A 57671-nucleotide genomic window follows, 5' to 3' on the forward strand; every position below is an offset into this window, starting at 1 on the left:
GTGGTGGTGGCCACGGCGGTGGAAACGGTGGCGGCAACGGCGCAGGTAATGGTGGCGGTCACGGAGGTGGCGTCGGTGGTGGCCGCAATGGTTCCGATCACGCTGGCAACACTGACAGCAGTGGCCACGGCAAGGGATTGGCCAGCGATCATGCCGGCAAGGCTACGCGCAACCACGGCACTAGTGGCAACCACTATGGCAGTGAGCGTAATGACGATAACGGGCATGGCACCACGACTTCCGGCATCGCTCACTCCAAAGACACCCGCGGCCTGACCAAAGCCACCGCCATTTCGGCTTCGACGCCCGGCGACCACAACGCCAAGGGGCTGAGCAAGGCCGGCACATCGACATCGAAAAAAATGCATTGAGTGAACGCGTGTCGGTCCGCATCGACACGACAGGTATGAAAACCACAGGGATGTGGTGTTTTATAACCAGCACCATGGCCTTCGATGGCAGCAGCACACCAATGAATTTCAAGGAATGAAGATGGCATTGACTCCCGATCAGTTGCTCAGCATCGCAATGACCAATCCAGTTAACGCGCAAGTGACCTCACGCCTGCCATCACTCGGCCTTGACCAATGCATGCTCACCGCAGGCTGTTTATTCCAGGCGGTATGGAATCAACATTCACATCGACCCGCGGATTGGGGGATCAAGGACTACGACGTTTTCTATTTCGATACGGACCTGTCATGGGAGGCTGAGGATCAGGTTATCCGCTCAGCTCAGGCTCTGTTCCAGGACCTTGGCGTCAATGTCGAAATCAGGAATCAGGCCCGCGTTCACCTTTGGTACGGCCAGCGCTTTGGCAAACCTTACCCAGCGCTTCAGTCATCGAAAGAAGGCGTTGATCGCTACCTGGTTGCGGGGACTTGTCTGGGGCTGGATATTGAAACGGGCGAAGTCTATGCGCCAAACGGACTGGGTGATACGGAGCAGGGGATTCTTCGCATCAACCCGAAAAACCCCCAGCCGGATTTGTTCGAGCAGAAAGCTAAAAGCTATCAGGCTCGCTGGCCTTGGCTGAAAATCCTGCCGATGTGAATGAGGTATTCACGGCGCACCAACCCCACTGGTCGCTGGGTTCATACTCAGTTTCGCCCTTTGCTAAAAAACGCATTTATCAGACTACGTTTTCACACAGTCTGACACCTACGGGTTCTCGTAGCTAACGTGTGGTCACTTGGGCGCCTCAAATCCACGTTGTTCTATCACCGCAAACACATCCCGCACATCCTGCAGCAGGATTCGCGAAATGTTGGTCACCGTGTTGATGTCGTTTTCGGCGTAGTCGGGGAGGCTGGTGCAGGCCATGAGGTTGAGGTATTGCAGGACGGCGTTCAGGCGTTCGGCGACGCAGTTGTGGAGTTCGCGGAGGGGGGCCTGGTTGTCGATCAGGAGGACGGGGTAGTCGGTGGCGATTTGGGACATGGGGATGAAGCGGCGTGGCGGGAGTGCATCGATCATATGAAATCCTTAGCTCGAATAATTGAGTTCGCACCCTTTGCTGCGAAACAAATTGGGTGGCAGCTATGCGCGGGTTCGCAGACCGAGGAGCTAAGACTCGGCAGACCCGAAGGTCTCCCACGCACAGCTGCCATAAAAAAGACGCTGGCGAAAAAGCCGCGTCGTATTCTGACAACTGTGTACTTAGCACGCTAGGGCTGCGAAACCCCCAGTCGCCAACCAAGTCAGCGACGGCCCAACATTAGGCATCGATTCCGCCCCTCGCAACCGCCCTGTAGGACGCCCAATACCCGTGTGGTGAGGGGATTCATCCCCGATCGGCGGCGCAGCCGTCGTAAAACCGGGCACTCGGAATCGTCCTAGGAAATGGGCTAGCCGGCCTCAGGACCGCTTCGCAGCCCAACAGGGATAAATCCCCTCACCACAGTCGGACGTTTCCTACGCATTTTGCTGACACCCAAATAGACAAATAACGCACCCCACGGACACATCGCGCACCCATTCCCGTGCATGCGCAATTTGTCATATTCAGTAGCATTTCCATGCAGATAGTAGGCAGCCCAACGCTTTATCAATGAGGCTGCACCGTGTTCCAACGTCTTCTGTGTTCGCTGTCCGTTCTGAGCCTGTCCATCGCCGCCGCCCAGGCTGCCGACACCGTGGTGCTCGATACTCCACGGCTCAAGAGCATCGACAACTTCCGCGACATCGCCGGTATCACCACGGCCTACTCGACAAGCCACGACGGCACCCTGCGGGCCGGGGTGTTCTACCGCTCCAACGCGCTGACTCCATCAACGGCAGACCTGGCCACCTTGAACGGCCTGGGCATCAAGGCCATCTACGACTTGCGCACCCCCAGCGAAATCGCCGCCACCCCCGACACGCTGCTCACCGGCGCGACCTACCGCAACATCGACATCATCGGCAGTACCACGTCGGGTTCGAACATCACCACGATTTCGATCACCAGCGCCGCCAACGCGATTGCAATGATGCAGGAAACCAACCGCGCCTTTGTCAGTGACGCAGGGATGCGCGGCCAATTGAGCACGTTGTTCAACGAACTGGCCGCGGTCGACGGTGCCGCGCTGTTTCACTGCACCGCCGGCAAGGACCGCACCGGCTGGACCGCGGCCGTGCTGCAGAGCATCGCCGGGGTCGATAACGCCACCATCTTGAGCAACTACCTGGCCACCAACGACTACACCGCCGCCCGGATGCAGGCGACGCTGGCGGCGATGCCACCGGCCATGGCCGCCATTTATGCGCCGCTGCTGGGGGTGGATGCCAGTTACCTGCAAGCGGGCCTGGACCAGATCACGGCGCAGTACGGCACCATGGATAACTACCTCAAGCAAGGCCTGGGGCTGTCCCAGGAAACCCTCTACGTGCTGCGCGGCAAGATGGTGGAGTACAACAGCCTGCCGGGTCAGGCGGGCCTGTTGGGTAACGCGGCGGCCGGTGCGCAGCTGTTGCAACAGTTGCAGAGCAGCAGCCTGTCGGGCACCTACAGCGACTACAACTATTACCTGCAATCGGCGATCGATGCCGGCAGCCTCGGCGGGGTCGAGTCCACCGTCGGCGGCCAGGTGCACGCCGACGCCGCCAGTTACCTGCTGCGTCAGAATGCGCTGATCGAACAAGCCGCCGCGCCTTTCACCAGCGGCACCGACCTCAAGGCCGGCCAATATCGCCTATGGAGCACCGCGCTGGCCGGCTATCTCGGCACCGACGGTTCGTCCCACGCCGACAGCAGCAATGAGCACAGCCAAGGGATGATGGTCGGCGTCACCCAGCGCTTCTCCGAACAACTCAGTACCCATGGCGGCTTTGGCTACAGCCGCGGCAACGTCGGCGGGGCGGGTGGCGAGGCGGATACCGACTTGACCTTCTTCAGCGTCGGTGCGCGTTTCGCACCCAATGGCCTGGAACGCGGCCTGTTCGTCGACGCCGACGCCAGCGCCGGTTACCTGGACTACGACAGCAAGCGCGACCTCGGCGGTGGCCTGGGCACGGCCAAGGGCGACAGCCATGGCACGCTCACCGGCATGACGTTGGCATTGGGCTACCGCGTGCCGCTCAGCGCTGTGACCCTGGAGCCAAGCCTCGGCGTACGGGTCAGTCACCTTGATTTGTCCGGTTTCCAGGAGAAGGGCAGCGAACTGGCCCTCGACGTCGACGGCATCCACGAAACCCGCCGCAGTGCCGTGGCCAATCTCAATGCCTCGTTCACGGCCATCGCCTTGGGCGCCTGGCAACTGGTGCCGGGCGTGCAGGTGGGGTACGAGCATGTGCTGGGCGATCACCAGGTCGACAGCGAAGGCCATCTGCTGGGGCTGGATATCGAACAGCGTGCTGCCTTCGACAATCGGGACCAGTTCACCGGTGGCGTCAACGTCATGGCCAACCTGGGGCCGTTGAGCCTGGGTGCTGAGGTCGGTGCCAGCGGTGGCGGCGACAGCCATGGCAGTTATGGCAGCCTCAAAGCCAGTTACCTGTTCTGACCCAGGGCCCAGGCCACCTTCGCGGCGGCCTGGGCCATATACGTTCAAGCCGAGCGGCGCGTTCGCGAGCCGCTCCGCACCTCGGCCGGGCTGACGCCATAGGCGTGCTGGAAGTACTGGCAAAACCGCCCGACATTGCTGAAACCCAACCCTACGGCGACCTCTGTGACCGATGGCGGGGGATTGCCGGCCAGTGCCGCGTAGGCACGTTCCAGGCGTACCTGGCGTTGATAGGCGACGATCGAAGTCCCCACGAACCGCTGAAAACCTTCCTGCAAGGCGCGCAGGCTGACGTTGCTCAATCGGGCCAGGTCGGTACCGCTGACCAAAATCTCGGGATGTTCCTGAATGTATTCCACGGCCAGTTTCACATGCCGGGGCGCGATCAGTGGAGCGGGGCGGCGCAAGGCTTCCGTGTAGTTGTGCGGCCAACTGTCCAACACCGCATCGATCAGCATTTCCTGAAGCCGCGATGGCATCAGCGAGCCGGCATTGAGCAGCAAATCGAACTCGCTGCCGGTGGCCAGATCCACCAGCGCCCTGATGCCCTGGAATGCCGAAGCGTGCAAATCCACCACCGTTTCGAAGTGCAGCTTTTGCAGGATCGGCTTGCCCAGTAGGGTCGACAGACGTTCGGTGAGCAGCCTGCGTTTGATCGAGAGACCGTGCTGGGCATGATCGTCGAGGAAACGCACCGAGCGCACATCGGCTTTATCGATGGCCAGGCCGACCTGGGTCAGGCCGACCGATTCGGTGGCATGGTTGAAGATGATCTTGCCGGCGGTGGGAATGACAAAGGTGATTTCGTCGAAGGGGTCGGGAAACGCCACGGTGAAATCGCCCCGGTAATGCATGCGGCGGAAACTGACCCCGTCGTGCCTGCCATAGACACCGCCAATGATGATGTTGCCGGGCGGCGGCAGGGCGTCGGCATAACGGTTGCCGAACATCTGCGAGAACAGCGCGCCGAAGTCGTCGCTGCTCATGTCGTGGGACCTGAGGATGAAGGGCTTGCGGGTCGGGCTTATGTACACCTGAAGTGTCGCCTTGAGCAGTTGAACGAAAAGAGGTCGGGGCAAACCCTTGAACGCTAGCAGGCTGTCATGACCGGAATGTGACGTCTTGTAACGAGCAAACGCTCATTTCAACGTTCGTCGGATGTCAGGTTGCTATCATCGTATTTGCCTGCCCGTTTCCTCATGACTGCTACGCTTGGACGTTGCGGTGCGCGGGCCCTCCTGGCTCTTTCACCGGTGTACCCACGGAGTACGACATCTATTCCTGTCGGCAACCTGCACGGAGGCAGGCGATGGTGATCAAAAGCATGGTCCAAGCGAGTGCGTCCGCTGCTGCCGAACCACTCGACCCACAAGAGATGGAAAGGGTGCTGGCGTCCTTGCTGGCCAGCCCTCTGTTTGCCAAGTCCCGGCGCATGGGCAGTCTGTTGCGCTTTCTGGTCGAGCACGACCTGCAATCTTCCAATGTCCCCCTGACCGAGCACGCCATCGGCATTGCGGTGTTTCGCCGTGACCCGGCGGTGTATTGCACCGGCGACGATCCGGTGGTGCGGGTGCAGGTAGGCCGCTTGCGACGCAAACTCGCGGCGCATTACGCCAGCAATGGTCAGCATGATCCGGTGCGGCTGAGCATTCCGCCGGGCTGCTATCGCCTGGCCTATCAGAGACTGCGACCCCAGGGCGCTGGCACCTGGCACCCGGTGCTGCAGATCCAGCCATTCACCTGCCTGACCCGCGATGGCGATGACTTTGCCAAGGGGTTGAGCGAGGAGTTGAGTTGCCGTTTGTTCGAGTCGTTCGAGCAGGCACAAACCGGCGCCAGCCATGTGCTGATGCGGGTCCCGCGCAGCAGCCTCAAGGCGCCTGACATTGGTCGCGGCGGGCGCTATAGCTATTGCCTGGAGGGCAGCGTGCGGGTCGAGCCAGCGCGGGTGCGTGCATCGTTGCGCCTGGTGGATGTGGCGCAGGGGCGGATACGCTGGTCGGCGCAGTTCGATCGCACTCAGCCCTATGGCATCGCCACCCAGGAGGACCTGGCGGCGTCGATCTGCGTGTCGCTGGCGGGTTACTTTTCTGCAGGCGCGTTCGAGGAATAGAAGGGGCAACCGCGAGGTTGCCCCGGTGCATCGGTTACACGGTTTTCCAAGTACCGCCTTCATACAGGCGACCTGCGGTGTTATCGAACGTCAGGTCGATTTCGATCGCCTTGGAGCGTGAGGTACTGAACATGGTGCTGGTCTGCACATTCTGTTCGAACCATACGAGGATGGTTTCCACAGGCGTCAACACGGTATTGCCAGTGACCACCTGATTCACCGCCACGTAAATCGGGGTGCTGACCTGGTTACCATCGATGCCGGTGGACAGCTGGTTAACCCCGGGATGGATCGGCGCGTAGTTGTTGACGAGTGTCAGGGAAACATCCGGACCGCCCGTTACCGCTGGGCTCAGCAGGCCGTTTTCATCGAGAGTCGAGGTTTGCCCCAGGCCGATATTGACGATGTTGGTCGAGACCTTGACCTGCACGTTTTCCTTGAACACGTTGGAGGCGAAGAGCTGATATTGCGGGGTCCAGCTGAATTCATTGTTGCTGAGGTAGGCGTCATACGACTGCCACACCACGTTGTAATCCGCATCGCCCACTTTCTTGGCAAAGCACAGTTTGTAACCCGACTTTTTCAGCAGGGTCAGGTCGCCCGGTGCGATTTCGATGGTGACGGTTTTCTGCGAAGCCGCCAGCGCGGACCGCAATACCTTGTTGTAGTCCGACGCCTTGAGTTGCGTTGCGCCCATGATCGATTTGACGGCTTCTTGCACATCATTGTGAAGCTGCTGGCTGTGTTGGCTGACAGCGATTGATTTGCTCATGGTTTGCTTCTTCCTTGGTGGTGTGTTGGGTCATCAACGGGCCGCGGGCAACCCCGGTCGATCCATTGACGGCTTCACACTAGGCGGGTAGGGCAGGGTAGCTAAGTGTCTTGGTGTTACACACGGGTAACGGCGCGGTATCAAGCGGGGCGGCCCTCGGACCGCCCCCTTGCTACTCAGGCCGCCTGCGCGTCGGCCCAGACGAAGTTCCAGCTATTGCGTTTGCCTTTGGCCACCTCGATCAGCTTGTTCTCGTACACCGTGTGATTGACCACGCCGGTGTAGGTCAGGGTCCGGGCGGCGTTGGTGCCAGTCACTTCACCGGGTACGCCGCCGGACTCGATCATGGCCTTTTTCATCTCGGCTTCCGACGGGGCGCTGCTCTGGTTCTTTTCCACTTTGACGAAACTCATGATTTCACCTCTTCCGTGATTGAGAATCGGCGCGGGGCAGGGCCGACAACCGGTGCCCCTGTCTTCGCACCGAAGGCCATACTCTAGGGGCCGGCCTGGTCGCGCAGAAGTGACAAGCGCAGCGTTGAGGTAACACGCGGGAAACAACGCAATGCGGTGATGTATCCACAACGTATCAATAAGGCGGTTTATCAAGGAGAGAGCCAATGACACAGACACTGGAACATGCCATCGCCATCGCAGCCGGCGCCCACGCAGGGCAGGTGGACAAGGGTGGCTCGCCGTACATCCTGCATGCGCTGCGGGTGATGCTCAAAGTCACCACGCTGGAGGAACGCATCGTTGCGGTCCTGCACGACGTGGTCGAGGACTGTGACATCAGCCTTGAGGAACTGCGCCAGGAAGGCTTCAGCGAAACGGTGCTGACAGCCATCGCATCGGTCACCAGGGTTGACGGGGAGACCTACGAGGACTTCATTGCCCGCGCCGCGCAGAACCCGATTGGTCGCGTAGTGAAACGGGCGGATCTGGAGGAAAACAGTGATATCTCGCGCATCGCGCAGCCGAGTTGGGATGATCTGGAACGCGTCGAAAAGTATCGTCGGGCGATAGGAATGTTGCGCTGAATGGCGGGTTGCCTAGATAAGAAAAATGTAGTGGAAATCTGCTTTTTTGTAGCGAGAAAACGGGTCACAAAGACTACTCCCATTCAGCTTTATGGCGACTTGGCTGTAGGCACTGTCTGACACTCTGCAGGAAATTTCTGTTTTGCATGTAGGCCCTGGCTATGTAGTGCGTAGGACGCGTCCCGACTTGCTTTTGGGGGTGGCACGGCACCATGGGATGGTGCATCGTTGGCCTCCCGAAAACAGGCGGCATGCCAGTTCATGAAGATCGTTCTCTGAAGGTTTTGGCCCTTTTGTTTTTCGGAATAGTTCCATATCGCGGTCAGCCGCCAGTGTGTATCGTTTTCGGCGAGCGCCGCGAGTTTCAATGTCGCTGAAAGATGGAATAGCAACCGCTATTGCGGATTTACATGGAGGAATTATGGCTTCTAACAGTTTCCAAAATGAAGTGCCCAAGGCTCGGGTCAATATCAAGCTCGATTTGCACACAGGTGGTGCGCAAAAGAAAGTTGAACTGCCCCTGAAGTTGATGGTGATGGGCGATTACAGTAACGGTAAAGAACAACGCTCGTTATCGGAAAGAAGCAAAGTCAGCATCAACAAAAACAACTTCGATAGCGTGCTGGCCGAATACTCCCCCGGGTTGAAGCTGGCGGTCGAAAACACCTTGGCCGACGACGCCGGCGATACCTCGATCGAGCTCAAATTCCAGAGCATGAAAGACTTCGAACCGGAGCAAGTGGCCCGGCAGATCCCACAGCTGCGGGCGCTGCTGGCCATGCGTAACCTGTTGCGCGACCTCAAATCCAACCTGCTCGATAACGCCACCTTCCGCCAGGAACTGGAGCGGATCCTCAAGGACGATGCCCTGAGTGACGAGCTGCGAAACGAACTGGCAGCGCTGGCTCCGCAAGACGTTCGTTAATTAAACAGGTTCTATTAAAAGGAAGTTCCCGAAATGTCCGTAGAAAGTTCTAACGTGCAATCGCGCGGCGCTACAGTGTTGTCTGAAGAAAGTCAGGGTGTGTATAGCGTGCTGTTTGGAAAGATCAATCTGAGCCCGGTCGTAAGTTTGGGTGGCATTGAAGTTTTCCAGAATGCCGAGGCCCTGTCGGAAGCCACTGCCGATGAACGGGTTACCGCGGCTGTCAGTGTATTCCTCAAGTTGCTTAAACAATCTTCACAGAAAGTGGAGCGCCTGGATAAAGCCTTGCTGGATGAGCATATTGCGTCACTGGATATGCAGATCAGCCGTCAACTTGATGCGGTCATGCATCACGCAGATTTCCAGCGCGTCGAGTCCACCTGGCGCGGCGTCAAGTCGTTGATCGATCAAACGGATTTCCGCAAGAACGTGCGCATCGAACTGCTGGATATCAGCAAGGATCACCTCGTTCAGGACTTCGAAGACGCGCCGGAAATCGCCCAGAGTGGCCTGTACGTGCACACCTACACCCAGGAGTACGACACGCCGGGCGGCGAGCCGATTGCCGCGGCCATTTCCAACTTCGAGTTCGATCGCAGCCCGCAGGACATTGCCTTGCTGCGCAACATCTCCAAAGTCTCGGCGGCGGCGCACATGCCGTTCATTGGCTCTGTTGGGCCGGCCTTCTTTGGCAAACAGTCGATGGAAGAAGTGGCGGCGATCAAGGACATCGGCAACTACTTCGACCGCGCCGAATACATCAAGTGGAAGTCGTTCCGCGACAGCGACGATGCCCGCTACATCGGCCTGCTCTTGCCACGGGTGCTGGGACGTCTGCCCTATGGTCCGGACACCATTCCGGTGCGCAGCTTCAACTACATCGAAAACGTCAAGGGGCCGGATCACGACAAATACCTGTGGACCAACGCCTCGTTCGCCTTTGCCGCCAACATGGTCAAGAGCTTCATCGCCAACGGCTGGTGCGTGCAGATTCGCGGGCCGCAGTCGGGTGGTGCGGTGACCGATCTGCCGATCCATCTGTACGACTTGGGCACCGGTAATCAGGTGAAAATTCCTTCGGAAGTGATGATCCCGGAGACCCGCGAATTCGAATTCGCCAACCTCGGTTTCATCCCGCTTTCGTACTACAAGAACCGCGACTACGCCTGCTTCTTCTCCGCCAACTCAGCGCAGAAACCGGCGCTGTACGACACCGCCGATGCGACCGCCAACAGCCGCATCAACTCGCGCCTGCCGTACATCTTCCTGCTGTCGCGCATCGCCCATTACCTGAAGCTGATCCAGCGCGAAAACATCGGTACTACCAAGGACCGACGTTTGCTCGAGCTTGAGCTGAACAAGTGGGTCGGTGGGCTGGTGACCGAGATGACCGACCCGGGCGACGACCTGCAGGCTTCGCACCCGCTGCGAGAGGCCAAGGTCATCGTGGAAGACATTGACGACAACCCTGGCTTCTTCCGCGTCAAGTTGTACGCCGTGCCGCATTTCCAGGTGGAAGGCATGGACGTCAATTTGTCCCTGGTTTCGCAGATGCCCAAGGCCAAGGCCTGAGTCTCTTTCAACGAAGTCAATTCGTAGGGAAACGATGTCATGAAAATCGACCGCCCCTTGTGGGCCGCGGGGGCACTGTTGTCTCCGCAGCAATTTCAGCAGCAGGCCCGCTGGGAAGCCTGGACCAACCAGGGGCTGGCTCAGCTGTCGCTGGTGCATCCTTGGGGAATCCAGGCTGTGGCGTTTGATCAGCAGGCGCTGCAACTGGGCAAGCTCAAAGCCTCCCGATTGCGCCTGCGCATGCCCGACGGCACCTTGATCGACAGCGACCATGTGGATCGTCTGCCGCCGGGGCTGAAACTGGATCGTCTGTTGCCCGAGGACATTCAGAACGCGACCCTGCTCCTGGCCTTGCCGCTGGAGCAGGCCAATGGCAACAACTGCCTGTTCGAAGCGAACAAGGCCGATCGCCCGACGCGTTATCGACAGGATTGGCGCCAGGTACAGGATCTCTACGGTGACGACACGCAATCGATCGGCGTGCTGGAACATGTGCTGAGCCTGCGCTTTGCCCATGACGACAATGGCGACTACCTGACCTGCCCGATCGCCCGGCTGGTGCGAGACGGGCAGGGCGCCTGGAATCTTGATTCGCACTACATCCCGCCGCTGCTCAGTTTCGCCGCGCACCCGGGGTTGCTGATGCAGCTGGACAATCTGTTGACCCAGTTGTCCGCCAAGCGCCAGCGCCTGATGGGCATGCGGCGCGAGAGCAACCAGCGCATGGCCGATTTCGCCGTGGCGGACGTGTCGTTGTTCTGGCTGCTCAATGCCTTGAACACCTACCAGCCGATCCTGGCCGATCTCAAGGCGCAGCCTGAGCGGCATCCCGAACAGGTCTATCCGCAACTGGCCAAACTGGCCGGCAGCCTGCTGACCTTCTCGCTGGAGCACGATATCGAGCAGATTCCGGCCTACAGCCACGAGCACCTTGAACAGGTGTTCCCGCCACTGCTGGGCCTGATCTCCACCTTGCTCGAGGCCAGCCTGCCTTCGCGGGTCATTGCCCTTGAGCTCAAGGAAAACGGTGCCAACCGCTGGCAGGTCACCCTCAACGACGCGCGCCTTAAAGAGCCTGACGGCGCGGATTTTTACCTGTCGGTGCGTTGCCGCTTGCCGGCCGCGCAGTTGCAGGACCAGTTCCCGCGCCTGTGCAAGATCGGCGCGCCGGACGACGTCGATCAACTGGTCAACGCCGCGCTCGACGGGGTGCCCCTGAAGTCCCTCAGCCATGTACCGGCGGCCATTCCGCTGCGCCTGGAAAACCAGTACTTCGCCCTTGATCTGAGCCATGAGAAGGGCAAGGCGATGCTGGCCGCGGGTACCTGCGCCTTCTACGTTCCCGGCACTTTGGCCGAGGTCAAACTCGAACTGTTCGCGGTACTACGCACATGAAACTGATCGCTTCGAAAAAACCAACGTCAGCGGCGGTCGATGTCGACGCGCTCCTGCAGGACAGCTACCTGCTGGTGGTCGAACTGCTGCATGGCACGCCGGTGCACAGCAGTGAGCAACTGATGGACCTTTGCATCAGCCAGGTCGAGTACGTGCGTCAGCAACTTGAGCAGGCAGGCTTGAGCCAGCGCAGCGTTGAGCATATCAGCCACGCCCAGTGCGCATTGCTGGACGAGACCGTACTCGGTCGTGCCGAGGATAAGCAACACACCAAGTGGGCCGGTGAGCCACTGCAAGCCAGGTTCTTCAATCGGCATCAGGCCGGTGAGTTTCTGTACGAGGACATGCGCGAAGTGCTGCGCGAACCGGCGCCGGACCCGCACGTACTGACGGTTTTCCACCGGGTGCTGATGCTCGGCTTCAAGGGCCGCTATCGCGATGACAAAGCCCCGGAGCGTGAGCAGTGGGTGACTGCCCTGGGCACGCAGGTCGCGCCCCTGCCTATCGATCAGCCGATTGCGACGCAAGTCGGCTTGCGTCGCAGGGTCACGCCAGGCTGGTTGCATACGCCGTTGGGCAGTGCGATTGCCGCCGGGCTGTTACTGGCAGCCACTTGGTGGGCGCTCGATCACCTGCTTGCAGGTCTGATCGCTACGCTCGTGCCGGATCAGGTGTGAGGGGCCGATGACCTTCAAACTCAAACGCTACCTCTGGCTCTGGGCTGCGGCGCTCGTCGTGGCGCTGCTGGTGATCGTGCCGCTGACGATGTGGGTGCGCGTAACGGCGATTCTTGCCGTGGGTGTCTGCGTGGTGGTGGTCTGGAGACGCATCGGGCGGCAGGCGGCACGCCAGCATGAATCGCTGGCCGATCATCCGTCCTTGCCCCAGGCGTCCTATCGGCAGCCGGTGATACTGGTGTGTGGTGATGGCCTGGTCGGTTTGTTCGGTGCGGTTCCCACCGAGCAACTGGCCCTGCGCCATACCCGGCAGGGTTGTTACGTCCGCGTGCCCAGTCTGGAGCAATTGCCGGACATCACCGCCAGCCTGATCGACCTGCGCCCAGACTGGGGACGGCAACTGAGCGTAATGTTCATCGTCAATCCGCAGGAGCATGCCGACAGCGAAGTGCTGGCGGGTCGGGTGCGGAGCCTGCGTCATCAACTCATGAGCGCGCGCAAACGCGGACCTGCCTTGCCGCTGCTGCTGGTGAGCTACCTGCATGCGCCACGAGGCGAGGGGCCGTGGTTCAGTTGGGAATCCGGACAAAGCAGCCCCAATGTGCGCGAAGCCAGCATGTGCGCCAGCCTGGAGGATTGGCAGGTACAGGCCAGCGACAGCGCCATCCGTGCATCGCGATTGCAGGCCAGCCTCAAGCTCAACGGCGCGGCGGCGTGGCTGGCCGAGGCGGTGTTGCCCCATCTCGCCGCCCGTCAGATCCACGCGTCCAGCGTCCCGGCGGTGGCCTGCGCCATCACGCTGGTTGCGTCCATGCCGCAATGTGTGGACGGCAACCTGTGGCAACAATGGTTGCGCAACAGGATCGCACTGGTGGACACGCGGCCCATTGAGGAGGACGTATCTCATGTCTTGCCGTTCCCCGATCCCTTGCTGACGCTGCTGCCCAGTGACACCCGCTACTCACCCAACCGTCGCGCGGCCGTGATTGCCCTGTGGCTGTTCACGGCGGCCTGTCTGGTGGCGCTGGTGAGCTCCGCCTGGCAGAACACCTTGCTGGCACGTCAAGTCAGCGATGACCTGCGTCGATATGCCTCCATCACCCCGGTATTACAGCGCTCCCATCCGGACTTCGTTCGGCGCGAAGACGCCATCGGTGTACTGCGCCAGGACGCCGAGCGCCTGGACCACCACTACCGACAGGGCGCGCCACTGTCCCTGGGGTTTGGTCTGTATCACGGCGAACCCCTGCGTATCCATCTGCTGGCGGTGATCGCCGGTCACCGCCTGCCATCGACGGCCGCAGCCACTGCCACCACGGTCCGCCTGGATAGCCTCTCTTTGTTCAGCAGCGGTAGCGCGCAGCTCAAGCCTGACTCGGCCAAGGTCCTGATCAATGCGTTGGTGGGTATCAAGGCGCAACCGGGCTGGCTGATCGTCATTGCTGGGCATACCGATGCCACCGGCAGTGCCGAGCACAACCTTCGACTGTCCCGGGACCGCGCTGCAGCGGTACATCAATGGATGCGGCGGATGGGCGACATCCCCGACAGCTGCTTCGCCGTGCAGGGCTTCGGCGCCAGCCAACCCATCGCCAGCAATGACACCGAGGCGGGGCGTCAGGCCAACCGTCGTGTCGATATTCGCCTGATTCCCGAAGCGGGGGCCTGTGCGCCTGCCACTGCGGGGGCAGGCAATTACCTGTCGCATAACGCGGCATTCACGTTCCAAAAAGGAGTTTCACATGGCAATTCCCGTTTACCTGTGGCTGCAAGATGACGGCGGCGCTCAGATCAAAGGATCGGTCGACGTGCAAGATCGCGAAGGCACCATTGAGGTGGTCGCTCAAGACCACAGCGTCTACATCTCCAGCGATAACAACAACGGCAAGTTGACCGGCACACGGGTGCATAAGCCGTTCGTGCTCACCAAGGAAATCGATTCCTCCAGTCCCTATCTCTATAAAGCAGTGACCACCGGCCAGACCCTCAAAAGCGCCGAATTCAAGTGGTATCGAATCGACGATGCGGGTGATGAAGCCCTGTACTTCACCACCAAGCTGGAGAAGGTAAAAGTGGTGAGCGTCTCGCCGAAAATGCACGACATCAAAGACGCTTCCAAGGAGAGGTACGGCCACCTGGAGCAGGTCGAGTTGCGTTACGAGAAGATCACCTGGATCTACGAGGACGGCAACATCATCCATTCCGATGCCTGGGCCGAGCGAAAGACCGCCTGATGCGGTGTAACCAGCAGGCAGGCTTCTGCCTGCTGGTTCCGGTGTATCGGGTTGAGCGTCCGTTCGCGGGCGCTCACCCCGGCACATCCCCACGCTTTCCAATCGCACAACCGATCACACGCTGACTGTTCAGCACAAGGACGTAACTCATGGCACACAGCTCCACACGTTTGCTTCGCCGTCTCAATCCTTATTGCGCCCAGGCCCTGAGTGCGGCGGCTTCGCTGTGCCAGAGCCGCGCCCATGCGCAGATCAGCATCGAGCACTGGCTGCTCAAATTGCTTGAGCAGGGCGAGGGTGACCTGACTCTGATCGCCCGCCGCTATGAGTGGGACATGGATGCGCTGTGGCGTGGTCTGCTCGATCACCTCGACACGCTGCCACGCACCGTGCAGATCAAGCCGCAGCTGTGTGGCAAGTTGCAGACGCTGATCAAGAATGCCTGGCTGCGTGCATCCCTGGATGGCGATGAAAACCTGCGTTCGGCGCACGTGCTCGGCGCGTTGCTGGAGGATCCCGATCTGCTGGCGTGCGATGCAGTCTGGCCGCTGCTCAGTCTCAGTCAGGCTCAGTTGCAGCAGTTGTTTGCATTGCTCGATCAACACTCTGAAGAGCGACCGCAGGTGCAGCAACAAGCCGATTCGTCACTGGCTGCCGAGCCACTGTCAGCTCCGGCATCCGGCGATACCGTGCTGGACAGGTTCACCCAGGACATCACCGCCAAGGCGAGGGCAGGGGGGATCGATCCCGTGTTCGGCCGCGACGATGAGATTCGTCAGGTCATCGACATCCTCAGTCGCCGGCGCAAGAACAACCCGATCCTGGTGGGCGAGCCCGGGGTGGGCAAGACAGCACTGGTCGAAGGCCTGGCCCTGCGCATTGCCGAAGGCAACGTACCGGACAGTCTCAAACCGGTCAGCCTGCGCACCCTCGACCTGGGGCTGTTGCAGGCGGGAGCCGGGGTCAAGGGTGAGTTCGAGCAGCGCCTGAAGAACGTCATCGATGCCGTGCAGCAATCGGCGAGCCCTGTGCTGCTGTTCATCGACGAAGCCCACACCCTGATCGGCGCCGGCAACCAGGCGGGCGGGGCGGACGCGGCGAACCTGCTCAAACCGGCGCTGGCCCGCGGCGAATTGCGCACCATCGCCGCCACTACCTGGAGCGAATACAAGCAGTACTTCGAGCGCGATGCGGCACTGGAGCGGCGTTTCCAGATGGTCAAGGTCGACGAGCCAGACGACCTGCATGCCTGCCTCATGCTGCGCGGGCTCAAGGCCCGCTACGCCAGCCATCATGGCGTGCATATCCAGGATGCGGCGGTGAAGGCGGCGGTCTACCTGTCGCGACGTTACCTGACCGGTCGCCAACTGCCGGACAAAGCCGTCGACCTGCTCGACACCGCCAGCGCCCGGGTGCGCATGAGTCTGGACTGTGAGCCTCAGGTACTGGTTCGACTCAAGGCTCGGCAAGCGGCCGTGGAACTGGAGCGCCAGGCGCTGGAGCAGGATGCGCAGATCTGCGCCAATGATGTCGATGAACCGCTACGGATGCTCGCCGAGCAACACAACGCACTGCATCAGCCGCACATGACGCTGGAGCAGCAATATCGCCAGGAACTCGACCTGACCCGGCAACTGCTGGCCGCGCGGCAGGCTGAACCCCTGTCAGTGCAGGACTGCGCGAAGCTGCAACAACGCCTGACTCAAGTCCAGGGCAACCAACCGCTGCTGTCCCTCGACGTCGACGCCCGCAGCGTCGCCGAAGTGATCGCCGACTGGACCGGCGTACCACTGGGCAGTCTGCTCAAGGATGAACAAGCCGGTTTACTCGCGCTGGAGCAGCAATTGGCGGAGCGCGTCATCGGCCAGGATCATGCTCTGGGCGCAATGGCCCAGCGCCTGCGCGCCGCCAAAACCGGGCTCGCCGATGACCAGGCACCCCTGGGCGTATTCCTGCTGGTGGGCACCAGTGGCGTCGGCAAGACCGAAACCGCCATGGCCCTGGCCGACTGCCTGTTCGGCGGGGAAAAGTCATTGATTACCCTCAACCTGTCGGAGTACCAGGAAGCCCACACCGTCAGCCAACTCAAGGGTTCGCCACCGGGTTACGTCGGTTACGGCCAGGGCGGCGTGCTCACCGAAGCGGTGCGCCAACGCCCCTACAGCGTGGTACTGCTCGACGAAGTGGAAAAAGCCCACCGCGACGTGCTCAACCTGTTCTACCAAGTGTTCGACCGCGGCTTCATGCGCGATGGCGAGGGTTGCGAAATCGACTTTCGCAACACCGTCATCCTCATGACCTCGAACCTGGGCAGCGAAGAACTCCAGGCCGGCCTGCAAGAACTGCCTGAAGCAACCGATCACACCCTCCACGAGTGGCTGCGCCCGATCCTGCGCGAGCACTTTCAACCCGCGTTGCTGGCACGTTTCCAGACCCTGATCTACCGCCCGCTGGACGCCTGCGCACTCAAGCACATCGTCGCGCAAAAACTCGCCAAGGTCGCCCAGCGCCTGCAACGTCATTACAACCTGACCTGCCAGATCGAAGACTCACTCAACGACGCCCTGGTCGCCGCCTGCCTGCTCCCGGACACCGGCGCCCGCAACATCGACAGCCTGCTCAACCAGCAAATATTGCCGGTGCTCAGCCAGCAGCTGCTGCAACGTCAGGCCGCTGCCAGGAAAACCCTCGGCGTGACGTTGGGGTACAGCGATGAACACGGTGTTTGCCTGTCATTCACTGACGCTGGGCAGGCGGCGTCGGCCATGGTCGGGGAGGTTTGAACATGATCAATTCAATGCCAGTTTTTTTCGATCATAGCCACCACAAATTGTGGGTCCGCAATCTTGAGGCCCACCTCGACGTCCTCGCTTTCAAAGGTGAGGAACACCTGAGTCAGCCCTTCACCTACACCGTGGAGTTCACCAGCACCGAACAGGACATCACCGCCGAACAACTGCTGTGCAAGGACGCCAGTTTCAGCCTGTACTCCGCCAAACAACCACCGATTTTCAAGGGGCTGCCCCTTCCGGAGATCACACCGCTGCGCACCCTGCACGGCGTGATCACGGCGTTCAAACGCCTGTCCGCCTCGGTCGACGAAGCGCGTTACGAACTGACCCTGCAACCGCGCCTGGCCTTGCTCGACAAGGGCCGGCAATACCGCATTTTCCAACATCAATCCGTACCGGAAATTGTCGAAAGCATCCTGCGCAGCCGTCACGACTTCGAGTACTGCGACTTCCTGTTCCGCCTGGTACGTGAATACCCCCGTCGCGAACAGGTCATGCAGTACGGCGAAAGCGACTTCGCCTTCATCAACCGCCTGCTGGCCGAAGTGGGTATCTGGTACCGCTTCACCAGCCACGAACGCCTGAACATCGACGTGGTGGAGTTCTGCGACGACCAACGCGGCTACCAGTTCAACGTTGAACTGCCCCACCATTCTCCCGCCGGTCTCAGCAGCAGCGATCAGGACGGCGTGTGGGGCCTGCAATCGAGCCACGCCGTGGTGGAAAAGAACGTCCATTTCCGTGCCTACCACCACCGCGACGCCAAGGCCCACCTCGACAGCAGCGTCGACCAGACCCGCGGTGCCAAAACCACCTACGGCGAGGCCTACCACTACGCCGAACCCTACCGCGAGCTCGGCGACGCCTACGACCAGGACGAAGACCTGAAAAGCGAAAGCGGCTACTTCTACGCCCGCCTGCGCCACGAACGCTACCTCAACGAGCAGACCTACCTGAGCGGCATCAGCAGCAGCGCCAGCCTCGCACCGGGCCAGGTCCTGACCATCACCGGCGGCGCCCCGCAAGCGTTCGCCCCCCGCGCGGTCATCACCCACCTGACCACCCGCGCCGCCCGCGATGCCAGCTTCGAATGCACCTTCGAAGCCATCCCCTACGCCGAGACCGTGTGTTTCCGGCCGCCATTGCTGCCCAAACCGCAAATCGCCGGCACCGTCCCGGCCCGCGTCAGCAGCAACAAGGCCAATGACCCCTACAGCCACATCGACATGGAAGGCCGCTACAAGGTCAACTTCCTGTTCGACCGCGACAACTGGCAACAAGGCCGCGAAAGCATGTGGCTACGCCTGGCCCGACCCTACGCCGGCGACACCCACGGCCAGCATTTTCCACTGATTGCCGGCACCGAAGTGGCCATCGCCTTCGAACAAGGCGATCCCGATCGCCCCTACATCGCCCACGCCCTGCACGACAGCAAACACCCCGACCACGTGACCCTGGCCAGGCGTGACTACAAGCGCAATGTGTTGAGGACGCCGGCGAACAACAAGCTGCGGATGGAAGACACGCGGGGGCAGGAGCACGTCAAGCTCAGTACCGAGTACGGGGGCAAGAGTCAGTTGAATTTGGGGCATCTGGTGGATGCCGAGAAGAAGAAACGCGGGGAAGGGTTTGAACTGCGCACCGATGATTGGGGTTCGATCCGTGGTGGGAAAGGCGTGTTTATCAGCGCCGACAAACAGATCAAAGCTCAGAGCCAGCAACTCGACATGAACGACGCCATCGTTCAGTTGGAAGGTGCACTGTCGTTGGCTCGTTCTCTGGCGCAGGCCGCCCGCAACGGGCTAGTGACACCTGGCGACACCGAGAGCCAAAAACGTCTGAACGATGCCCTCAAGGGTTTGGCAGAGCCCGGCGTCCTGTTGCATGCCCCGGCCGGTGTCGGCGTGCTCAGTCCCAAAGCGGTCTGCGTGGCTTCCGGCACTGAAAGCGTGGGCATCATGGCCGCGCACAACGCCGACATCAGTGCCGGGCGCGACATTACCGGCACCGCCGAGGGCGGCGTCAGCCTGTTTGCGCAAAGCAAAGACCTGCAACTCAAAGCCGCCCACGGCAAGGTCGAACTGCACGCCCAGGACAACCTTTTGCATGCCCTGGGCCAGGCTGGCGTCAAGATCGAAAGTGTCGACGGTCGCGTGGAAATCACCGCCCCGATAGAGGTGTTGCTCAAATGCGGCTCGACCTATCTGTCCCTCAAGGACGGCGTGGCCGAGCTGGCCGCTCCTCCCGGCAATATTTTTCTCAGGGCGATCCACGTGGTGAAGAAGGGCGGGGCGGACGCGAGCACTCCGGCCAGGGCGTTACCGTCGGGCTATTCCGCCGGCTACACCCTGCAAGATGAAGCGGGCGCGCCGATGCCGTTTACCCGTTACCGAATCACCACGCGGCAAGGGGAAGAGTTCAACGGTGTGACGGACAAGGATGGCCACACCATGAGTGTGCATACCTTGTTGCCGGATGGTTTGAAGATCGAGCTCCCCGACAACGCAATCTATGACGAACAGCTTCGCGTCGTTGGCCCGAACGGTGAGGTGGGCAGCGACTTGAAGTATTCGGCCACGCTGGAAGACGGCAGCACGCTCGAGGGCGTGACGGATGCGCAGGGTTACACGCAGCGCATCGTCACTAAAAAGCCCACGCGAATCACCCGGTTGTCACTACTCCCGCCAGAGAACGCAGCGCCCTTTTGCTGCGCAGCCCAAAACGCCCAAGCGCCGTTGGATATTGATCTGACATCCGAAAACATCACCACCCATGACACGGGTGTGGGAAGTTCCGCGCAGAACGTTCCGCTGCCCAAAGGCAAGAAACGTTCACTGACGCCCGGAGAAATCGCCATGGCCAAAACGGTATTTAAAGATGCTGTGGATTACCGAAAGGTCAAAGTACATCACGGCGGATGGTGGTTGTTTTTTGGTTTTCAGAATACGGCTGTAACGCCTAATGGAGAGATGTATTTTCCGGAAAGCACTGAGTACTACAGAGATGATTTTTCAAAGACCGAAAGTGGGCGATATAGGGCTTTGTTCATGCATGAAATGACCCATGTATGGCAATACCAACTAGGTTATCCAGTTAAAAGAGCTGGTATGACGGTTACCAGTCGCGGAGCGGAAGCCTATGAATATGTTTTGACAGAGAGTCGAGTGCTGGCGGATTACAATATGGAGCAGCAAGGTGAGATAATATCTGATTATTATATCATTTGCGTGGAGGAGGAGCCGATGTGGGTCTGGAATGAGAATAATATAAATAATCGTCCTAGTTTGTTTAAATCTGTTTTGAGAAAATTCATAGAAAATCCGGCTGATAAAGACAGTCTTCCGGTATGGAGGTAAAAATGAAGATTTCATTGTATGTGCTCGTCGTTTTGCTTAGCAGTTTTGCCCGTTCCTCAATAGCAACTCCATGGGGTATGGCAGCCAGCGCGACTACTAAAGCTAGTGATGGGCAGTTGTCTATTTGTCTGCCGGACAAGAAGTTGCGTGGTGTAACCCTTCATTCTGTGATTGTAATTGAAAATCAGCGTGGCAAAGGTCATGGTTTGAATATGTGGAAGATTGAGCTTCAAAAAGATGCAGCGCCAATCACGCTGAATCAACGGGATTGTATTCTTTATGGGGCTCAAGTGCCCGGGTATCTAGAATCGGAAACTGCTAAGCCTTTGGAGGTTGGGAGTGTTTATTATGCGCGGGTGAATGTTGATGTTGCTAATGCTACTCGGGTAAGTATTTTGTTTTATGATGTTGTATTTTGTGTCGCACCGCAGAGAGATGGGGGCGTTATCTATCCACAATACAAAATAGATCGGAATGGACGAGAGTTAGATTCACCGTGCTAGATGTCTCTTGTTTTTCAATGTGTTGGCACTATTGGTGGGGCGAAATTGTGGGGTCGTTGAGGTGCGAGGCTCAATGAGGAACGCAAATTAACTTTCTATGCGAAGCAATTGAAGGTCGCTATAGATAGTTGTGACTATCGCTTAACTGAAATTAAGGGATTAAAATGAACGACACTCTTCATCGTACGGATACACTTAACCCATTCAAGGTTGTGACCGGAAGTAAACAGCTCCGGCACTGGATTGAATTCCAACTAGTGGACGAGCAGGGCGAGCCCGTACCCAACATGCCTTATCGGGCGAACAGTGATGCCACCCGTGCTGGCCTTGTTGCCGAATATGTTGGCCAGAGTGATGACCAAGGCGTCATTCGCCTTGAAGGTTTGCACCCGCTCGCCATCGATCTGAAAATCGAGTCCGGTCCGTTGATCGAGCAGATGCAGACTCGTCGCTTACGTGCCGAACGGCCCGAACCACCGCGCCCCGGTGTGGGTGATCGAACACCTTTATATGGTCCTCAGCGCTCAGGGTTTTCGCACATTGAGGAGCAGGCTATTACGGCGGGTCACGGCTACCACTACCTGCGTATTGGCCAGTTGTGCGATCGAAAACCGACGTTCGATCCGCCCTTGGCTGATCCGGATCATCTACCGGAATTCCATTTCCCAGACAGCACCTTCAGCGGATTTACCATATGTGACGATCAACTGGGTCGCCGTCATGTATTGGAGATCTGTCCGTTCCGTGCCTGGTCATTGACATTGCACCACCAGTCAGACTACAGCCTGGTCAATGCCTACAACCTCGGGTTGATGAGCATTTTGGTTTATAGCAAGCATTCAGAGAAACAACTTGGCTCTGTTAAACAACTTTTTGAGCAGCAGTTTCTTGATCTGTCCCGTTCACCACAGGTAGTGGACAACGGCCGAATGATGCCTTGCGTAGTCACTGATGTCCCCTTCAGCGACCGTTACACCGTTGTCAAAGCGCTGGACACAAGGCAGGCAAAGCCTCCCGAAGGAGATACCCAATTTTTTTATGCCATCAATGCAACTCAGGTATTGGTTGCTTGGCGTGGCACGGAGTTGGATGGGATAGCCGATATAGGTACGGATGCTACTTTCCGCCCGGTAAAGCCTGAGGTGCAGGATCTTTGTGAGCCTAAGGCGCCTTGTTCCGACCTTACGCCCGAGGGCAGTGTGCATCTTGGATTTCGCGAGTCGTTTGAACTGGCGATAAGAATTTTTGGCAGGGATCTGGGCGGGACTATTCCTGACGCCGTTGAAGGTAAGGGATTGTTTATCTGTGGCCATAGTCTTGGTGGGGCCCTCAGCCTGGTTCATGCAGCCTCCTTAAAGGAGCAAAACCCACTGCTCTACACATACGGCATGCCGCGGACATTCACTTTGAAAGCCATACAGTGCCTAGGTGATGTACGGCATTTTCGTCATGTCAATGACATTGACCCCGTACCGACTGTTCCACCTGAAGCGGCATTGGACAATTACCTGTATGACGTCTATGGCCCACTCGGCACCACACTGGGGTTTACCTGGTCTTTGCTGCAATTGACTGCCAGCCAACTGTTTCGCCATGGCGACCCTTTCTGTCACCACGGTGAAGTCGCGATGTTCTTCAAGGTAGAACAACATATCCGCCAGCAAGGTTCACAGTACCCAGCCTACCGAAACAAGGATGGGCTTGGAGCGCCGTACTACAACACCATCGCGTATCGCCTTCCCGAAAAAGCCAAACTTTACCTGGTCCCAAGCCTGAGCCCGGAAGACGACCAGCAGTGCAAGGAAGTACAACAACGTCTTACCACTTCGCTGACCGCTGAGAGTCGTGACAAGTTTTTTCCGCGCTTCAGCAATCCCAAGGAAGGTCGGTTCGTGGGCCTCCTCAACCATCTCATGGGGGATTACCAGCCTTACATCTACGGCCAGTTGCTGGAATCAATAAACTCTGAACGCTCGCCGTTGTTAAAACGCCAACTCGAGAGACATAAATTCCAGCAACAAACCAAGGACAACTACACAAACCTTGTCGAGGACGAACTCGAGCGTAATCGGTTGTTTCTCGACTTGCACAGTTTGTTAGATCAGGCCTTGCAGATGACGCATCTGGCCGATGGGGGAACCGAAGCGTTGCAGCGGTTTGACGCTGTAGCCGATCCCTTGGCCTGTTACGAACGAACCTACTGTTAAGCCCGCCAGTGCAGTCCAGGAGCCGACCATGATGAAAAATATATCGGTCTTGTTATCAACGCTTTTTGTCAGTCTTACCGGTTGTGCCAAGGACTACAATCTGGCACCACCGCCAAATAGCGAGTTGGTAACGGTGACAATGAAAGTGCCAAAGGGCTTGGTGGCGGAAAACTTGCAAGTGATCTACCGATCCACCCTTTGCACCTTTAATGATCGTTCCGCATTTGGTGAAGTTTATCGGCGCGATGAGTATCAACGAACTGACATAGAGCCTGTGCGCCAAGGAGAGACTGACCTTTATGTGGCCAAATTGCCGATCAACGGTGGTGGCGCCTGCCAATGGCGATTGAGCAACGTGACCTTCGGCGTGACCTATGACAATCCGGCCCGTTTTGGCGAGAGCGTAACTTATGGCGCAGGCGGCGGAGTCGTGGTGATCTTCGATCACAACAATTCGCCGCGTGGAGGAGCGGATGTCATTGTTGAAGCGGATTTGGCAATTAAGAAGGATTATTACCCGTGGGTAAAAGAAAGCTTTTTAGGAGGATACAAAAAGCAGATCAATCTGGCAGGAGAGGGTGATATTTATTTGATGTATCAAGCCCTGCAAGCCCGGGAGGTGTATTTCGAACCCGTCCTGCACTCTGATTTTTTGGTTAAGTCTGAGGGTACCAAGGTTCATAAAGTAGGCAGTTTCATAAAGTTTACTTATCCGGATGGCACGACCGCGGCAGACGGTCGCTCAAAACCCGACTTTCAAAGGCTCCAAATTATTCGTCAAAACACGGAGAGCAAACTCGAGCGCAATCGGTTGTTTCTCGATTTGCACAGTTTACCAGGTCAGGCCTTACAGAAGACGCTTCGGGCCGATGGGGCAAGCGAAGCGTTGCAATGTTTTAACGCAACAGCCGATTTCCAAGCCTGTTACGAACGAACCTATGGTTAAGCCCGCCAGTGCAGTCAAGGAACCGACCATGATCAAAAGTATATCGATCTTGTTATTAACGCTTTTCATCAGTCTCACCGGTTGTGCCAAGGACTACAGTTTGTCCCCGCCACCAAATAGCAAGTTGATAACGGTGACAATAAAAGTGCCCAAGGGCTTAGTGGCGGAAAACTTGCAAGTGATCTACCGATCCACCCTTTGCACCTTTAGTGATCGTTCCGCATTTGGCGAAGTTTATCAGCGCGATGAGTATCAACGGACTGACATAGAGCCTGTGCGGCAAGGAGAGACAGACCTCTATGTTGCAAAATTGCCGATTGAGGGTGGTGGTGCCTGCCAATGGCGATTGAGCAACGTGACTTTTGGTGTGATCTATGACGATCCGGCTCGTTTTGGCGAGAACGTAACTTATGGTGCAGGCGGCGGAGTCGTGGTGATCTTCGATCACAACAATTCGCCGCGTGGAGGAGCGGATGTCATTGTTGAAGGGGACGTGAAAGTAAAAAAAGATTATTACCCTTGGGTAAGCGAGTCGTTTATCGGAGGCTATAGAAAGAGGGTTAGTTTATTGAGTGAGGGTCATTACTACTTGAGCTATCAAGCAATTCAAGCGCGGGAAGTGTATTTCGAGCCAGTTTTCCACGATGGCTTTCTGGTTAGCTCGGTTGGGCCGAAAGAAAAGAAAAAAGGTAACTACGCAGTTTTTACCTATTCCGACGGAAGTGTCGAATCTGTGCCACGTGCCAAACCAAGCATTCAAAAAATTCAGGCTATTCGCCTATCCTTGGAAAGTGAGAAATAGTGCTTTTCGACTGTTATTGCTGATTGAGGTATTCGGCTTCAATTTGTCGTGTTTGTGAAGTTTATGTGTATTGCTTTTTATGGGGCGACTAATGGTCGCTGTTTTTTTCGTATATCGATTTGTCTTCGATACACAAAGTTGGAGTTTATTAGTATGTCTCAAGGATTTGTATTGTTAGGTGACAACACCTCCCACGGCGGAATAGTCATTTGCGCCTCATCAACAACTATCGTACGGGGTAAACCGGTGGCACTGGTGGGCGATGAGGTCAATTGCCCGATACCCGGCCACGGGATTAATCCGATTGTCGAAGGTTGCGAAGACTGGTCGGAAGATGACCGTGCAATGGTGGTCAATGGCTGTCGCAGTGCGTGCGGTTGCCAACTGATCTCCAGCGCTCCCGATTGCGCGGTGGGTTGAACCATGGGCTGGGTTCGTCAGACACCCGAAGCGGTGAAAGCTCCCGCACCCATTGCGTTGAGTCGATGGGTATTGGCGGCAGGTGTGGCCTTGCTGGTCGGTGTGCTGTTGTTCTTGATGCATGCCGCCGAGCGACTGCCTCCATTGCAGGCGCTGAACATCTGGGTGTTGGCGGGCCTGCCGTTGCTCATTTGGTTACTGATGTTCAGTGGTCGTGCCTACGTCTATGGCTCGGCTCTGAGTCATCACCAGTTTCTGGAGGAGGAGGCGCTCAATGCGCAGCACTCCTGGCAAGACTGGGCGCAGCGTTCTCTGGCGGTACACGGCAATTGTGTATTGCTGCCGGATCAAGTGTCCGCCCCCGTTCTTTTTCAGTCTAGCGCTGACGTGCCCCCTCGTACCGGACAGGCCCGACGTATTTCTGCGCTGCCTGCGGATGGCGATCGGGCGCAAGCAGGACTGCGCTTGCTGGTCCCGCCGCTGTCGACAGCTCTTCAGGCATTGCCGTCAAAGCAGGAACTGCGGGTCACTTTGTTAAGTGATATCGAACCCGGCCAGTACGACGCATTGCGCAATGCCTGGCAGCAGATCTGGGCGAGCGAAACAAATATGCCGCAGCCGACGGCGGTCACTCTGATTGATGAGTTGTCCTTCCAGTGGATCGAAGAGTTGCTCAAGAGCGGTAGCGCTGCTGTTGAGTTGATCCTGGTGTTGCAGGTTAACGGCCAAGGGGCTTACTCGGACGGGTTGGCAGCGCTGTTGCTGTGTCCAGACAAGCTCGCTTGCGCTTGGGATCTACCGGTGATGGCGCGGCTATTGCGCCCGATGCCGTTGGACGTCGCCACGTTGCAGAGCGAATTTGCGCTGTTCCTGCAAACACAGACCACCGCCCGCGATGCCTCAGGAGTGTTGGCAGACGGTGCTGATTGGCAACCTGCGATCAACCAGATCCTTGCCATCGGCGCCCATAGTGTTTCGTTGAAGGTAGAGCAGCAGTGGGTACAGGAACACCTGTGCGGCATTGCGGGGCCATTCAGCCACTGGCTGGTGGCTGCACTTGGAGTGGAAATGGCTCGGCTTGAACGGCGGCCTCTGGTGTTGTTGGCCAAAGAGAAATCACAGCGTTGGATCAGCACCGTGAGCAAAAGGGAGGTGGCATGAAGAATTTAAGCAACAGGTGGCGACGCGGTGGCGCGGCGGTTTGGATTATTGCGCTTTTGGCGTTACTGGCATGGGCGATTTGGGGGTATGGCGACCAGATAGGGTTGGTGGAAAAACATCGCAAGGTGTTGGCTTTTTTACTGATCGTCGCCATCGCCATGGTGGGACATCTGAACCCCCGCCTGTTGATGTATCTCAAACGGCAAAGTCACCGTGAACAGGGCGCGGCCAACAACGTCTATCCCCGTGCAGATGCGAATCCCGTGCTGCCGAAAAAGCCCGCCTTCTCGCTATCTGAATTGCAGGATTATCTACGCGAAAATCACGGCCTCTTCTGGCGGTTCAAAGTCCGCCTGCTGCTGGTGGTCGGTGAAGAACCACAGATCGACGCCATCGCCCCCAGCCTGAAAGACAAATACTGGCTGGCCGGGCACGACACCATTCTGCTGTGGGGCGGCAGCACCCAAAGCAAGTTTCATGAAGGCCGCGTCGCCCCATGGCAAGGCCTGAGCCGCTGGCGTGCGCTCGACGGCGTGGTCTGGGCGCTGACCTCAGAACAAAGCGCCGATACCCGGGCCATGGACGAAGGCGTCCGTCACTTGAAAGACCTCGCCCGCCAGTTGCACTGGCAGTTGCCGCTGCACCTGTGGCAGGTGTGCGACAGCCCATGGGAACAGGATAAGCGGCAAACCCAGTCAGTCGGTTGTCTGTTGCCGTCCGCCGTCACGCCGCTGGAGGTGGAGAACGGTCTGGAAAGTCTGGTGCAGCCGCTGCGTAGCGGCGGCTGGGCGCAGATAGGCAAGGTCAAGGGGCATGACTTTCTGCTGCGTCTGTCCCGGGATTTACAGAGCGAAGGCATTGCCCGTTGGCGGCAGGCGCTTGCGCCGTTGTTCCGGGTATTTGCCCGAGGCGTTCCATTGCGCGGGTTGTGGTTCAGCCTGCCGTTGCAAGCCGCCCCGGACAATAAATTCAACCTCTGGCACGCCACGCCACCCTGGGAAGGCGTGCTCGGTGACAAGAAAATCCGCCATCGCCGCCTGGGCTGGGGCATGCCGAGTATCGTCTATGCGTGCACCCTGGGCCTGATGCTGCTGTGGGGCGCCGGGCTGTTGCTGTCGTACGCCACCAACCGCGTACACATCGCCGAGGTTCAAACCGCGCTGGCGGCCCTCGATCAGGCACAAAGCCCTGACGAGCAGTTCCTCGCACTCAACGAGCTGACCCGTGAACTCGGGCGCCTCGACTACCGCGCCAAGCACGGCGCGCCCTGGTACCAGAGCTTCGGCCTGAACCGCAACGAGCAGTTGCTGGCAACCCTCTGGCCGCGCTATGTCGAAGCCAACACCCGCCTGATGCGCGACCCGGCGGTGGCCAATCTGGAACGCCAATTCACCGCCCTGATCAACCTGCCTCCCGCCAGCCCGCTACGCGCCGAACGTGCCCCGGCAGCCCATGCGCAACTCAAGGCGTACCTGATGCTGGCCCGCCCGGAAAAGGCCGATCCGGTATTCCTGGGTAAAGCCTTGACCGACGCCGAACCCCTGCGCGACGGCATTTCCCCGGGCCTCTGGCAAACCCTGTCGCCCAGCCTCTGGCAGTTCTACGCCGAGCAGTTGGTTGAGCATCCCGAGTGGTGGATCCAGTCCGACCCTCGGCTGATCACCCAAACCCGGCAGGTGCTGCTCGGCCAACTGGGCCAGCGCAACGCCGAAACCAGCCTGTATCAAAAGGTCCTCGACGACACTGCCAACCACTACCCGGCGTTGGGCCTGCAACAATTGGTCGGCGACACCGATGCCCGGGCGCTGTTTTCCACTGATGCCAGCATCCCCGGCGTGTTCACCCGTCAAGCCTGGGAAGGGCAGGTGCGCCAGGCCATCGACGCCATCGCCGAGGCGCGTCGCGAAGAGATCGACTGGGTGCTCAGCGACCAGCAGCACGAGATCGCCGCCGAGCTGACCCCGGATGAACTCAAGGCGCACCTCACCGAACGCTACTTCCAGGACTATGCCAACGCCTGGCTGGGTTTCCTCAACGGCCTGCGCTGGCAACCGGTGAACAGCCTCGGCGAGGTGATCGATCAACTGACGCTGATGAGCGATGTACGCCAGTCGCCACTGATCGCGCTGATGAACACCCTGAGCTATCAAGGCCAGGCCGGCACACGGGGGCAGGGCTTGACCGATTCGCTGGTCAAGTCGGCGCAAAAGCTGATCGCTCAGGACCAAGTGAAGCTGATCGAGCAGATGACAACCTCAAGCAGCCCGCTGGACGCCACTTTTGGTCCGTTGCTAAGCCTGCTAGGCAAGGACCCCGAAGGCCAGAACGACACCGACCGCCTGACCCTGCAAGCCTTCCTCAACCGCGTCACCCGCGTGCGCCTGAAACTGCAACAAGTCAGCAACGCGACCAACCCCCAAGCCATGACCCAGGCCCTGGCGCAAAGCGTATTTCAGGGCCAAAACGTCGACCTCACCGACACCCAGTCCTACGGCAGTCTGGTCGCCGCCAGCCTCGGCGCCGAGTGGGACGGCATCGGCCACACCCTGTTCGTGCAGCCACTTGAACAAGCCTGGCAACGGGTGCTGCAACCCTCGACGGCCGGCCTCAACAGCCAGTGGCAACGCTCGATCGTCAACGATTGGCACGGCGCTTTCGCCGGTCGCTATCCGTTCGCCGCCACTGCCAGCGGTGCATCCTTGCCCATGCTGGGGCAGATGATCCGCGCCGACTCCGGGCGCATCGAACAGTTCTTGCAACAGCAGCTGGGCGGTGTATTACGTAAGGAAGGCAGCCGCTGGGTCGCCGACTCGCGGCACAGCCAGGGCCTGCGTTTCAATCCGCAGTTCCTCACCGCGATCAATCAGCTCAGCCATCTGGCCGACGTGCTCTACACCGACGGCGGCATGGGCATCAGCTTCGAATTGCGCGGCAAACCGGTGCGCGACGTGGTGCAGACCACCTTCATCCTCAACGGCGAAAAGCACGAATACTTCAACCAGAAGGAACGCTGGCAGCGCTTCAAATGGCCCGGTTTCACTAGCCATCCAGGCACGCGCCTGAGCTGGACCAGCGTGCGCGCCAACGAACGGCTGTACGGCGATTTCGAGGGCACTTGGGGCCTGATCCGTCTGTTGGAACAAGCCCAGGTCACGCCACTCAACGACAGCCACAGCCAATATCGCCTGCAACTGAAGGCACCAGATGGCATCGACCTGACCTGGAACCTGCGCACGGAACTGGGGGCAGGGCCGTTGGCGCTGCTCAAGTTGCGCGACTTCAAGTTGCCCAAGCAGATCTTCCTCGGTGAAAACGAAGCAGCCGTGGCGAAAAACCGGAGTTTCCAATGAACCTGCGCGCCCTGATCGCCCGCTGCCTCGGCGAGCGCGATGCCGTCACCCTGGCTCACTCACAGTTGGAGCAATGGCAACCCTGGCTACTGCCGATCAGCGAGGCGTCGCCCGTGGGTGAAGACCCAGGCTACGACGATGACTTCCAGCACATGCGAGAGGAGGTCAACAAGCTGTCCGGGGCGGATGTCGACCTGGTGATTCAACTGGCGGAAAAGTTGCTCACCCAGCGCTGCAAGGATCTGCGTGTTGCCACCTATTACTTGTGGGCGCGCTTGCAAAAGGACGGGGAGGCGGGGCTGGCCGATGGCTTGAGTCTGCTCGCGGCCCTGATGGAGCGCTATGCCGGTGGAGTTCTGCCGGTGCGGCCCAATAGCCGCAAGTTGGCGCTGGAATGGCTCACCAGCGGCAAGGTGCTGGACTGCCTGTCGCTGTATCCGGAAGTGGTCAAGGACGAGGCGGAGCGCACGGTGGCTGCATTGGCCTGGCTGGAGCGTGGGCTGGACGCTTGGCCGCAGGATCAGCGCCCGGAGCTGGGCGCGTTGTATGGCGCCTTGTCCGCCCGTCTGGCGCAGTCCGGCGGAGTGGATGCGCTGGTGCCGCAGAACAGCGCCAGTCATGACAGCAATGCGCAATCGACCGCACCCGGTTCAACGGCAATCAAGTCCGGGCGTGATTTGCTGGACACCGGCCGTGCACTCGCCGGGTACTTGCGCGAGAAACCCCAAGGCTTGCTGGCGGCGCATCGACTGATGAAAAGCCTGCGTTGGGACACCGTGCATCAGGCACCACCCCACGACGCAAACGGAATCACCCGCCTGGCACCGCCCCGTGGCGAATACCGGGCGCAGCTCAAGCGGCTGCATCTGCAACAGAGCTGGAGCGAGCTGCTCGACCAGGTCGAGCGGGTGTTCGCGGAGGGTGTGAATCATTTCTGGCTGGATCTGCAGTGGTACGCCTGTCAGGCGCTGAGCAAGCAACCGGCGCCCCAGGATGGCTGGGCCGATATCGTCAAGCGTGATCTGGGCATGTTCATTGAACGGCTGCCGGGCCTGGAGCACTTGCGCTGGAGCGACGGCACACCGATGGCCGATGAGGCCACCCTTGAATGGATCGCCCGCCAGGTCAGTGGCAATCACCCGCAGCAGTGGCTGCCTGCGCCGTCCGCCGCGCCGGCAGGTACGAATACCGACATCCTGTCGCTGCAGAGCGAAGCCCTGGCGCAGGCCGACTGCAAGGGCGTCGAGTCAGCACTGGCCTGGCTGGCGGAACGCCCCGGCATCCACACCGGCCGCGAGCGCTGGCTGCTGCAGTTGCTGATGGCACGGGTGGCCGAGCAATACGGCAAGAACGACTTGGCCCTGCATCTGTTGGGTGAGCTGGACGCCAAGGCTCAGCACCACGGGCTGGCGGCGTGGGAGCCGCAACTCGGGTTCGAGGTCAAGGCTCGCCTGCTCAAGCTCTTGCGTCTCAAAGCGCAACGCAACGACGCCGACAAAACCACCCTGAACCGGCGCATGGAGGCGCTGTTGGCTGCACTGGTGGCCATCGATCCAATACGCGCCGCAGTGCTTTGCGGCTGAACATCATTTCAAAAGGATTTCAACCATGAGCAAGGACAATCCGACGCTGCATTACTTCGACGCCGAGATGCGCTACCTGCGTGAGGCCGGCCGGGAGTTCGCCGAGGCCTTTCCCGATCGTGCGGCGTACCTGAACCTGGACAAGCCGGGTGCGACCGATCCCTATGTGGAACGTCTTTTCGAGGGCTTTGCCTTCCTGATGGGACGCTTGCGCGAAAAGCTCGACGATGACCTGCCGGAGTTGACCGAGGGGTTGGTCAGTCTGTTGTGGCCGCATTATCTGCGTACCATCCCGTCACTCTCCATTGTCGAGCTGGCGCCGGCGATCGATGAGATGAAACAGAGCGAAACAATCCCGACCGGCTTCGAAGTGCTGTCGCAGCCCATCGGCCCGCAGCAGACTCGTTGCCAATACACCACGACCCAAGACCTGACACTGCGGCCATTGGCCCTGGAAACTGTGCGCCTGGATCACGAGCCGGACGGGCGTTCATTGCTGCGACTGCGCTTCGCCCGTGGGGCCATGGCCACCTGGAGCGAGATCGACCTCAGCCGTTTGCCGCTGTACCTGAGTGCCGACGCGCCGCTGGCCAGTGCACTGCATCAGGCACTGACCCTCAATGCGCAAGCCATGTATGTGCGAGTGCCCGGCCAGTTGGATCGGTATCCGTTAGATGGACGTTTCAAAGCCAAGGGCTTCGCCGATGAGGACCGCTTGTGGCCCAAGGGTGACAGCGCCTTCAGTGGCTACCAGCTGCTGCTGGAGTATTTCACCTTCCGCGAGAAGTTCATGTTCGTGACCCTGTGTGGGCTGGAACATCTGAACCTGGCGCCGGGCACAGACTGGTTCGAACTGGAAGTGGTGCTGCGCGAGCCGTGGCCCCAAGCGTTCAACCTGAGTGCCGAGCACATCCGCCTGCATTCGGTACCGGTGATCAATCTGTTTACGCTCGATTCCGACCCGCTGCTCCTGACACCTTTGCAGACCGATTACCTGCTACGACCCATGCGCTTGCAGGACGGGCACACCGAGATCTACTCGGTGGACCGTGTCACCGCATCGAAAAACGCAGAGCGCCACGACTATGTGCCCTTCAGCAGTTTCCGCCACAAGGGTGGCATGTTGCGCGACGAGGCGCCGGAACGTTACTTCCATACGCGGTTGAAGCAAGGTGCCAATGGCCTGCATGACACCTGGCTGATCCTCGGCGGCGAAGGCTTCGACAAGGACCTGCTGGAGCACAGTCAAAACCTGTCCCTGCGCTTGACCGGCACCAACGGCCAGCTGCCGCGTAAAGCATTGCAAAGCACTTTGCTCGACGCGCAGGTGAATGCGTCCGATACCAGCGTGCGCGTACGCAATCTCTGCGCCCCCACCTTGCCTTGCTACCCCCCCAACCGCGACCGCTTCCACTGGCGCGTCCTCAGCCACCTGGGCTCCAACTTTCTGCCCATGCTCGACAACGCCGAGGTCCTGCGCGGCACCCTGGCGCTCTACGACTGGACCGGCAGCGAACTCAACCGGCGTCGACTGGCGGCAATCATCGAGGTCAAGCACCACCTTATTCAGCGCTTTGAAAAGGGTTTTCTGCTACGCGGCGTGGACATCGAAGTCACCCTGGACAGCAACGGCTTTTGCGGCGAGGGCGATATCAGCCTGTTCGGCGAAATGCTCAATCGCTTTTTCGAGTTGTACGCCGACATTCATCTGTTCAACCAGCTCACGCTGGTCCTTCAACCTACTGGAAAGTGCCTGCGATGGAACGAGAACCACAGTCAGCGTATTCCCGGCTGACCGCCAGCGGAGTGCTCCAGGCGCTGGAAGGGCGAGTGGCCGAGGCCAATCTGTACCGCTTCTGCCAATTGCTGGAGCAGGCAACGCCGGATCACCCGCCACTGGGCAGCACTACGCACCCGGCGGACGACCCGGTACGTTTTCGGCCCGACCCGGGGATGGGCTTTCCCGTGAGCGAACTCAAGGCCATCGAATTTGACGAACGTCAGCCGCAGCGACCGGCCACGGTACGCACGCGTCTGCTGGGTTTGTATGGCGTGGATTCGCCGTTGCCGACGACTTTTCTCGACGATATCGCCCAGCGCCGGGAAGGCCATGAAGCGCTGGAAGCCTTCCTCGATATGTTCAATCACCGGATCTTCACCCAGTTCTATCGGATCTGGCGCAAGTACTCGTACCCGGCCACCTTCGAAGCGGGCGCCATCGATGCGACCTCGCAATGCTTGCTAGGCCTGATCGGTTTGGGGATTCCGGGCACGGCCGAGCGCATCGCCACGCCGATTTCGCGGTTCCTGGCGCTGCTCAGCGTGATGCGCCTGCCGACCCGCAATGCCGAGGGCATCACCTCGCTGGTGACACTGCTCGCTCCCAATACCCAAGCGAAGGTGAGGGCGCACTGGCCGCAGACAGTTGTCCTCACGCAGCCGGCCAGCCTGTCCACGCAACATCCGGTGGGTTTGTCCCAGGGCACACCATTGGGGCCGGTCGGCTACGACGTCAACAGTCAGTTGCAGTTGGCGCTGTACACCCATGATCTCGACGAAGCACGGGGCTGGTTGCCGGGCGGCCAGATTCACAAGGACCTGCTGGTATTGCTGCGGGTGTACCTGGGCTGGCGTTGCACCGCCAGGCTGCAATTGTCCCTGCCGGTACGCAGCTTGCCGCCACCGGTGCTGGGCACTACGCCGGTATTGCTTGGCATGACCGGCCTGTTGGGGCTCGGAGGTGACGCCTGGCAGGACACGCAAGGCGACACTGTCACCCTCAACCTGGGCCGCTACCAAGGCCTTGAAACCACTCCCATCGACAAGGACATTCACCATGTCTCGTTCAGTTAAACATTGCGTGACGGTCGCAGCCCTCGGCGCACTGCTCACCGGCTGCGGACTGACCCAATCCATAAGCGACTCCACCGCCTCGACCACCCAGGCGATTTTCTACAAACAGGTGAAAACCCTGCACCTGGACTTCAGTGCACGGGCAGGGATGAACACCCATTTGCAGGACATGAACGCCCTGTCGGTGCCGACGCTGGTGCGGGTGTATCAACTGCGTGACGGCAAAGCGCTGGAGAGGGCTAGCTACGACAGCCTGCTCGGCGATGACGACAGCGTGCTGCGCAGCGACCTGCTGGACACGCGCACCCTGGTGGTCAAGCCCGGTGAAGGCGCGCAACTGAGTGTGCCGATGGACAAGGAGGCCAAGGTCGTTTCGGTGGTCGCGCTGTTTCGCCAACCGGATACCCACCTCAACAACTGGCGGCTGACCCTGACCCGCGATGACCTCAACCCGGACCGGGCGCGGGTCGTCGAGTTGGGCGATAACCGTCTGACCTTGCGTGCATTGGCCAAGGAGTAACCCATGCCCGATTTGAGCCCGTCACTCTACGAAACCCTGTTGCAGACCTTCGATGGCGGCCTGGACCTGCATCAAGTCAACGAAGAGGACCAGCACACCTTGTCAGTACTGGACAACGTGCAACGCATCCTCAATAGCCGTGCCGGCGCACTGTCCCATCTGCCCGATTACGGACTTCCTGACATGGGCGTGATCCTGCAAGGCCTGCCTGGCACGGCCCACGGAATGATGGCGACCATGGAAAAAACCCTGCTCAAGTACGAACCCCGGTTGGCAAGCATCAGCATCGAGCTGCTGGAGCAGGTGCAGCCGGGGCATCTGGAGTTCGGGCTTCAAGCGCAGCTCAAAAGCGGCCAGCGGGTGAGTTTCGGCACCACCGTAGCGGCCGAAGGCAAGGTGCTGGTGCGTCATCTGAAACGCCAGCAATGGCTGTCTTGATCGAATGAGTGAAGCAAGGGAGGCAGGATGACAGGGTTATTTGAAATGCGGATTGAAGTGGGCGGCGATCCCCGGGAATTCGCCGAGTACGCGGCGCTGCAGGCGGAACTGACCAAGCTCAGCCACCCGGCGTGCCCGGACGTGGACTGGTACAGGGTCGAGCAGTTGTGCCTGACGCTGTTCCAGCGCAACGGGGCGGATTTGCATTCGGTGGCGGCCTTCGTCCTGGCGCGCAGCCAATGCCAGGGACCGCAAGCAATGGCCCAGGGCATGGCACTGCTGGATGCTCTGGGCGTTGAATGGTCGAGCCTGTGGCCACCCATGCCATCGGCGCGAATGGACATCCTGGCCTGGCTCTTCGCACAGTTGCAATCGTTGCTGCGCAGCCTGCCGCTCAATGCTCAGAGTGTGCCTGCCTTGGTCGATCTGGACGACGAGTTACTGCGTGTGCAGCTACGTTTGGATCACCAGTTGCCGGCTCCTCTGGTGACATTGCAGGCCCTGCGTCACCAGGTCGAAGGCCTGATCCAGCGTTTGCAACGCAACACTGCATCGAACGGCGCGGTGCAACTGTCGATGAGCAGCCCGATGCCGTCCCCCATGCCGTACCCTGTGACGCCCGTAATCATCTGGCCGAGTCGCCCGATGCCGGTCATCCAGCCGAAGAGACGACGTGGCGCTCTATGGGCATTCACCGCGCCAGCCCTGTTCCTGCTGGCAGGAGGGGTGTGGTGGGGCATTGCTGCGAACAGTCAGGATGTACAGCAATTGGTGGGGCTTTTCCCGCAGGACAAGACGCTCCCCGCACCCGTGCGCCTGGACAGCCTGGCCCTGTTCGACGCCGGCAGCGCCGAACTCAAGCCCGGTTCGACCAAGGTCCTGATCAATGCGCTGGTCGACATCAAGGCTCAGCCCGGCTGGTTGATCGTCATCAGCGGGCATTCGGATGATCGAGGCAGCCCTGGGCAAAACCTTGAGCTGTCCCAGGCTCGAGCCCTGGCGGTACGCGGCTGGATGCAGCGCATGGGTGACATCCCCGACAGTTGTTTTGCCGTCCAGGGCCTGGCCGACAGTCAACCCATCGCCAGCAATGACTCGCCACTCGGACGCGCAGCGAACCGTCGAGTCGACATCCACCTGATGCCGCAAGCGGGAGCGTGCGTACAGCCTGTCTGAGGGCGAGGCCGGCGCCGATAGCAACCATTCATTTGCTCGATATCTATCATTAAAGAATGCAAGTTCTGTTTTTCTGTCATAGGAGGAGGATAGCGTTATACCGAGCTCGCCTTTGAAGGAATCAGCGCGATGAGAATTTCGACCCTGTTGGCGTTTGTCGCCGTGTTCAGCGCCAGCCTTGCCGTTACCGCACCGGCCAATGCGGCCGATCCGTCCTGCCGTTTGCTGCCGATTACCGACAGCGCCGTCAGTTTGCAGCAGGCCAGAACGGTAGCGGTGCTCTACAGCGAAAACACCCTCAACACCCAGCAGTACCTGGAGAGCTACCACTCTGTGGCGGTGAACGGTGCAAAGAACCCGCAGATGGATGCGCGAATCGCCAAGGCCTTCGTCGACAGTTCCGACCCGCAGCGGGCGATCAATTGGTTGATGGGGTCGTTGCAGAAGCAATTCACATCGGTGACGGTCTACGACAACCTCGACGCGGCGGTGCAAGCGCACCCGGATGTGGTGGTGATGCTCGACACCTTCAGCCGCCTTGTGTCCAAGCGCAACAATCAGGTCGAAGCGCGTTTCATGGCCAAGTTCTACGATGCCAACCTGCAGTACATCGGCCAGGCCGAAGGCTCACGGACCCAGCAGATGCCGTCGGTGTGGGTACACGGCAAAGCCGCACCGCAGATCGCCGCGCAGATCGATCAGCAAACCCAATTGCAGGTGGATGCCCTCAAACAGTTCGATGCATCCTTGAAAGCACTGGTAACCGCCGGCCAGGTGGCCCACTTGTAGGAGCGAGTTCACTCGCGATGGACGTCAACGATAACGCGGGCCTGATGGCTGAACGCGTTGCCCCTGAACCCTTCACGAGCGAGCTCCCACAACAGAAACACATCGGCTTCAGGTTTTGATCACATACCCATAAGCACGAATCCGCCCCCCATCCTCCTTCAAATACACACCCTGCAGCTCCGGCGTGAAACCGGGCAGGGCATTGATCCCTTCCTCCAGCGCCAAAAAGTATTTCAACACCGCGCCACCCCAGATTTCCCCCGGCACCACGCACAGCACGCCTGGCGGGTAGGGCAGCGCACCTTCTGCCGCGATACGCCCATCCGCATCGGCCAAGGCCACCAGTTCGACATTGCCGCGGATGTACTCGATCTGCGCGGCCTGTGGGTCCATGGCCTTTTTCGGGAAGTGTTCCTTGCGGAACATCGCCTTCTGCAATTGCTGCACGTTGTGGTTGCGGTAGAGGTCGTGCATTTCCTGGCAGAGTTGGCGAATGGTGTAGTTGCGATAACGTTCCTGATGCTGCGCATAGATGCCCGGCAGCACCCGACTCATCGGCGCGTCGTCGCTGACGAATCGCTCGAAACGGGCAATCTGCGAGGCGAGGTGGGTCATCTTCGCCCAGTCCTCGGCCGGGGTCAGCAGGAACAGGATCGAGTTCAGGTCGCATTTTTCCGGAACGATACCGTTCTCTCGCAGGAAGTTGGCGAGGATGCCGGCATGAATGCCGAAGTCCGTATAGCTGCCGTCCACCGGATCAATCCCCGGCGTGGTGAAGAGCAACTTGCAGGGGTCGATGAAATATTGTTTTTCCGCGTAGCCAGCGAAGGCGTGCCAGCGATCTTTCGGATGAAACTCAAAGAACCGAAGATCTGCGGCAATCTCTTCGGTGGGGTAATCCTCCCAGGCACGGCCGTCGATGGTATCAGGCACGAACGGCTTGACCATGGTGCAGGCTTCGAGGATCAACTTGCGCGCATCGATGCCGAACCTGACGCAGTCTTCCCACAAACGCAGGCCGCTGCGGCCGGAATGGATGCGCGCGTTGACGTCCAGCGAGGCGAAAATCGCGTAGAACGGGCTGGTCGACGCCTGGGCCATGAACGCGTTGTTCAACCGATGATGGTTGCAGTAGCGTGCCTGGCCCTTGATGTGGCGATCCTTCTTGTGGATCTGCGAGGCCTGGGAGAACCCGGCCTGCTGTTTGTGCACTGACTGAGTGACAAATATGCCCGGGTCGTTTTCATTCAGGTCCAGCAACAGCGGCGAGCAGTCCTTCATCATTGGAATGAACTGTTCGTAACCGACCCACGCCGAATCGAACAGGATGTAGTCACACAGTTTGCCGATGCGATCGACCACCTGCCGGGCGTTGTAAACGGTGCCGTCGTAGGTGCCCAACTGAATGATCGCCAGGCGAAATGGCCGTGGCAGGTCGGCTTTTTCCGGCGCGACTTCGCTCACCAGTTCGCGCAGATACGCTTCTTCGAAACAATGGGCGTCAATGCCACCGATGAAGCCATACGGGTTGCGCGCAGTTTCGAGATACACCGGCGTGGCACCGGCCTGGATCAGCGCTCCCTGGTGGTTGGATTTGTGGTTGTTACGGTCGAACAGCACCAGGTCGCCGGGTGTGAGCAGGGCGTTGGTGACCACCTTGTTCGAGGCGGAGGTGCCGTTGAGCACGAAGTAAGTCTTGTCGGCGTTGAACACCTTGGCCGCGTGCTTTTGCGCCGTGAGCGCCGGGCCTTCGTGGATCAGCAGGTCGCCGAGCTTGACGTCGGCGTTGCACATGTCGGCGCGAAACACCGTTTCGCCCAGGAAATCGAAAAACTGCCTGCCCGCCGGATGCTTGCGGAAAAACTGCCCGCCCTGATGGCCGGGGCAGGCGAACGTGGCGTTGGCCGATTCGGTGTAGCGCTTGAGCGTGTCGAAAAAGGGTGGCAGCAGGCTGTCTTCATAGGCCTTGGCCGCTGTTTCCAGCTGATGGCCGTGGTACTGGGCGTTGTTGCTGGAGGGGTCGAAAATCCCGTTGACCTGCAGCAGCACGTCTTCCAGATGCTTGTAGACGTCGCGGGCGCGGGTGCCGGTACCGGGAGCGGTGACCAGGAAAATCGGAATATCGAAGCCGGTGCGTTGCAGAGTTTCCAGGGCACCGGCCATCACGTCTTCGACGGAGAACACCGCGACCGCAACGTCGGTGTAGTCGGTGTGGGTGATCGGGATGACTTCGCGGGCGGTCAGGAAACTGCCGTGTACGCTGTCGCTCGCGGCTATCTTCAATGCTTTCATGCTGGTAAATCTCCAGGCGGACATCCGTTTGTCCACCACTGTTCAAGAGATCAAGTGCCTGGGGAGCGCCTTCAAGCGCCCGGATCCAGAGCATGCCAGCATTGGGTATAGATCAAATATGACCGGGGTCAGGCTTTTCGCCGATTGACCGATCAGGTGTGCACCAGGGCGATGGTGAACGAAACCACGATCATGCAGGCGAAAGCAAAATTGAGATTCATGAAGTTGCCATCCGGAACAGTGTTGATGGCGCCATTCTGAACAGCCGCCGTGCAAATAAAAAATTCCCCGTCATGATTTGAAAGATCGAAAGAAATGATACCTGCCGGTTTGTGTTCGCCCTGCGGTTTGGCTACTCTCGCCAAAACACGCAGATTCACGCATAAACAGGCGCATCCATGCACGCAGACCATTCCCAAGCCGAACTCCCGCAACTGCGCCGGCAGAAAATCCTCCTGATCCTCGAACGCGACGGCAAGGTCATGGCCTCCGAGTTGAGCCAGCATTTTGCCGTTTCCGAAGACACCATCCGCCGCGATCTGTCGGACCTGGCCAGCGCCGGCCTGGTGCAGCGGGTGCACGGCGGGGCGTTGCCGCGGCCCAAGGACACCGGCAAGGATTACTTCACCCGCATCAGCGAGACCGATGAGGTCAAGACCCGTCTCGCGCAAGTGGCGGCCAATCGGGTCGAGGACGGGCAGATCGTGATGTTCGATTCCGGCACCACCACCTTGCAGATCGCGCGGTTGCTGCCTCCGGACATTTGCATCACTGCCGTGACCGCTTCGCCCATGACCGCGATCACTTTGTCCGAGTACAAAGGCATCAAGGTGATTCTGGCGGGCGGGCAACTCAATCCGGCGACGATGTCGGCCAGCGGCCATGAGACCTTGCGTTTGCTTGAAGGGATCAAGGCTGATCTGTTGTTCACCGGGGTGTGCGCGATTCACCCGCAAGTGGGCATCAGTTCCCTGCACTACGACGAGGTGCCGGTGAAGCAGGCGATGCTCGACAGCGCGTCCCATGTGATTGCGGTGACCACGGCGGACAAACTGGGGGCGGTGGAGCCGTTCGTGGTCGCGCCGTGTTCACGGTTGCACACGCTGATGACCGAACGGCATGTGGCCTCGGGGAATATCGAGGACTATCGGGTGCTGGGCATTGAGGTGGTGCAGGTGGAGGTCTGATCGTTTTGCATTGAATGGTCTGGCCCCTTCGCGGGCAAGCCCGCTCCCACAGGGATATGGGTCGTACACACAGGCTGTGTTCGCCCAAGAACCTGTGGGAGCGGGCTTGCCCGCGAAGGGGCCGTCACTGACTGACGCCTCAGCGCAACCGCTCGAGCATCTGGTAGTACCACATGCCCGCCGCCAGCATCGGGTTGCCGAGCAGGTCGCCCATGGGCACGCGGATGTGTTGGCAGGCGGCGAAGGTGTCGAACTGTTGCAGTTGCCCGGTGATCGCCCGGCCCATGATTTCGCCCATGATGTGGGTGGTGGCGATGCCGTGGCCGGAGTAGCCCTGGCAATACCAGACGTTGTCCGAGAGCTTGCCCAGTTGCGGGATGCGGTTGATGACGATGCCCATCGCGCAGCTCCACTGGTAATCGATGGCCACGCCTTTGAGCGCCGGGAACGTCTGCTCGATGCACGGCCGCAGTTCGGCGGCGATGTCCCGGGAATCCTTGCCGCTGTAGTTGGCGCCGCCACCGAACAACAGGCGACCGTCGGCGGTCAGGCGATAGTAGTCGAGCACGAAACGGCAGTCGTACACCGCCAGGTCTTCGGGGTTGATCTGTTTGGCCAGATCGCCCAGTGGCGCAGTGGTGACGATGCCGCCCATGGCCGGGAAGATCTTGCCCTTGAGCTGGCCCGGTTCGAGCTTGTGGTAGACGTCGCCGGCCAACAGCACCTGATCGGCGTCAATGCGGCCGTGGGCGGTGCGCACGCCCGGGCTCTTGTGAACGCCGTCGCCATGGATGATCTCCAGCACTTCGCTGTTCTCGAAGATCAGCGCCCCCAGACTCTGCGCCGCCCGTGCTTCGCCGATGCACAGGTTCAACGGGTGCAGGTGCATGTTGCGGGCGTTCTTGATCGCGCCATGGTACAGGTCGCTTTGCAGCAGGTCGCGGACCTGGCTGCGGTCGAGCAGGCTGACCTCGTCACCCATACCGCGCCGCACGGCTTCGTCGTAGTCATTGCGCAAACCGTCCATGTGGCTCGGCTTGTAGGCCGCATGCAGATGGCCGTGCTTGAGGTCGCAGGCGATGGCGTATTTCTCGACCCGCTGCTGGATGATCTGGTGCCCGCGCCAGCGCAGGTTCCAGATGAAATCGTCGACCTCATCGCCGAGGGTGCGACGCATCTGTTTGCGCATCGCTTCGTCCCCCGAGAGGCTGCCGGTGACCTGGCCACCGTTGCGCCCGGTCGCGCCCCAGCCGATCTTGTGACTTTCGACGATGGCCACTTTCAGGCCTTTTTCCGCCAGTTCGACCGCGGTGGCGACGCCGGTGAAACCACCGCCGATGATCACCACGTCAACCCGATGCTGGCCTTGCAGGGTGGGGTAGTCGGTCTCGTGGTTGAGGGTGGCGGTGTAATAGGAATGGGTGCGTTGAGTCATGACGATGTCCAGACGAAAGAGATAGAGAAACGAGCACTGACCCTGTGGGAGCGGGCTTGCTCGCGAAGGGGCCGTACCAGCCACCATGAGGGGTGAATGACACACCGCTTTCGCGAGCAAGCCCGCTCCCACAGGGGATTGCGTGTGGCTGGCCGGGCGGATTACGCCTGCGTCAGATACCACCGCCAATCCTGCTCACCCACCTCTGCCATGAACTGTCGATACTCGGCCCGCTTGACCGCCAGGTATACCCCCAGAAAATCCTGCCCCAACGCATCCCGCGCCCACGCCGAATGCTCCAGCGCCGTCAGCGAGGTCAGCCAGTCGGTGGGCAGCAATTGCGTGGCCTGCGCATAGCCGTTGCCCTGCACCGGTTCCCCAGGATCAAGGTCCTCGCGAATGCCACGATGAATACCGGCCAGGATCGCCGCCGCCGCCAGATACGGGTTGGCATCGGCGCCGCAGATGCGGTGTTCGATGTGCCGGCTGTTGGCCGGGCCGCCCGGTACGCGCAGGCTGACGGTACGGTTGTCGACACCCCAGGTCGGGGCCAGCGGTGCATAGCTGTTGGCCTGGAAGCGCCGGTAGGAGTTGGCGTTGGGGCAGAACAGCAGCAGCGAGTCGAGCAAGGAAGCGAGCATGCCGCCGATGGCCGTGCGCAGCAGCGGGGTGCCCGCCGGGTCTTCGGAAGCGAAGAGGTTACGGCCTTCGGCATCGGCGATGCTGACGTGCATGTGCATGCCGGTGCCTGCCAGATGATCGAAGGGTTTGGCCATGAACGTGGCCTGCATGCCGTGCTGGTGAGCGATGGCCTTGACCAGGCGCTTGTAGCGCACGGCCTGATCCATCGCCAGCAAGGCATCGCCGTGTTCCAGGGTAATTTCCACCTGGCCTGGGGCGTATTCGGAAATCGCCGTGCGCGCCGGAATGCCGTGGAGTTTGCACGCCGCGTACAGGTCGGCCAGAAACGGTTCGATCTGCTCCAGTTCACGCAGGCCATAGACCTGCGTATGCCTCGGTCGACCACCGTCCGCATCCAGCGCCGGTTGCGGCCGACCGTTCTGATCACGCTTGGCATCAAGCAGGTAGAACTCCAGCTCGCAAGCCATCACCGGGTGATAACCCTCGGCCTTCAATCCATCAATGACCTTGATCAACAGATGACGCGGGTCGGCGATGCTCGCCGGCATGCCTTCCTGCGGGTGCATGCTGACCTGCACCGCCGCCGTCGGAATTTTTCGCCACGGCAAGCGCACCAGGCTGCCTTCGAGGGGGTAGGCGCGGCAGTCGATATCGCCCACGTCCCACACCAGCCCGGAGTTCTCGACATCGTCGCCCTGCAGGGTCAGGCCGAGGATAGTGCTGGGCAGCGGACGGCCGCTTTCATACACCGCCAGCAGTTCTTCGCGGTGCAACAGCTTGCCCCGCGGTACGCCGTTGGCATCGAGGATGAACAGTTCGATCATGTCGATATCGGGGTTGTTCGCCAGAAAAGTCTGGGCGTGTTCAAGGGCTGCGAATTTCATGGTTCGTCACTCACGTTGGCGCCACGCAGGCGCACGGATTCAGGCCACGTTACGACGACGGACGAAGTTCCGGCGTGCAGTGGCAGCGATAGCGAAAGGGAGAGGGCTCGGGCAGACAATCAGCCGAGCAGAGGGCTATCCGGCGGACGTGCGGAGTGACGAAGTTTGGAGCGGCTCAAGGCCATGGGCAGGTTGACAATGCGGTTCATGACGGATGTTTCCAGCATTGGAATCGTCGGCGACTTGGGTGACAAGCCATCCGGGCGTGACTGGATACTAGGTGGGAATGTTACAACTGTAAATGTCTATTGCTGCGCCGGTATTGCGTGCGGGTCCGCACGCACAGTCATTCGTTGGCGGACATGCCGCCTTTGCGAGCAAACCCGCTCCCACGGAATCAGGTCAATACAAAATCCACTGGCGCCAACAACGGCGGCAGCGGTGTCACACCCTGCGCGGCCAGCACGTCGCGTTCGATGATGCGCACCAGGGCGTCGATCGGCAGCGCGTTTTCATCTCGGCTGAAGGGGTCTTCCAGGGCATCGGCGATCGCATCCAGACCGAAAAACGTGTAGCTGACGATGGCGGTGAACAACGGCGTCAGCCAGCCCAGGGGTTCGGCCATGGCAAAGGGCAGCAGGATGCAGAACAGGTAAATGGTGCGGTGCAGCAGCAACGTGTAGGGGAAGGGCAGCGGCGTGTGCTTGATCCGCTCGCAAATGGCCTGGACCTGGCTCAGGCGGGTCAGATGGTTGGCCATCAGCGTATAGCGCCACTCGTTGATCGCGCCGGATTCGGCCAGCGTCGAACACTGTTGCCCGACCTGCATCAGGACCCGCCCGCACAGGTCGCCGGCGTTTTGCGCCGGCACAGGGTCTAGCCAGGCCCCGCTGGCTGCCAGTTCGTTCTCCTTGCGCAACCGGGCATTGAGCGCGTGAGCGAAGCCGCACAGGTTGCCGAGCAGGCGATTGCGCTGGGCCTGATCCTTGATGACCTGGCTTTCTCGGGCCATGGAGCGGATGTCCACCAGCAGGTCACCCCAGGCCTTGCGCGCCTCGTACCAGCGGTCATAGCAGGCGTTGTTGCGAAAGCTCATGAAGATCGACAGCGACAGACCCAGCAGCGTGAACGGCGTGGCGCTGACCTTGGAAAAATAGCTGGGGTGCGCCGTTTCCACGAGCACAATGACCGAAGCCAGCAACGTCACCATCAGCGCCCGCCAGGCGATGCGTTTGGCGATCGAGCCCTTGAGCGACGTCAGGATGCCGATCAGGTTGGGCTTGGGTCTGACGATCATGGTGTTCAGCCACCTGTCATGTTCATGAAGCGAACGACCTGGACCTCGTCGTTCAGTTGGAAATTGTGCTGGTAAGGCTTGAGCTTCATCGCCTCGATGATGGCTGCTTCCAGGCGCTCTGGCTGACCGGGGTGGCTGCGCACAATGGCCTTGAGATCGGCCGAATGCTCGTTGCCCAGGCACAGCAACAGTCGTCCCTCCACGGTCAGCCGTACCCTATTGCAGGTGCCGCAGAAGTTGTGGCTGTGGGGCGAAATGAACCCCAGGCGGATCTGCGGCGCTTCGGCCAGCCGCCAGTAGCGCGACGGGCCTTGGGTGGACTCGGCGGAGTCCATCAGAGTGTAGCGTTCGGCGATCCGCTCACGGACCTGGGCGCTGGAATAAAACGATTCGGCGCGGCTGTGTTCACTGATGGAGCCTAATGGCATCTCCTCGATGAAGGAAATGTCGAGGTTGCGGTCGATGGCGAAACTCACCAGGTCATTGATCTCGTGATCGTTGCGACCCTTCATCACCACGCAGTTGAGCTTGGTGTGGCGAAAGCCGGCCTTGTTGGCGGCGTCAATGCCCTTGATCACCTGCGCCAGATCACCGGTGCGGGTCAATTCGCGAAAGCGTTGCGGGTCCAGGCAGTCGAGGCTGATGTTCAGGCGCTTGACCCCGGCCTCGAACAACGGCTCGGCCAGCCTGGCCAATTGCGAGCCGTTGGTGGTCATGCACAGTTCACGCAGGCCGGGCAGGGCGGCGATCTTCTGGCACAACTGCACCACGCCGGGACGGATCAGCGGCTCGCCTCCGGTCAGGCGGATCTTGCGGGTGCCCAGGGCGACGAAGCTTTGGGCCACCTGGTAAATCTCTTCGAGGGTCAGCACCCGTTGGCGCGGCAGAAATTGCATGTCTTCGGCCATGCAGTACACGCAACGGAAATCGCAGCGGTCGGTGACCGACATGCGCAAATAATCCACGCGCCTGGCAAACCCATCGGTCAGGACTCGTTCCGACATGATTTCCTCGCCCGGTGTCGTGTGAGTTGTAGGAGCGAGCTCGCTCGCGATGCCCCTGAACGATAACGCGTGCAGCCTGGTTGAACGCGGTGCTCATGAGTCCATCGCGAGCGAGCTCGCTCCTACAGTTGAATCAACTACAGATTTGTCGCGCAGACTAAGTGCAGCCTGGGGAGGGCGTCCAATCACTGTTAATGACCGGTTGATCGACAGGCTCTATGAGCAGGGCCCGTGGCGAGGGAGCTTGCTCCCTCGCCACAAGGGTTGTGTCGTGTACCGGACTTACTGCGCCCCAAACATCGCCGTCCAGTAAATCCCTGCATCGCTCTTCGGATCGGTCGCGTAGGCTGCGCCCAGTTCCTTGAATTGCGGGTTCATCAGGTTGGCGCAATGCCCGGGGCTGGCGAGCCAGCCGTCCACCACCTTGCGCACGCTGTCTTGCCCGGCGGCGATGTTTTCACCGATCTGCTGGAAGTTGTAACCCTCCAGTTCCGCGCGATCGCCCGGGGTGCGGCCGTCGCGGTCCTTGTGATCGAAGTAGTTGTTGTTGGCCATGCTGCGCGAATGGGTTTCGGCGGCGGTGGCCAGGGTGGCGTTCCAGGCCAGCGGCGAAGTTGCGGCGAAGGATTGCGTGCCGCACTGGCGGGGGCGGGTACGGGCGACGTTGAGTTCGGCCAGCAGTTTCTGGCCTTCGGCCTGCCAGTCGCCCAGGCGTGCGCTCAACAGAGGGCGCGCCACCACGATGCGCCAGTCGCGGTCCTGACGGCTGACGCCGACATCGACGAACTGCGGGTCGAGCACGATCTGGCAAAAGCTTTCCTGGATGGCCTTCATCGCCGACGCCGCATCCCGCGGGCCGGACAGGCTGATCGCCTGCACGTTCTTCATCGGGTAATTGGCGCTGGCCATGGCCTGTTGCAGATTGACCATGCTGGCGGCGGACAGCACCAGCCGTGGGTCGGCGGCCAGTGGCGGCAGTTCCGAGGAGACTTGCCCGGCGCAGCGCTGCAACTGGCTGCGGTAGAGGTTGATCGATTCGATCAGTTGCGATTCGTCGCTCGCCTGTGCCGTGACGGCAAGTGACAGGCCCAGTGACAACCCGGCAAAGCGCAGGACGGATGATACGAAATGCATGGAAATCCCCTTTGGCTGACTGCGCCCATGATGCGCGAAGTTGCTCCCTTTAAGGCAATGGATTTTCCAGAATGTTGTGGCGCAGGTGCAATCATTTCACTACTACACTAAGGCGATCATTCCTACTGAGTCATCCGACCATGCGCCTGGACTGGATAGCTGCCTGTCTTTCATTGTCGCTGCTTGCCACAACGGCTTTGGCCGACGATCAAGAACAAAAACAAAAAGTGGCCGAAGACAAGGCCCAAGTGCTGGAGCAAAAAGCCGCGGACAATACCAGTACCGCACCGGTGCCCAAATCAGAAGCCATTACCCAACCTGAAGTCCAGGCCGTGGACCCAGCGGGCAAGGCGCCGCTGGACGACGCCATCACCTGCCTGGCCCGCTCCATCTACTGGGAAGCCAAGGGCAAGGATTCAGCCGACATGGAAGCGGTGGCCAACGTGGTCATGAATCGCCTGGGCCACGAAGGTTTTCCCGATACGGTGTGCGGTGTGGTCAAGGAGGGATCGGAAAGCAAAAGCTGCCAGTTCTCCTGGTGGTGTGACGGCAAGTCCGATTCGGTGCAGGAGGAGGTGCCGTACTCGATGGCCAAGGAAATCGCGCGCAAGGCGCTCAACAAGCAACTGCCGGACCGCACCAAAGGCGCGTTGTATTTCCATGACCGCACGGTGAAGCCGGACTGGGCCAAGGAATACACCAATACCGCGAACATCGGTTTGTTCAAGTTCTACAAACCACAAGGCGGCGATGCGAAGTAGTCGCTTTCAGGCTGAAAAAAACGCCGAAACGGTTCCTGCGTACCGAAACTGAAATGTTTCTGTTTTACAAGCTTCATGACGGAGCAACGCGTTAGACATGTCATGAGCGGAAACAGAGCATGAAGCAAGCATGGTTTTTCAGCGGTAAAACGGCGCCTGTCGCCTGCCGGGATGACGCCTCGTGACGGTCCTGGTCACCGGCGCCGCCGGGTTCATCGGTTTTCATACCGCCAGGCGTTTGTGCCAGGACGGTCACGAGGTGGTCGGGATCGACAACCTCAACGACTATTACGACGTGCGGCTCAAGCAGGCGCGGTTGCACCAACTGCAGTCCTTGCCGGGCTTCAGTTTTCGCCAGATCGACATCGTCGACAAGCAAGCCTTGCTGACCCTGTTCGGCGACCACGGCTTTACCCACGTGATTCACCTGGCAGCCCAGGCCGGCGTGCGCTATTCGCTGGACAATCCGGATGTCTACGGCCAGTCGAACCTGGTGGGTTTCCTCAATATGCTCGAAGCCTGCCGGCACTATCGTCCCGAGCACCTGATCTACGCCTCCAGCAGCTCGGTGTACGGCGCCAACAGCAAAATGCCCTTCAGCGTCGATGACCCGGTCGATCAACCGGTGTCGTTGTACGCGGCGACCAAACGCGCCAACGAATTGCTGGCCCACAGTTATTGCCATCTGTACGGCCTCAAGGCCAGCGGTCTGCGCTTCTTCACCGTGTACGGGCCCTGGGGGCGGCCGGACATGGCGCCATTGCTGTTCACCGATGCCATCCTCAATGGCCGGCCCATCGACATCTATAACCAGGGCCAGATGGCGCGGGACTTCACCTACATCGACGACATCGTCGAAAGCATCGTTCGCCTGCGCACGCGCCCGTCTGGCGAGGGCATCAACCGCCTGTTCAACATCGGTCGCGGCGAGCCCATGGCGTTGCTGGATTTTGTCCAGTGCCTGGAGTCGGCGCTGGACCGGCAGGCCGTGCGCAACTTCATGCCCATGCAGGCTGGCGATGTGGTCAAGACCTGGGCGGACGTCTCGGCACTGACGCAGTGGATCGACTTTCAACCCCGGGTGCCGGTGGCCACCGGGGTGACGGAATTTGTGAAGTGGTATCGGCGGTTTTATCAGATATGAAGCATTCGCCTCTGATAACGGAACAACCAAAAGGCGAGGGAGACTCCATGAGCCAGGACATTTTTGTATCGGTACTGATTCCAGCGAAAAACGAAGCGAACAACCTCAAGCCGTTGCTCGAGGAAATTCGTGTGGCACTGGCAGATGAAGCCTACGAGATCATTGTCGTCGACGATGGCAGCACCGACGCCACCCTGCAGGAGCTTCGGCAGATCCGCAACAATGGCCTCAGTGCCTTGCGCATCCTGCAACATGAGCGTTCGCTGGGGCAGAGCACCTCGCTCTACCACGCCGCGCGTGAAGCCCGCGGGCACTGGCTGGCGACCCTGGACGGCGACGGCCAGAACGACCCGGCGGACATCCCGGGCATGCTGGCCCTGGTGCGTGGCAGCGGCGATGTGCAACTGGTGGCCGGGCACCGCACCAACCGTCGCGACACCGCCAGCAAGCGCTGGGCGTCGCGTTTTGCCAATAACCTGCGCAGCCGTCTGCTCAAGGACGCCACGCCGGACACCGGCTGCGGTCTGAAGCTGATCGAGCGAGCGGCGTTCCTGCGCCTGCCGTATTTCGATCACATGCATCGCTTCATTCCGGCGCTGATCCAGCGCCACAACGGCCGCATGATCGTGCACCCGGTCAATCACCGGCCGCGCACCGCCGGGGTCTCCAAGTACGGCAATCTGGACCGCGCGCTGGTGGGCATTCTCGATCTGGTCGGCGTGTGGTGGCTGATCCGCCGCACGCGGCTCAATGCCTTGCCTCAGGAGCTCGAAGGATGATCATGACCCGCGAAGCCCTGTGGCTGGTGATCGGTTTTGCCGGGCAGATCGCCTTTACCGGTCGATTCGTCCTGCAATGGCTGTACAGCGAATACAAAAAGCGCAGCGTGATCCCGGTGAGCTTCTGGTACCTGAGCATCGTCGGCAGCACCTTGCTGTTCGCCTATGCCATTTACCGCCAGGACCCGGTGTTCATCGCCGGCCAGGCCTTTGGCTCGATTGTGTATTTGCGCAACCTGCAATTGATTGCCAAAAGCCGAAAAGCCGAGGACTGAGCCATGCGCCGCACCTTATCGCCCAGGGTCGAATGCCTGGGCCTGATGCTGCTCGCCTTGCTGTTGATCGGCGCCGGGCTGGGACTGCGCCAGGCGCAGAACGTCGATGAAGAGCGTTTCCTCGGCGTCGCCCTGGAGATGCTGCACAACGGCTCCTGGCTGATTCCGCACCGTGCCGGGGAAATCTACGGCGACAAACCGCCGATCTTCATGTGGACGGTGGCGTTCTTCGTCTGGCTGACCGGTCTGCCGAACCTTGCGCTCTATATTCCGGGGCTGTTTTCGGCGGCGACCGTCACCGCCATGGTGTACGACCTGGGGCGCCGGTTGTGGAACCCGCGCATCGGTCGCATCGCCGCGCTGCTGTACCTGGCGACCTACCAGACCTACAGCATCCTGCGCACCGGGCAGATCGACAGTTTCCTGATCCTGTTCACCACCCTGGGCCTGTACGGACTGGCGCGGCACCTGCTGCTGGGGCCGGCATGGCGTTGGTTTTACGTCGGCTGCGCCGCGATGGGCATTGGCGTGATCACCAAGGGTGTGGGTTTTCTGCCAGCGCTGTTGTTGATTCCTTATGGCTACGCGGTGCGCAAGGGCTGGTCCGGCGCAGTGGCGATGCCTGGGGAGGCGCGCAAGTGGCTGCTGGGATTTGCGATCATGCTGGCTGCGATTGCGGTCTGGCTGCTGCCGCTGGCCTTGTCCATCGTCTTCAACGGCACCGCCGACGAAATCGCCTATGTCCGGGAGATCCTGCTGCGCCAGACCGCCGGACGCTATGCCGCCGCGTGGCACCATCGCGAGCCGTTCTGGTACTTCTTCACCAATGTCATTCCACAATACTGGCTGCCGCTGGTACTGGCGTTGCCCTGGCTGGTACCGGCCTGGCGCCGGCAACTGCAAAAGCGCGACGCTCGCGTGCTGGTATTGCTGGGCTGGGTGGCGCTGGTGGTGCTGTTTTTCTGCATCAGCAGCGGTAAGCGCAAGCTGTACATCTACCCGGCGCTGCCAGCCCTGGTACTGGCGGCCGCGCCCTTGGTGCCTTGGCTTCTGCGACGCTGGTTCCAGGGCCGGCCACGCCTTCGCCGAGCGTTCCCGGCACTGGTCGCGACCTGGTTCGTGCTTTGGTTCGCCCGGGGTTTCATTGAACCGGTCCGCGAAGGCACCAACCCCAACCAGACCCTCATGGCCCAGGCCAACAGCATGACCCACGGCGCGAACCTGGTGCTGGTGAACTGGAGCGAAGGCCACTGGCTGTTCGCCCGCCAGCCCATTGTGCACTTCGGCATGCTCGATTCCACGGTGGAGCGGGCGGCGCAGTGGTTGCGCGAACATCCCGACGATTATGCGTTGGTGCCCGATGAGGTACTGAGCCACTGCTTCAAGCCCGAGGCAGCCAGGGCATTGGGACAAGACATCCATGAACCGTGGTCGATTGTCGGGAGTGAGGCGGACAACGGTCAGTGCCACGCTGAGGGAAGGCCGAAAATCTATCGCTTCAACTGGGCGCCACTCGCCGCGAATTGACCCGGGCAGGATTCATTTTGGTGCCTTGTGCGCGTCAGGCTGAAGTACGGCATTGGCCGGTCCTGGTGTGAACCCTCCATTGGAATCAACAACATAAGCGTGGGCATGAGTGATGTGACGAACGTGGCACGCACCTTGCTCTGTCCCGTAGGCACCATGACAGGTGCACATCCGGGACGACCCGGAGGCCTCAGGGCTCTGCGATATCTGGACGACCAGGTGACATTTTGACTAATCATCAGGAGGTTACTTATGGCGCCCACGCCCCGAATCACCCCTCATTCGGCTTTCACGACCCTGCCATTGGTGGACATCAGCGGTCTGTTTTCGACGAGCCTGGCCGAGCGCAGTCAGGCTGCCGTGGCTCTGGGGGATGCCGCTTCGCAAGCGGGCTTTCTCTACGTCACCGGGCATGGCATCGACCCGCAGATCATCAGCCGCCTCAAACAGCGAACAGTGGAGTATTTCGCCCAGCCCCTCGAACGGAAGATGCAGGACTACATCGGCCATTCGAGCAACCACAGCGGCTACGTGCCCGAGGGTGAAGAGCAGTTCGTCGAGGGCAGCATCGATCACAAGGAGGCGTTCGATGTCGGGTTCGATTACCTGTTGCCACAGGGACGTCGGCCGATGCTGGGGGCCAATCGCTGGCCTGAGTTGCCGGGGTTCCGGCAAGACATCAAGGCTTACTACGACGCGGTGTTCGGTCTGAGCCTCATGCTGTTTCGAGGCTTCGCCCTGGCGTTGGGGCTGGCCGAAGATGCCATCAGCCAGCACGTCAATCATCCGCCCAGCCAGCTGCGGTTGATCCACTATCCGTTTTCCGCGCAGGCACCGACAGATCGTCCCGGTATCGGCGCGCACACCGACTATGAATGCTTCACCATTTTGCTGCCGACGGCACCGGGGCTGGAGGTGTTGAACGGGGCAGGGCAGTGGATCGATGTGCCGCTGGTGGACGGGGCGTTCGTGATCAACATCGGCGACATGCTCGAAGTGCTGAGCAATGGTCGGTATGTCGCGACGGCCCATCGGGTGCGCAAGGTCGCTCAGGAGCGGTTTTCGTTCCCGATGTTCTGTGCCTGTGATTACGACACGGTCATTGCCCCCATCGCCCAGTTGCTCGATCCGGCATCACCCGGCCGCTACGGGCCGCTGGTGTGTGGCGAGCACCTGTACGCGCAGACCCTGCAGACCTTTCGCTACCTCAAGCAGCGGTTGGCCCGGGGCGAGCTGAGCCTGCCGGAAGGGGCAAAGGGGTTGTCCTCCTTTGGCCGCGTCGCCGTCGGCGAGGAGGTTTGACAATGCACCTTCGTGATCTCGTCGCGCACTACCCGCAACGTCCGGCCCAAGGCGTCCCTGACTGGATGCTGGGGTTCTACAAGCGCCGGGCGATCAGCTTCGCCGATGGTTTGACCGATACCCGCACTCACGTCTGCTGGTTTCAGAGCCGCAACTTCACCATCGATTTGCGCCTGCCGCTGGAACATCAGCAGGTGCCGGCAAAGCCGTTGGCAGCCTGTAGCGTTGAAGAGCTGCAACGGTTGGCCAACTACGAAGGCTGGCAGGCCTTGTGTGCCTGGGAAGGCGAGACCCTGAGCTGGCATGGCGGGACCTCCCTGCAGGTGCACAACCGTTGGCCGGAGCCCGCCGTGTTGAAGCGCATCGGCAACTGCATGATCGAATTCGCCCCCAGCGGCGCATACGTCGAAGACTGGCGTCTGCAATCTTCAGCGCCGGGCGCCTTGATCGGTCTGCGCCTGGTGGTGGAGAGGGAGCTGGAGAGCGGCGTTGTGCGCCATCGCGGGGGCGGCCTGATCCTGTGCGGTGATCATGCGGCGATGGTGATCGGCCGTGCGCAACCGCTGGAGGGCGAACAGGAGGGCGCGCAGCTGCGGGATCTGGTCGCGCGTTTTGGCGATGACCCTGTGTGGCTGAACCGGGCGTTCAACGTTGAAACCTCGGTGGCCGAGGGTTCAATTGCGGACGGCTACCAGGTGACCCTTTCGACCTGTGCGCAGCGCGTTGGCCAGCTGCTGATTTCCCTTGAGGGTTTCGAGCTCGAGGTGGATGGCGCTCATGTCACCCAGAGGCTGCTGATCGATGGCCGGGCCTGCGAACGGCTGTTCATCATCGACACCCTGGAACCCTGCGTCGGTTTCGCCCAGGCCACAGGTTTGAGCGGCAGCGCCGAGCAGTGGTACGCGCGCGAATCGCCCACGTTGAGCCGCTACACCCAGCCGCTCTTCTGACCCATCGTTTCACTCCATTCATCATCCGTGAGGTTTCCATGAAGGCATTCTCGTGCGTGTTCAATCGTGTTGCAGTGCTGCTGTTGGCGTTGTGCTGTCTGGCATCTGGCGCATCAGCCGCGGAAAAAAAGCAGGAATTCAAGGTCGCCTGGTCGATCTATTCCGGCTGGATGCCCTGGGGCTATGCCAGCGAACACGGGATCATCGACAAGTGGGCAAAAAAGTACGGGATCAAGATCGAACTGGTGCAGCTCAATGACTACATCGAGTCGATCAACCAATACGCCGCCGGCGCATTCGATGCCTGCGGCATGACCAACATGGATGCCTTGACCATTCCGAGTGCCAACGGTGTCGATACCACGGGGCTGATCCTGGGGGATTACTCCAACGGCAACGATGCCATCGTGCTCAAGCACGGCAAGACGTTCGCCGACATCAAGGGCCAGCAGGTCAATCTGGTGGAGCTGTCGGTGTCCGACTACCTGATGTCCCGGGCCCTGGACATTCACGGGATGAGCCAGCGCGACATCAGGATCATGAACACCTCAGATGCCGATGCCGTGGCCTCGTTTTCCACCGCTGGCGTGACGGCGGCGGCACTCTGGAACCCACAGTTGAGCATGGTGATGAAGCAGTCACCGACGGCGGTTGAGGTCTTCACCTCCAAAGAGATTCCGGGGGAGATCATCGACATGATGGCGGTCAATACCCAGACGCTGGCGGCCAACCCGGAACTGGGCAAGGCGCTGGTGGGGGCGTGGTTCGAGACCTTGCAATTGATGTCCGGCAACGATGGGCAGGCGATCTCGGCACGCACGTCGATGGCCGAGCGCTCGGGCACCGACCTCAAGGGTTACGAGGAACAACTGACGCAGACCATGCTGTTCTATACCCCTGCCACGGCCTTCGAGTTCGCCAACTCCGACGCGATCCGCAAGACCATGGACAAGGTACGCACCTTCTCCTTCGCCAAAGGGTTGCTGGGCCAGGCCGCCACCAGCGCCGATGCAGTGGGCATGCAGTTTGCCGACGGCTCGACCCTGGGGGACAAAAACAATACCAAGCTGCGTTTCGACACCCGGTTCGTGAACATGGCGATGGCCAACCAGCTCTGACCCCCGATCCTTGCAGGAGCGAGGCTTGCCCGCGATGGTCGTTAACGATAACGCGTTGAGCCTGACTCGCTGCGGTGTCCTTGAGTCCATCGCGAGCGAGCTCGCTCCTACAGGGGGAGAGGTTAATCAAGCATGGCTGCGACGCCAGAAGAACCGGGCCAGCAGTGTGTCGAGGCTGAATTTGCCGGGGCCGCTGAGCACCAGGGGGACCAGGGCCGCCAGATAGATCAGCGGCAGTTTGAAGTTGCCGTAACCTTTGTTGGTGATCGAGTAACCCTGGGCCAGCTCGCTCAGGCTCGACCAGTCGGCGGGCCAGTGCACGGCGGCGGTGGCGACGATGGTCACCACGATCAGGCTGATCGCCGAGAAACGCGTGGCCAGGCCCACCAGCAGGGCGAGGGCGCAGATCAGTTCCACCCACATCGACATTTCCCAGTTCAGCGAGGCGGACAAATGGTTGAACGGAAACAGGAAGCGATCCTGAATGTCGGCAAACCAGTTCTCGCCGTTGAATTTTTCCAGGCCCGACTCGAAGAACTCCCAGGCCAGGAAGATCCGCAGGGTCAGTGGCGCGATCCAGGTGCCGGCACGGTCAAGGTTCAGGTGCAGGCCCTTCACGGCCGAGGAAATCGAAGTGCTCATGGGGTGTTCTCCTTCAAGTCTTTGGGTGTCGGGCTTGGGTGGGCCCGTTTAGCGCAAGGATCGGCCTGGCCAATCGACAGGTGAATTTCATCAGCCGGGTGTATCTGCGATGTGTCGTATGCGCGGGGGTTTGAAGGTTTGTTGTGTCGGGGGCGGGGTTGTACACACTGAGATACGTAACCTCCTGTGGGAGCGGGCTTGCTCGCGAAAGCGATGTGTCAGTCACTGATGTGTCGACTGATACTCCGCTTTCGCGAGCAAGCCCGCTCCCACAGGGAACAATGGTGCGGGTTGCGTGGCGTTAATTCGTCAAATTGGATCTTTTGTCCTGCATCCGGGCTTCGTATTGTCCGCAGCTTTGGGCGCAGTGCGCAGGGGAGTCGGGATGAATTTCACATGGCGCAGGAAAACCGCCGGGCACATCGTCGAGCAGACCATGCCGGTGCAAGCGCCGGTACCGGTGGACAGTGCCGATGACGCCCGGGTCGCGGCACGCCAGGCTGAGTTGCGCGACCGGGATTTCTTCCGCGGGCTGGCGCAGCACCTGTTGACCTGCGGCAACTCGCTGGCGCCGGTCAGTGAATCGTTCTCGATGCTCAACCAGCGTCTCAAACTCAACCACCAGCGGGCGGAAACCGTGGCCCAAGCGGCCATCGACAACCGTGAACAGGTCAGCCATCTGCAGGAGCAATCCCGGGTCATGGCCGCGGGGCTGCAAGCGCTGGAGGGGGTGATCACCCACCTGGTCGGCCGCGCCAGCGAGATCGATCGCATCGTTGACCTGATCAGCGATATCGCGCGCAAGACCAACCTGTTGGCCCTCAACGCCGCCATCGAAGCGGCGCGGGCCGGCGATACCTGGCGCGGTTTTGCAGTGGTGGCCGGCGAAGTGCGGTTGCTGGCGGAAAAAACCGCCGAAGCGACCCGGGAAATCGTCAAGGAAACCTCGGCCATCCAACAGGAAATCAGCCAGGCCAAGCAGTCGATTTCGCAACAGAGCCAGGTCTCCCACGCGTTTGGCGCGGTGATCGACCAGGCCGCCGATGCCATGGCCGGCATGTATGGCGAAGCGCAGCAGATGCAGCGGGAAATCGACCAATCGCACCTGCTGTCCAATGTCGAGCTGGCCAACTTGCAGGAACTGACGCTGAAAGTCGCGGTGTACGATCGCCTGCTCAATCCCAAGCCCCATGCGCCGTTGATCCTGCCGGACGAAACCGAGTGCCTGTTCGGCCAGTGGTACTACGCCAAAGAGAACCAGACTCAGCAGAGCGATGCCGATTTCCGACGCATGGAGGTACCGCACAAACGGGTGCACAGCAGCGGTCAGGCGGCGCTGGACGCCCATGCCCGAGGCGAACTGGAGGAAACGCTGAAACAGGTGGGGCAGATGGAAGAAGCCAACGCCGCGGTGATGCGCACGGTCAAGGGCCTGCTGCATTCGCGTCTGGTCTGAAACGGGCGCTGGCGCGGGTGACGCTCGAGAACTTTTGCTATACATTTTCCGCCCGCCCATTACATGGTGTAACCGCTTCATGTCTCTTGCGCTCGAACGTCTAGTCGCTGGCACGCCGATCCCTTTCGCCGGTAATCGTGTCACTGTGGTCAGCCCCGAACTGGCAGCACGCTTCCAGCCCGGTGACCACCTGCTGGTGGAGCAGGTCAGCGGCGAATTGTTGCTGATCCCGGTGG

The 57671-nt window shown here is 60.2% G+C and carries 50 protein-coding genes and 1 pseudogene (1 of these 51 running past the window's edge); 39 read left to right on the forward strand and 12 right to left on the reverse strand.

The window, feature by feature from the left end; translation table 11 throughout:
• Both B0W55_RS30785 and B0W55_RS12515 read left to right on the forward strand, forming a co-directional pair.
• Positions 1-371: hypothetical protein (locus B0W55_RS30785; RefSeq protein WP_077046305.1), on the forward strand; the 371-nt coding region annotated here is incomplete at its 5' end.
• Between the two features lie 121 nt (positions 372-492).
• Positions 493-1053: a nucleotidyltransferase family protein gene (locus B0W55_RS12515; protein WP_077046352.1), complete on the forward strand. Its 561-nt coding sequence runs from the start codon at positions 493-495 to the stop codon at positions 1051-1053.
• Between the two features lie 135 nt (positions 1054-1188).
• Here the strand turns inward: B0W55_RS12515 and B0W55_RS12520 are convergent, their stop codons facing one another.
• Positions 1189-1476 (reverse strand): fructose-bisphosphate aldolase, encoded by a 288-nt coding sequence (locus B0W55_RS12520; RefSeq protein ID WP_077046306.1) that lies wholly within the window; start codon positions 1474-1476, stop codon positions 1189-1191.
• A 587-nt stretch (positions 1477-2063) separates the two neighbouring features.
• On the opposite strand from B0W55_RS12520, the gene B0W55_RS12525 reads away from it, so the two are divergent.
• Positions 2064-3983, forward strand: a complete 1920-nt coding sequence (locus B0W55_RS12525; RefSeq protein ID WP_077046307.1) for a tyrosine-protein phosphatase — start codon at positions 2064-2066, stop codon at positions 3981-3983.
• A gap of 44 nt (positions 3984-4027) precedes the next feature.
• Here the strand turns inward: B0W55_RS12525 and B0W55_RS12530 are convergent, their stop codons facing one another.
• Positions 4028-4969, reverse strand: a complete 942-nt coding sequence (locus B0W55_RS12530; RefSeq protein WP_256576281.1) for an AraC family transcriptional regulator — start codon at positions 4967-4969, stop codon at positions 4028-4030.
• A gap of 323 nt (positions 4970-5292) precedes the next feature.
• Between B0W55_RS12530 and B0W55_RS12535 the strand changes: the two genes are divergently transcribed.
• Positions 5293-6096 carry a hypothetical protein gene (locus B0W55_RS12535; protein ID WP_077046309.1) on the forward strand — a complete coding sequence of 268 codons (804 nt, stop codon included), beginning with the start codon at positions 5293-5295 and terminating at the stop codon, positions 6094-6096.
• A 34-nt stretch (positions 6097-6130) separates the two neighbouring features.
• Here B0W55_RS12535 and B0W55_RS12540 read toward each other — a convergent pair whose 3' ends face one another.
• Together B0W55_RS12540 and B0W55_RS12545 are read right to left on the reverse strand one after the other, a co-directional pair.
• A complete protein-coding gene (locus B0W55_RS12540; protein ID WP_077046310.1) occupies positions 6131-6868 on the reverse strand; it encodes a hypothetical protein in 738 nt (245 codons plus the stop codon).
• A gap of 176 nt (positions 6869-7044) precedes the next feature.
• Positions 7045-7281, reverse strand: a complete 237-nt coding sequence (locus B0W55_RS12545; RefSeq protein WP_077046311.1) for a hypothetical protein — start codon at positions 7279-7281, stop codon at positions 7045-7047.
• Between the two features lie 206 nt (positions 7282-7487).
• On the opposite strand from B0W55_RS12545, the gene B0W55_RS12550 reads away from it, so the two are divergent.
• The 23 genes from B0W55_RS12550 to B0W55_RS12655 all read left to right on the forward strand — a co-directional run bounded on the left by B0W55_RS12550 (position 7488) and on the right by B0W55_RS12655 (position 37606).
• The gene (locus B0W55_RS12550; RefSeq protein ID WP_077046312.1) at positions 7488-7907 is read left to right on the forward strand and encodes an HD domain-containing protein; all 420 of its coding nucleotides are present in this window, start codon (positions 7488-7490) and stop codon (positions 7905-7907) included.
• Positions 7908-8328: 421 nt separating this feature from the next.
• Entirely contained in the window at positions 8329-8832 is a 504-nt protein-coding gene (tssB, locus tag B0W55_RS12555) for a type VI secretion system contractile sheath small subunit (RefSeq protein WP_077046313.1), read from the forward strand.
• Positions 8833-8865: 33 nt separating this feature from the next.
• Positions 8866-10404, forward strand: a complete 1539-nt coding sequence (gene tssC, locus B0W55_RS12560; protein WP_077046314.1) for a type VI secretion system contractile sheath large subunit — start codon at positions 8866-8868, stop codon at positions 10402-10404.
• A gap of 39 nt (positions 10405-10443) precedes the next feature.
• On the forward strand, positions 10444-11799 hold the full coding sequence (gene tssK, locus B0W55_RS12565) for a type VI secretion system baseplate subunit TssK (RefSeq protein ID WP_077046315.1): 1356 nt from the start codon (positions 10444-10446) through the stop codon (positions 11797-11799).
• Entirely contained in the window at positions 11796-12476 is a 681-nt protein-coding gene (gene tssL, locus B0W55_RS12570) for a type VI secretion system protein TssL, short form (RefSeq protein ID WP_077046316.1), read from the forward strand. Before tssK ends, tssL begins: the two co-directional genes overlap by 4 nt.
• Positions 12477-12483: 7 nt before the next feature.
• A complete protein-coding gene (locus B0W55_RS12575; RefSeq protein ID WP_077046317.1) occupies positions 12484-14253 on the forward strand; it encodes an OmpA family protein in 1770 nt (589 codons plus the stop codon).
• The gene (locus tag B0W55_RS12580) at positions 14219-14710 is read left to right on the forward strand and encodes an Hcp family type VI secretion system effector (RefSeq protein ID WP_077046318.1); all 492 of its coding nucleotides are present in this window, start codon (positions 14219-14221) and stop codon (positions 14708-14710) included. Before B0W55_RS12575 ends, B0W55_RS12580 begins: the two co-directional genes overlap by 35 nt.
• A gap of 149 nt (positions 14711-14859) precedes the next feature.
• Positions 14860-17493 (forward strand): type VI secretion system ATPase TssH, encoded by a 2634-nt coding sequence (gene tssH / locus B0W55_RS12585; protein ID WP_077046319.1) that lies wholly within the window; start codon positions 14860-14862, stop codon positions 17491-17493.
• A gap of 2 nt (positions 17494-17495) precedes the next feature.
• Positions 17496-20858: a type VI secretion system Vgr family protein gene (locus B0W55_RS12590; RefSeq protein WP_077046320.1), complete on the forward strand. Its 3363-nt coding sequence runs from the start codon at positions 17496-17498 to the stop codon at positions 20856-20858.
• 2 nt (positions 20859-20860) lie between these two features.
• Positions 20861-21361 (forward strand): hypothetical protein, encoded by a 501-nt coding sequence (locus tag B0W55_RS29940; protein WP_139340905.1) that lies wholly within the window; start codon positions 20861-20863, stop codon positions 21359-21361.
• Positions 21362-21525: 164 nt separating this feature from the next.
• Positions 21526-23568 carry a lipase family protein gene (locus B0W55_RS12595; RefSeq protein WP_077046321.1) on the forward strand — a complete coding sequence of 681 codons (2043 nt, stop codon included), beginning with the start codon at positions 21526-21528 and terminating at the stop codon, positions 23566-23568.
• 28 nt (positions 23569-23596) lie between these two features.
• Positions 23597-24514: a hypothetical protein gene (locus B0W55_RS12600; protein ID WP_077046322.1), complete on the forward strand. Its 918-nt coding sequence runs from the start codon at positions 23597-23599 to the stop codon at positions 24512-24514.
• Positions 24515-24542: 28 nt separating this feature from the next.
• Entirely contained in the window at positions 24543-25316 is a 774-nt protein-coding gene (locus B0W55_RS12605; RefSeq protein WP_077046323.1) for a hypothetical protein, read from the forward strand.
• A gap of 153 nt (positions 25317-25469) precedes the next feature.
• Positions 25470-25736, forward strand: a complete 267-nt coding sequence (locus B0W55_RS12610) for a PAAR domain-containing protein (RefSeq protein WP_077046324.1) — start codon at positions 25470-25472, stop codon at positions 25734-25736.
• Positions 25737-25739: 3 nt separating this feature from the next.
• Complete coding sequence (locus B0W55_RS12615) at positions 25740-26897, forward strand: hypothetical protein (protein WP_077046325.1); 1158 nt, start codon at positions 25740-25742, stop codon at positions 26895-26897.
• The gene (locus tag B0W55_RS12620; protein WP_083743183.1) at positions 26894-30247 is read left to right on the forward strand and encodes an ImcF-related family protein; all 3354 of its coding nucleotides are present in this window, start codon (positions 26894-26896) and stop codon (positions 30245-30247) included. The genes B0W55_RS12615 and B0W55_RS12620 overlap by 4 nt, the downstream gene beginning before the upstream one ends.
• Positions 30244-31830 carry a type VI secretion system protein TssA gene (gene tssA, locus B0W55_RS12625; protein ID WP_077046326.1) on the forward strand — a complete coding sequence of 529 codons (1587 nt, stop codon included), beginning with the start codon at positions 30244-30246 and terminating at the stop codon, positions 31828-31830. Before B0W55_RS12620 ends, tssA begins: the two co-directional genes overlap by 4 nt.
• 25 nt (positions 31831-31855) lie before the next feature.
• Positions 31856-33625, forward strand: coding sequence for a type VI secretion system baseplate subunit TssF (tssF, locus tag B0W55_RS12630; protein WP_077046327.1), 1770 nt, complete (start codon positions 31856-31858; stop codon positions 33623-33625).
• Entirely contained in the window at positions 33589-34683 is a 1095-nt protein-coding gene (gene tssG, locus B0W55_RS12635; RefSeq protein ID WP_077046328.1) for a type VI secretion system baseplate subunit TssG, read from the forward strand. The genes tssF and tssG overlap by 37 nt, the downstream gene beginning before the upstream one ends.
• Complete coding sequence (tssJ, locus tag B0W55_RS12640) at positions 34667-35203, forward strand: type VI secretion system lipoprotein TssJ (RefSeq protein ID WP_077046329.1); 537 nt, start codon at positions 34667-34669, stop codon at positions 35201-35203. Before tssG ends, tssJ begins: the two co-directional genes overlap by 17 nt.
• Positions 35204-35206: 3 nt before the next feature.
• Complete coding sequence (tssE, locus tag B0W55_RS12645) at positions 35207-35641, forward strand: type VI secretion system baseplate subunit TssE (protein ID WP_077046330.1); 435 nt, start codon at positions 35207-35209, stop codon at positions 35639-35641.
• Between the two features lie 27 nt (positions 35642-35668).
• Positions 35669-36817, forward strand: a complete 1149-nt coding sequence (locus B0W55_RS12650) for an OmpA family protein (protein WP_077046331.1) — start codon at positions 35669-35671, stop codon at positions 36815-36817.
• Between the two features lie 129 nt (positions 36818-36946).
• Entirely contained in the window at positions 36947-37606 is a 660-nt protein-coding gene (locus B0W55_RS12655) for an ATPase (RefSeq protein WP_077046332.1), read from the forward strand.
• Between the two features lie 108 nt (positions 37607-37714).
• Here B0W55_RS12655 and speF read toward each other — a convergent pair whose 3' ends face one another.
• Both speF and B0W55_RS30790 read right to left on the reverse strand, forming a co-directional pair.
• Positions 37715-39898 (reverse strand): ornithine decarboxylase SpeF, encoded by a 2184-nt coding sequence (gene speF, locus B0W55_RS12660; RefSeq protein WP_077046333.1) that lies wholly within the window; start codon positions 39896-39898, stop codon positions 37715-37717.
• Between the two features lie 152 nt (positions 39899-40050).
• Positions 40051-40278 (reverse strand): hypothetical protein, encoded by a 228-nt coding sequence (locus B0W55_RS30790; RefSeq protein WP_077046334.1) that lies wholly within the window; start codon positions 40276-40278, stop codon positions 40051-40053.
• 18 nt (positions 40279-40296) lie between these two features.
• Between B0W55_RS30790 and B0W55_RS12670 the strand changes: the two genes are divergently transcribed.
• Complete coding sequence (locus B0W55_RS12670; RefSeq protein WP_077046335.1) at positions 40297-41085, forward strand: DeoR/GlpR family DNA-binding transcription regulator; 789 nt, start codon at positions 40297-40299, stop codon at positions 41083-41085.
• Positions 41086-41224: 139 nt separating this feature from the next.
• Here B0W55_RS12670 and B0W55_RS12675 read toward each other — a convergent pair whose 3' ends face one another.
• The 5 genes from B0W55_RS12675 to B0W55_RS12695 form a co-directional block, all read right to left on the reverse strand.
• Positions 41225-42520, reverse strand: a complete 1296-nt coding sequence (locus tag B0W55_RS12675; protein ID WP_077046336.1) for an FAD-binding oxidoreductase — start codon at positions 42518-42520, stop codon at positions 41225-41227.
• A gap of 161 nt (positions 42521-42681) precedes the next feature.
• Positions 42682-44046, reverse strand: coding sequence for a glutamine synthetase family protein (locus B0W55_RS12680; RefSeq protein WP_077046337.1), 1365 nt, complete (start codon positions 44044-44046; stop codon positions 42682-42684).
• A 397-nt stretch (positions 44047-44443) separates the two neighbouring features.
• Positions 44444-45343 carry a bestrophin family protein gene (locus B0W55_RS12685; protein WP_077046338.1) on the reverse strand — a complete coding sequence of 300 codons (900 nt, stop codon included), beginning with the start codon at positions 45341-45343 and terminating at the stop codon, positions 44444-44446.
• Positions 45344-45348: 5 nt separating this feature from the next.
• On the reverse strand, positions 45349-46347 hold the full coding sequence (gene moaA, locus B0W55_RS12690; protein WP_077046339.1) for a GTP 3',8-cyclase MoaA: 999 nt from the start codon (positions 46345-46347) through the stop codon (positions 45349-45351).
• Positions 46348-46629: 282 nt separating this feature from the next.
• Positions 46630-47481, reverse strand: coding sequence for a CAP domain-containing protein (locus tag B0W55_RS12695; protein WP_077046340.1), 852 nt, complete (start codon positions 47479-47481; stop codon positions 46630-46632).
• Positions 47482-47621: 140 nt separating this feature from the next.
• On the opposite strand from B0W55_RS12695, the gene B0W55_RS12700 reads away from it, so the two are divergent.
• The 8 genes from B0W55_RS12700 to B0W55_RS12735 all read left to right on the forward strand — a co-directional run bounded on the left by B0W55_RS12700 (position 47622) and on the right by B0W55_RS12735 (position 55337).
• The gene (locus B0W55_RS12700; RefSeq protein ID WP_077046341.1) at positions 47622-48242 is read left to right on the forward strand and encodes a cell wall hydrolase; all 621 of its coding nucleotides are present in this window, start codon (positions 47622-47624) and stop codon (positions 48240-48242) included.
• A 181-nt stretch (positions 48243-48423) separates the two neighbouring features.
• Positions 48424-49386: an NAD-dependent epimerase gene (locus B0W55_RS12705; RefSeq protein WP_077046342.1), complete on the forward strand. Its 963-nt coding sequence runs from the start codon at positions 48424-48426 to the stop codon at positions 49384-49386.
• 47 nt (positions 49387-49433) lie between these two features.
• Positions 49434-50165 carry a glycosyltransferase family 2 protein gene (locus B0W55_RS12710; protein WP_077046343.1) on the forward strand — a complete coding sequence of 244 codons (732 nt, stop codon included), beginning with the start codon at positions 49434-49436 and terminating at the stop codon, positions 50163-50165.
• Positions 50162-50440 carry a lipid-A-disaccharide synthase N-terminal domain-containing protein gene (locus B0W55_RS12715; protein WP_077046344.1) on the forward strand — a complete coding sequence of 93 codons (279 nt, stop codon included), beginning with the start codon at positions 50162-50164 and terminating at the stop codon, positions 50438-50440. The genes B0W55_RS12710 and B0W55_RS12715 overlap by 4 nt, the downstream gene beginning before the upstream one ends.
• 3 nt (positions 50441-50443) lie before the next feature.
• Positions 50444-51967: a glycosyltransferase family 39 protein gene (locus tag B0W55_RS12720; protein ID WP_077046345.1), complete on the forward strand. Its 1524-nt coding sequence runs from the start codon at positions 50444-50446 to the stop codon at positions 51965-51967.
• Positions 51968-52219: 252 nt separating this feature from the next.
• Entirely contained in the window at positions 52220-53269 is a 1050-nt protein-coding gene (locus B0W55_RS12725) for an isopenicillin N synthase family oxygenase (RefSeq protein ID WP_077046346.1), read from the forward strand.
• 2 nt (positions 53270-53271) lie between these two features.
• Positions 53272-54219, forward strand: a complete 948-nt coding sequence (locus B0W55_RS12730) for a hypothetical protein (protein ID WP_077046347.1) — start codon at positions 53272-53274, stop codon at positions 54217-54219.
• Between the two features lie 38 nt (positions 54220-54257).
• On the forward strand, positions 54258-55337 hold the full coding sequence (locus B0W55_RS12735; protein WP_077046348.1) for a putative urea ABC transporter substrate-binding protein: 1080 nt from the start codon (positions 54258-54260) through the stop codon (positions 55335-55337).
• 126 nt (positions 55338-55463) lie between these two features.
• Here B0W55_RS12735 and B0W55_RS12740 read toward each other — a convergent pair whose 3' ends face one another.
• The gene (locus tag B0W55_RS12740; RefSeq protein ID WP_077046349.1) at positions 55464-55979 is read right to left on the reverse strand and encodes a DoxX family protein; all 516 of its coding nucleotides are present in this window, start codon (positions 55977-55979) and stop codon (positions 55464-55466) included.
• Positions 55980-56679: 700 nt separating this feature from the next.
• On the opposite strand from B0W55_RS12740, the pseudogene B0W55_RS31545 reads away from it, so the two are divergent.
• The 3 genes and pseudogenes from B0W55_RS31545 to B0W55_RS12750 all read left to right on the forward strand — a co-directional run.
• Positions 56680-57021: pseudogene (locus B0W55_RS31545) on the forward strand (methyl-accepting chemotaxis protein); the annotation flags it as partial.
• Positions 57022-57057: 36 nt separating this feature from the next.
• Positions 57058-57435 (forward strand): CZB domain-containing protein, encoded by a 378-nt coding sequence (locus B0W55_RS31550; protein WP_256576284.1) that lies wholly within the window; start codon positions 57058-57060, stop codon positions 57433-57435.
• 79 nt (positions 57436-57514) lie between these two features.
• Positions 57515-57671: the 5' portion of an aldehyde dehydrogenase family protein gene (locus B0W55_RS12750; protein ID WP_077046350.1), read on the forward strand. It continues 1346 nt past the right edge of the window; 157 of the gene's 1503 nt are visible here — the first part of the coding sequence; it begins with the start codon at positions 57515-57517; the stop codon falls past the right edge of the window.

Source organism: Pseudomonas sp. KK4, from assembly GCF_001984065.1.
In the GTDB taxonomy this organism is placed as follows: Bacteria; Pseudomonadota; Gammaproteobacteria; order Pseudomonadales; family Pseudomonadaceae; genus Aquipseudomonas.

Excerpts from the sequence above, each read along its gene's own strand:
- B0W55_RS12515 (WP_077046352.1), top strand. The coding sequence starts at position 493 with ATGGCATTGACTCCCGATCAGTTGCTCAGCATCGCAATGACCAATCCA.
- B0W55_RS12520 (WP_077046306.1), bottom strand. The coding sequence starts at position 1,476 with ATGATCGATGCACTCCCGCCACGCCGCTTCATCCCCATGTCCCAAATC.
- B0W55_RS12530 (WP_256576281.1), bottom strand. The coding sequence starts at position 4,969 with ATGAGCAGCGACGACTTCGGCGCGCTGTTCTCGCAGATGTTCGGCAAC.
- B0W55_RS12535 (WP_077046309.1), top strand. The coding sequence starts at position 5,293 with ATGGTGATCAAAAGCATGGTCCAAGCGAGTGCGTCCGCTGCTGCCGAA.
- B0W55_RS12540 (WP_077046310.1), bottom strand. The coding sequence starts at position 6,868 with ATGAGCAAATCAATCGCTGTCAGCCAACACAGCCAGCAGCTTCACAAT.
- B0W55_RS12545 (WP_077046311.1), bottom strand. The coding sequence starts at position 7,281 with ATGAGTTTCGTCAAAGTGGAAAAGAACCAGAGCAGCGCCCCGTCGGAA.
- B0W55_RS12550 (WP_077046312.1), top strand. The coding sequence starts at position 7,488 with ATGACACAGACACTGGAACATGCCATCGCCATCGCAGCCGGCGCCCAC.
- tssB (WP_077046313.1), top strand. The coding sequence starts at position 8,329 with ATGGCTTCTAACAGTTTCCAAAATGAAGTGCCCAAGGCTCGGGTCAAT.
- tssC (WP_077046314.1), top strand. The coding sequence starts at position 8,866 with ATGTCCGTAGAAAGTTCTAACGTGCAATCGCGCGGCGCTACAGTGTTG.
- tssK (WP_077046315.1), top strand. The coding sequence starts at position 10,444 with ATGAAAATCGACCGCCCCTTGTGGGCCGCGGGGGCACTGTTGTCTCCG.
- tssL (WP_077046316.1), top strand. The coding sequence starts at position 11,796 with ATGAAACTGATCGCTTCGAAAAAACCAACGTCAGCGGCGGTCGATGTC.
- B0W55_RS12575 (WP_077046317.1), top strand. The coding sequence starts at position 12,484 with ATGACCTTCAAACTCAAACGCTACCTCTGGCTCTGGGCTGCGGCGCTC.
- B0W55_RS12580 (WP_077046318.1), top strand. The coding sequence starts at position 14,219 with ATGGCAATTCCCGTTTACCTGTGGCTGCAAGATGACGGCGGCGCTCAG.
- tssH (WP_077046319.1), top strand. The coding sequence starts at position 14,860 with ATGGCACACAGCTCCACACGTTTGCTTCGCCGTCTCAATCCTTATTGC.
- B0W55_RS12590 (WP_077046320.1), top strand. The coding sequence starts at position 17,496 with ATGATCAATTCAATGCCAGTTTTTTTCGATCATAGCCACCACAAATTG.
- B0W55_RS29940 (WP_139340905.1), top strand. The coding sequence starts at position 20,861 with ATGAAGATTTCATTGTATGTGCTCGTCGTTTTGCTTAGCAGTTTTGCC.
- B0W55_RS12595 (WP_077046321.1), top strand. The coding sequence starts at position 21,526 with ATGAACGACACTCTTCATCGTACGGATACACTTAACCCATTCAAGGTT.
- B0W55_RS12600 (WP_077046322.1), top strand. The coding sequence starts at position 23,597 with ATGATGAAAAATATATCGGTCTTGTTATCAACGCTTTTTGTCAGTCTT.
- B0W55_RS12605 (WP_077046323.1), top strand. The coding sequence starts at position 24,543 with ATGATCAAAAGTATATCGATCTTGTTATTAACGCTTTTCATCAGTCTC.
- B0W55_RS12610 (WP_077046324.1), top strand. The coding sequence starts at position 25,470 with ATGTCTCAAGGATTTGTATTGTTAGGTGACAACACCTCCCACGGCGGA.
- B0W55_RS12615 (WP_077046325.1), top strand. The coding sequence starts at position 25,740 with ATGGGCTGGGTTCGTCAGACACCCGAAGCGGTGAAAGCTCCCGCACCC.
- B0W55_RS12620 (WP_083743183.1), top strand. The coding sequence starts at position 26,894 with ATGAAGAATTTAAGCAACAGGTGGCGACGCGGTGGCGCGGCGGTTTGG.
- tssA (WP_077046326.1), top strand. The coding sequence starts at position 30,244 with ATGAACCTGCGCGCCCTGATCGCCCGCTGCCTCGGCGAGCGCGATGCC.
- tssF (WP_077046327.1), top strand. The coding sequence starts at position 31,856 with ATGAGCAAGGACAATCCGACGCTGCATTACTTCGACGCCGAGATGCGC.
- tssG (WP_077046328.1), top strand. The coding sequence starts at position 33,589 with ATGGAACGAGAACCACAGTCAGCGTATTCCCGGCTGACCGCCAGCGGA.
- tssJ (WP_077046329.1), top strand. The coding sequence starts at position 34,667 with ATGTCTCGTTCAGTTAAACATTGCGTGACGGTCGCAGCCCTCGGCGCA.
- tssE (WP_077046330.1), top strand. The coding sequence starts at position 35,207 with ATGCCCGATTTGAGCCCGTCACTCTACGAAACCCTGTTGCAGACCTTC.
- B0W55_RS12650 (WP_077046331.1), top strand. The coding sequence starts at position 35,669 with ATGACAGGGTTATTTGAAATGCGGATTGAAGTGGGCGGCGATCCCCGG.
- B0W55_RS12655 (WP_077046332.1), top strand. The coding sequence starts at position 36,947 with ATGAGAATTTCGACCCTGTTGGCGTTTGTCGCCGTGTTCAGCGCCAGC.
- speF (WP_077046333.1), bottom strand. The coding sequence starts at position 39,898 with ATGAAAGCATTGAAGATAGCCGCGAGCGACAGCGTACACGGCAGTTTC.
- B0W55_RS12670 (WP_077046335.1), top strand. The coding sequence starts at position 40,297 with ATGCACGCAGACCATTCCCAAGCCGAACTCCCGCAACTGCGCCGGCAG.
- B0W55_RS12675 (WP_077046336.1), bottom strand. The coding sequence starts at position 42,520 with ATGACTCAACGCACCCATTCCTATTACACCGCCACCCTCAACCACGAG.
- B0W55_RS12680 (WP_077046337.1), bottom strand. The coding sequence starts at position 44,046 with ATGAAATTCGCAGCCCTTGAACACGCCCAGACTTTTCTGGCGAACAAC.
- B0W55_RS12685 (WP_077046338.1), bottom strand. The coding sequence starts at position 45,343 with ATGATCGTCAGACCCAAGCCCAACCTGATCGGCATCCTGACGTCGCTC.
- moaA (WP_077046339.1), bottom strand. The coding sequence starts at position 46,347 with ATGTCGGAACGAGTCCTGACCGATGGGTTTGCCAGGCGCGTGGATTAT.
- B0W55_RS12695 (WP_077046340.1), bottom strand. The coding sequence starts at position 47,481 with ATGCATTTCGTATCATCCGTCCTGCGCTTTGCCGGGTTGTCACTGGGC.
- B0W55_RS12700 (WP_077046341.1), top strand. The coding sequence starts at position 47,622 with ATGCGCCTGGACTGGATAGCTGCCTGTCTTTCATTGTCGCTGCTTGCC.
- B0W55_RS12710 (WP_077046343.1), top strand. The coding sequence starts at position 49,434 with ATGAGCCAGGACATTTTTGTATCGGTACTGATTCCAGCGAAAAACGAA.
- B0W55_RS12715 (WP_077046344.1), top strand. The coding sequence starts at position 50,162 with ATGATCATGACCCGCGAAGCCCTGTGGCTGGTGATCGGTTTTGCCGGG.
- B0W55_RS12720 (WP_077046345.1), top strand. The coding sequence starts at position 50,444 with ATGCGCCGCACCTTATCGCCCAGGGTCGAATGCCTGGGCCTGATGCTG.
- B0W55_RS12725 (WP_077046346.1), top strand. The coding sequence starts at position 52,220 with ATGGCGCCCACGCCCCGAATCACCCCTCATTCGGCTTTCACGACCCTG.
- B0W55_RS12730 (WP_077046347.1), top strand. The coding sequence starts at position 53,272 with ATGCACCTTCGTGATCTCGTCGCGCACTACCCGCAACGTCCGGCCCAA.
- B0W55_RS12735 (WP_077046348.1), top strand. The coding sequence starts at position 54,258 with ATGAAGGCATTCTCGTGCGTGTTCAATCGTGTTGCAGTGCTGCTGTTG.
- B0W55_RS12740 (WP_077046349.1), bottom strand. The coding sequence starts at position 55,979 with ATGAGCACTTCGATTTCCTCGGCCGTGAAGGGCCTGCACCTGAACCTT.
- B0W55_RS31550 (WP_256576284.1), top strand. The coding sequence starts at position 57,058 with ATGCAGCGGGAAATCGACCAATCGCACCTGCTGTCCAATGTCGAGCTG.